The 57671-nt window shown below is 63.4% G+C and carries 50 protein-coding genes; 21 read left to right on the forward strand and 29 right to left on the reverse strand.

What is annotated here, in order from left to right; translation table 11 throughout:
- The 4 genes from ACFOJE_RS03160 to ACFOJE_RS03175 all read right to left on the reverse strand — a co-directional run.
- The coding region (locus tag ACFOJE_RS03160; RefSeq protein ID WP_377812803.1) for a glycosyl hydrolase family 28-related protein at window positions 1–1892 on the reverse strand (1892 nt) is incomplete at its 3' end.
- 543 nt (window positions 1893–2435) lie between these two features.
- Window positions 2436–2696, reverse strand: a complete 261-nt coding sequence (locus tag ACFOJE_RS03165; protein ID WP_377812804.1) for a DUF2790 domain-containing protein — start codon at window positions 2694–2696, stop codon at window positions 2436–2438.
- Between the two features lie 325 nt (window positions 2697–3021).
- Window positions 3022–3282, reverse strand: coding sequence for a DUF2790 domain-containing protein (locus ACFOJE_RS03170; protein ID WP_377812805.1), 261 nt, complete (start codon window positions 3280–3282; stop codon window positions 3022–3024).
- 243 nt (window positions 3283–3525) lie between these two features.
- The gene (locus ACFOJE_RS03175; protein WP_377812806.1) at window positions 3526–4311 is read right to left on the reverse strand and encodes an IclR family transcriptional regulator; all 786 of its coding nucleotides are present in this window, start codon (window positions 4309–4311) and stop codon (window positions 3526–3528) included.
- Between the two features lie 219 nt (window positions 4312–4530).
- On the opposite strand from ACFOJE_RS03175, the gene ACFOJE_RS03180 reads away from it, so the two are divergent.
- From ACFOJE_RS03180 to ACFOJE_RS03205, 6 genes are all read left to right on the forward strand, one after another.
- Window positions 4531–5679: an efflux RND transporter periplasmic adaptor subunit gene (locus ACFOJE_RS03180; protein WP_377812807.1), complete on the forward strand. Its 1149-nt coding sequence runs from the start codon at window positions 4531–4533 to the stop codon at window positions 5677–5679.
- Between the two features lie 14 nt (window positions 5680–5693).
- Window positions 5694–8834 carry an efflux RND transporter permease subunit gene (locus tag ACFOJE_RS03185; protein ID WP_377812808.1) on the forward strand — a complete coding sequence of 1047 codons (3141 nt, stop codon included), beginning with the start codon at window positions 5694–5696 and terminating at the stop codon, window positions 8832–8834.
- Complete coding sequence (locus ACFOJE_RS03190) at window positions 8831–10279, forward strand: efflux transporter outer membrane subunit (RefSeq protein ID WP_377812809.1); 1449 nt, start codon at window positions 8831–8833, stop codon at window positions 10277–10279. The genes ACFOJE_RS03185 and ACFOJE_RS03190 overlap by 4 nt, the downstream gene beginning before the upstream one ends.
- A 187-nt stretch (window positions 10280–10466) precedes the next feature.
- Window positions 10467–12242, forward strand: coding sequence for a bifunctional diguanylate cyclase/phosphodiesterase (locus ACFOJE_RS03195; protein ID WP_377812810.1), 1776 nt, complete (start codon window positions 10467–10469; stop codon window positions 12240–12242).
- Window positions 12243–12322: 80 nt separating this feature from the next.
- The gene (locus ACFOJE_RS03200) at window positions 12323–12928 is read left to right on the forward strand and encodes a phosphatase PAP2 family protein (protein ID WP_377812811.1); all 606 of its coding nucleotides are present in this window, start codon (window positions 12323–12325) and stop codon (window positions 12926–12928) included.
- Window positions 12929–13048: 120 nt separating this feature from the next.
- Window positions 13049–14833 (forward strand): bifunctional diguanylate cyclase/phosphodiesterase, encoded by a 1785-nt coding sequence (locus ACFOJE_RS03205; RefSeq protein ID WP_377812812.1) that lies wholly within the window; start codon window positions 13049–13051, stop codon window positions 14831–14833.
- Between the two features lie 3 nt (window positions 14834–14836).
- Here ACFOJE_RS03205 and ACFOJE_RS03210 read toward each other — a convergent pair whose 3' ends face one another.
- A complete protein-coding gene (locus ACFOJE_RS03210; protein ID WP_377812813.1) occupies window positions 14837–15763 on the reverse strand; it encodes a helix-turn-helix domain-containing protein in 927 nt (308 codons plus the stop codon).
- 215 nt (window positions 15764–15978) lie between these two features.
- Here ACFOJE_RS03210 and ACFOJE_RS03215 point away from each other — a divergent pair, with 215 nt between their 5' ends.
- The 6 genes from ACFOJE_RS03215 (at window position 15979) to ACFOJE_RS03240 (ending at window position 22566) form a co-directional block, all read left to right on the forward strand.
- Window positions 15979–18057, forward strand: a complete 2079-nt coding sequence (locus ACFOJE_RS03215; RefSeq protein ID WP_377812814.1) for an FUSC family protein — start codon at window positions 15979–15981, stop codon at window positions 18055–18057.
- Window positions 18054–18263 (forward strand): DUF1656 domain-containing protein, encoded by a 210-nt coding sequence (locus ACFOJE_RS03220; protein ID WP_377812815.1) that lies wholly within the window; start codon window positions 18054–18056, stop codon window positions 18261–18263. Before ACFOJE_RS03215 ends, ACFOJE_RS03220 begins: the two co-directional genes overlap by 4 nt.
- Window positions 18260–19174, forward strand: a complete 915-nt coding sequence (locus ACFOJE_RS03225) for an efflux RND transporter periplasmic adaptor subunit (protein WP_377812816.1) — start codon at window positions 18260–18262, stop codon at window positions 19172–19174. Before ACFOJE_RS03220 ends, ACFOJE_RS03225 begins: the two co-directional genes overlap by 4 nt.
- Window positions 19171–20697 (forward strand): efflux transporter outer membrane subunit, encoded by a 1527-nt coding sequence (locus ACFOJE_RS03230; RefSeq protein ID WP_377812817.1) that lies wholly within the window; start codon window positions 19171–19173, stop codon window positions 20695–20697. The genes ACFOJE_RS03225 and ACFOJE_RS03230 overlap by 4 nt, the downstream gene beginning before the upstream one ends.
- A 282-nt stretch (window positions 20698–20979) precedes the next feature.
- Entirely contained in the window at window positions 20980–21705 is a 726-nt protein-coding gene (locus ACFOJE_RS03235) for a lipopolysaccharide kinase InaA family protein (RefSeq protein WP_377812818.1), read from the forward strand.
- A gap of 84 nt (window positions 21706–21789) precedes the next feature.
- Window positions 21790–22566 carry an SDR family NAD(P)-dependent oxidoreductase gene (locus tag ACFOJE_RS03240; protein WP_377812819.1) on the forward strand — a complete coding sequence of 259 codons (777 nt, stop codon included), beginning with the start codon at window positions 21790–21792 and terminating at the stop codon, window positions 22564–22566.
- A 217-nt stretch (window positions 22567–22783) separates the two neighbouring features.
- Here ACFOJE_RS03240 and ACFOJE_RS03245 read toward each other — a convergent pair whose 3' ends face one another.
- A complete protein-coding gene (locus tag ACFOJE_RS03245) occupies window positions 22784–23524 on the reverse strand; it encodes a sulfite exporter TauE/SafE family protein (protein WP_377812820.1) in 741 nt (246 codons plus the stop codon).
- 221 nt (window positions 23525–23745) lie between these two features.
- Here ACFOJE_RS03245 and ACFOJE_RS03250 point away from each other — a divergent pair, with 221 nt between their 5' ends.
- A complete protein-coding gene (locus ACFOJE_RS03250) occupies window positions 23746–24444 on the forward strand; it encodes a pirin family protein (RefSeq protein WP_377812821.1) in 699 nt (232 codons plus the stop codon).
- 13 nt (window positions 24445–24457) lie between these two features.
- On the opposite strand, the gene ACFOJE_RS03255 is transcribed toward ACFOJE_RS03250, so the two are convergent.
- Window positions 24458–25330, reverse strand: coding sequence for a LysR family transcriptional regulator (locus ACFOJE_RS03255; protein WP_377812823.1), 873 nt, complete (start codon window positions 25328–25330; stop codon window positions 24458–24460).
- Window positions 25331–25483: 153 nt separating this feature from the next.
- Between ACFOJE_RS03255 and ACFOJE_RS03260 the strand changes: the two genes are divergently transcribed.
- Both ACFOJE_RS03260 and ACFOJE_RS03265 read left to right on the forward strand, forming a co-directional pair.
- Window positions 25484–26686 carry a YbfB/YjiJ family MFS transporter gene (locus ACFOJE_RS03260; protein ID WP_377812824.1) on the forward strand — a complete coding sequence of 401 codons (1203 nt, stop codon included), beginning with the start codon at window positions 25484–25486 and terminating at the stop codon, window positions 26684–26686.
- Between the two features lie 12 nt (window positions 26687–26698).
- Window positions 26699–27301, forward strand: coding sequence for a glutathione S-transferase N-terminal domain-containing protein (locus ACFOJE_RS03265; RefSeq protein WP_377812825.1), 603 nt, complete (start codon window positions 26699–26701; stop codon window positions 27299–27301).
- Between the two features lie 130 nt (window positions 27302–27431).
- On the opposite strand, the gene glmS is transcribed toward ACFOJE_RS03265, so the two are convergent.
- The 21 genes from glmS to rpmH form a co-directional block, all read right to left on the reverse strand.
- Entirely contained in the window at window positions 27432–29267 is a 1836-nt protein-coding gene (gene glmS / locus ACFOJE_RS03270; protein WP_377812826.1) for a glutamine--fructose-6-phosphate transaminase (isomerizing), read from the reverse strand.
- An 11-nt stretch (window positions 29268–29278) separates the two neighbouring features.
- Complete coding sequence (locus ACFOJE_RS03275) at window positions 29279–30052, reverse strand: DeoR/GlpR family DNA-binding transcription regulator (RefSeq protein WP_377812827.1); 774 nt, start codon at window positions 30050–30052, stop codon at window positions 29279–29281.
- Window positions 30053–30175: 123 nt separating this feature from the next.
- Window positions 30176–31540 (reverse strand): bifunctional UDP-N-acetylglucosamine diphosphorylase/glucosamine-1-phosphate N-acetyltransferase GlmU, encoded by a 1365-nt coding sequence (gene glmU / locus ACFOJE_RS03280; RefSeq protein ID WP_377812828.1) that lies wholly within the window; start codon window positions 31538–31540, stop codon window positions 30176–30178.
- A 173-nt stretch (window positions 31541–31713) separates the two neighbouring features.
- Entirely contained in the window at window positions 31714–32142 is a 429-nt protein-coding gene (locus ACFOJE_RS03285; RefSeq protein ID WP_377812829.1) for a F0F1 ATP synthase subunit epsilon, read from the reverse strand.
- A 75-nt stretch (window positions 32143–32217) separates the two neighbouring features.
- Entirely contained in the window at window positions 32218–33594 is a 1377-nt protein-coding gene (gene atpD, locus ACFOJE_RS03290; RefSeq protein WP_377812830.1) for a F0F1 ATP synthase subunit beta, read from the reverse strand.
- Window positions 33595–33624: 30 nt separating this feature from the next.
- Window positions 33625–34485 (reverse strand): F0F1 ATP synthase subunit gamma, encoded by an 861-nt coding sequence (atpG, locus tag ACFOJE_RS03295; RefSeq protein WP_377812831.1) that lies wholly within the window; start codon window positions 34483–34485, stop codon window positions 33625–33627.
- A gap of 50 nt (window positions 34486–34535) precedes the next feature.
- Window positions 34536–36080, reverse strand: a complete 1545-nt coding sequence (gene atpA, locus ACFOJE_RS03300) for a F0F1 ATP synthase subunit alpha (RefSeq protein WP_377812832.1) — start codon at window positions 36078–36080, stop codon at window positions 34536–34538.
- A gap of 15 nt (window positions 36081–36095) precedes the next feature.
- Window positions 36096–36632: a F0F1 ATP synthase subunit delta gene (locus ACFOJE_RS03305; protein WP_377812833.1), complete on the reverse strand. Its 537-nt coding sequence runs from the start codon at window positions 36630–36632 to the stop codon at window positions 36096–36098.
- Between the two features lie 12 nt (window positions 36633–36644).
- A complete protein-coding gene (locus ACFOJE_RS03310) occupies window positions 36645–37115 on the reverse strand; it encodes a F0F1 ATP synthase subunit B (protein WP_377812834.1) in 471 nt (156 codons plus the stop codon).
- A gap of 92 nt (window positions 37116–37207) precedes the next feature.
- Entirely contained in the window at window positions 37208–37444 is a 237-nt protein-coding gene (atpE, locus tag ACFOJE_RS03315) for a F0F1 ATP synthase subunit C (RefSeq protein WP_377812835.1), read from the reverse strand.
- A gap of 52 nt (window positions 37445–37496) precedes the next feature.
- Window positions 37497–38315, reverse strand: a complete 819-nt coding sequence (gene atpB / locus ACFOJE_RS03320; RefSeq protein WP_377812836.1) for a F0F1 ATP synthase subunit A — start codon at window positions 38313–38315, stop codon at window positions 37497–37499.
- A gap of 14 nt (window positions 38316–38329) precedes the next feature.
- Window positions 38330–38728 carry a F0F1 ATP synthase subunit I gene (locus ACFOJE_RS03325; RefSeq protein WP_377812894.1) on the reverse strand — a complete coding sequence of 133 codons (399 nt, stop codon included), beginning with the start codon at window positions 38726–38728 and terminating at the stop codon, window positions 38330–38332.
- 131 nt (window positions 38729–38859) lie between these two features.
- Window positions 38860–39732, reverse strand: a complete 873-nt coding sequence (locus ACFOJE_RS03330; protein WP_377812838.1) for a ParB/RepB/Spo0J family partition protein — start codon at window positions 39730–39732, stop codon at window positions 38860–38862.
- Window positions 39733–39740: 8 nt separating this feature from the next.
- Complete coding sequence (locus ACFOJE_RS03335) at window positions 39741–40532, reverse strand: ParA family protein (protein WP_377812839.1); 792 nt, start codon at window positions 40530–40532, stop codon at window positions 39741–39743.
- Between the two features lie 18 nt (window positions 40533–40550).
- The gene (gene rsmG / locus ACFOJE_RS03340) at window positions 40551–41198 is read right to left on the reverse strand and encodes a 16S rRNA (guanine(527)-N(7))-methyltransferase RsmG (protein ID WP_377812840.1); all 648 of its coding nucleotides are present in this window, start codon (window positions 41196–41198) and stop codon (window positions 40551–40553) included.
- Entirely contained in the window at window positions 41198–43090 is a 1893-nt protein-coding gene (gene mnmG, locus ACFOJE_RS03345) for a tRNA uridine-5-carboxymethylaminomethyl(34) synthesis enzyme MnmG (RefSeq protein ID WP_377812841.1), read from the reverse strand. Before mnmG ends, rsmG begins: the two co-directional genes overlap by 1 nt.
- A 521-nt stretch (window positions 43091–43611) precedes the next feature.
- The gene (mnmE, locus tag ACFOJE_RS03350; protein WP_377812842.1) at window positions 43612–44979 is read right to left on the reverse strand and encodes a tRNA uridine-5-carboxymethylaminomethyl(34) synthesis GTPase MnmE; all 1368 of its coding nucleotides are present in this window, start codon (window positions 44977–44979) and stop codon (window positions 43612–43614) included.
- A gap of 62 nt (window positions 44980–45041) precedes the next feature.
- Window positions 45042–46715 (reverse strand): membrane protein insertase YidC, encoded by a 1674-nt coding sequence (yidC, locus tag ACFOJE_RS03355; protein ID WP_377812843.1) that lies wholly within the window; start codon window positions 46713–46715, stop codon window positions 45042–45044.
- A 2-nt stretch (window positions 46716–46717) separates the two neighbouring features.
- On the reverse strand, window positions 46718–46963 hold the full coding sequence (gene yidD / locus ACFOJE_RS03360) for a membrane protein insertion efficiency factor YidD (RefSeq protein ID WP_377812844.1): 246 nt from the start codon (window positions 46961–46963) through the stop codon (window positions 46718–46720).
- Window positions 46956–47360: a ribonuclease P protein component gene (rnpA, locus tag ACFOJE_RS03365; protein WP_377812846.1), complete on the reverse strand. Its 405-nt coding sequence runs from the start codon at window positions 47358–47360 to the stop codon at window positions 46956–46958. Before rnpA ends, yidD begins: the two co-directional genes overlap by 8 nt.
- 14 nt (window positions 47361–47374) lie before the next feature.
- The gene (gene rpmH / locus ACFOJE_RS03370; RefSeq protein ID WP_003458028.1) at window positions 47375–47509 is read right to left on the reverse strand and encodes a 50S ribosomal protein L34; all 135 of its coding nucleotides are present in this window, start codon (window positions 47507–47509) and stop codon (window positions 47375–47377) included.
- 593 nt (window positions 47510–48102) lie between these two features.
- On the opposite strand from rpmH, the gene dnaA reads away from it, so the two are divergent.
- The 6 genes from dnaA (at window position 48103) to ACFOJE_RS03400 (ending at window position 56450) form a co-directional block, all read left to right on the forward strand.
- Complete coding sequence (gene dnaA / locus ACFOJE_RS03375) at window positions 48103–49563, forward strand: chromosomal replication initiator protein DnaA (RefSeq protein WP_377812847.1); 1461 nt, start codon at window positions 48103–48105, stop codon at window positions 49561–49563.
- A 31-nt stretch (window positions 49564–49594) separates the two neighbouring features.
- A complete protein-coding gene (gene dnaN / locus ACFOJE_RS03380; RefSeq protein WP_377812849.1) occupies window positions 49595–50698 on the forward strand; it encodes a DNA polymerase III subunit beta in 1104 nt (367 codons plus the stop codon).
- A 14-nt stretch (window positions 50699–50712) separates the two neighbouring features.
- On the forward strand, window positions 50713–51813 hold the full coding sequence (recF, locus tag ACFOJE_RS03385; RefSeq protein WP_377812851.1) for a DNA replication/repair protein RecF: 1101 nt from the start codon (window positions 50713–50715) through the stop codon (window positions 51811–51813).
- A 3-nt stretch (window positions 51814–51816) separates the two neighbouring features.
- Window positions 51817–54237, forward strand: coding sequence for a DNA topoisomerase (ATP-hydrolyzing) subunit B (gene gyrB / locus ACFOJE_RS03390; protein WP_377812853.1), 2421 nt, complete (start codon window positions 51817–51819; stop codon window positions 54235–54237).
- 328 nt (window positions 54238–54565) lie between these two features.
- Entirely contained in the window at window positions 54566–56020 is a 1455-nt protein-coding gene (locus ACFOJE_RS03395; RefSeq protein WP_377812854.1) for a GMC oxidoreductase, read from the forward strand.
- A gap of 10 nt (window positions 56021–56030) precedes the next feature.
- Complete coding sequence (locus ACFOJE_RS03400) at window positions 56031–56450, forward strand: twin-arginine translocation signal domain-containing protein (RefSeq protein ID WP_377812855.1); 420 nt, start codon at window positions 56031–56033, stop codon at window positions 56448–56450.
- Window positions 56451–56565: 115 nt separating this feature from the next.
- Here the strand turns inward: ACFOJE_RS03400 and ACFOJE_RS03405 are convergent, their stop codons facing one another.
- Window positions 56566–57642: an NAD(P)-dependent alcohol dehydrogenase gene (locus ACFOJE_RS03405; protein WP_377812856.1), complete on the reverse strand. Its 1077-nt coding sequence runs from the start codon at window positions 57640–57642 to the stop codon at window positions 56566–56568.
- Window positions 57643–57671 lie beyond the last annotated feature (29 nt).

Consider the following 57671-nt stretch of genomic DNA (forward strand, 5'->3'; position numbering starts at 1 on the left):
CCGGTCGAGGCGTTGCGGTAGCTGTCCAGCTTGTCGTTGAAGCGGAACACGTCGCTGCCGCCGTTGCCGGTCATGGTGTCGCGGCCGCCGGCCCCGGTCAGGGTGTCGTTGTCCGCCGTGCCGACCAGATGGTCGTTGAACAGGCTGCCCTGGGTCATCGGCACGGACGGACTGCTCGACTCGGCGGCGGCGACAGGGACATCGGCCGGTGACTGGCCGGCTCCATTCAGTTTTTTATCGTCCATGGGACGTTCCTCACTTTGGGTGTCCGTCAGGGGGGGGGATTGGATGGCGGCCCCGGCAAAGATGAAATCGGCCGCCGACAGCTCGGTCAGGTGATTGCCCTGCAGCGCAATCTGGAAGCGATTGCCCGCCTCGTCGGCCACCAGGTCCTTGATGTAGGTCTTGGTGCCGTCGCTGCTCAGCGAGGCGGTCAGGGTACTGCCATCGTTACCCGCGCCCAGGCCGGTGTAGCCCAGGGCGGATACATCGATCCGGTCGGTACCGGGGGTGAAGTCGGTGATCGTGTCGATGCTGCTCACCCCGGTCGAGGCGTTGCGGTAGCTGTCCAGCTTGTCGGTGAAACGGAACACGTCGCTGCCGCCGTTGCCGGTCATCGTGTCGCGACCGCCGGCCCCGGTCAGGATGTCGTTGTCCGCGCCGCCGGCCAGGTGATCGTTGAACAGACCACCCTGGGTCATCGGCGCGGCGCTGGCGCCCGGCTCCGCCGCCGCCACCGGGTCGTCGCCGCCCGACGTCCCGGTGGTGGCCGTCGAGTGCGTGCCGGCCAGGATCCCCGGGCTGCGCACTTCGGTGATGTCGTTGTTGCTCACCGTGGTGTAGTCGGTGTTGGGCCCCCGCTCTTCCACGCCATAGGTCGAATTGGTCGAGCCGTTGATGGTGTTGCCGTCGATCACCGTGTTCGAGGTGGAATAGACCTTTCCGGAAACCCCGGCGGTGTCGTCGAAGCCCTGCACGGCGACCTCCGGGAAGGGGCCGCTCTGCGCGTTGTCCTTGATGGTGTTGTCGAGGATCTTGGTGCCTTCCGCACCGAGTACGCGCACGCCGGTCCGGCCGTTCCCGTAGATGTCGGCGTCCTGCACCGTGACGTTGTCGCTCATCTTGACCATCACCCCTTCCAGGGCGTTGTCGTGATAGGAGCCGCCGTCGATGAGGATGCTGTCGGGCGAGGGCAGGTTCTCGGAGCCGCGCTGCACCACCACGCCGTTGCCGCCGTTGCCGTAGGCCTCGTTGTCGCGCAGGACGAAGTCGTGGGTGCTGGTGACCACGTTGAAGCCGTGGCGGTCGTTGTTGTAGGCGACGTTGTTCTCGAAGATGCCGTTGACCTGGTAGTCCGCGACGAAGCCGTCGAGACCGTTGTCGTGGGCGACGCTGTCGCGGATGGCCAGGTTGTAGGTCTGCTCGTGCGGGTCGAAGCCGTAGCCGGACATCTCGCGCACTTCCACCCGCTCGATGGTGACATTGCGGTCGGCGCCGTTCTGGCCAGGCGCATAGCCGTTGAACCAGCCGTCGACCTTGACTCCGGCCGGGATGTTGTCGCGGTTGCCGTCCAGGGTCATGTCGCTGATGCCGAAGTTGGACGTTCCCACGGCGAAGGGCGAACGCACCACGCCGGTGACGTCCTGGTTCCAGCCGTCGACCATCTTGATGACGGTCTTGCCCATCCCCGCACCCTGCAGATAGACGTTGTCCTTCAGCTCCAGGGCGCCGTCCGAGGGCTCTCCCCCGCCGCTGACCCGATACTCGCCAGCCGGCAGGTAAACCGTGCCGCCTCCGGCGGCAGCTGCAGCGTCGATCGCCGCCTGGATGGCTTGCCGGTCATCCGTGGTGCCATCCCCCTTCGCTCCGAACTCCTTCACATTGAGGGTCATTCTTTCCGCCTCCACGTTCAATGGCAGCTCTACGCTGCAATGAAACTCCATAAGGCCGCGCCGCAAACCCGTGCGGAACTCCGTGCGCCTCGGGTTTCAACAGTAGTCGAGGAAAACGGAACGACAGACCCAAAACGTTTTTCTCCGACAATTACCCGACTAGCGGGAAGGCTCCCGCCGGTTTTCCGGCAGAAATCGCCATTACCCGGACATCGTGGCGGAATGATCGGCTCCGGCGGGCAACGGGGCGGTCGGCGCCGACATCGCGGCAATGGCGCCCTGCGACCCGCGCGGCTCGGCCGTTCCGGCGCAGATGCCCGGTTCAGGCGGCGTCGAAGGGGATGGCGAGGCGGCCACGCGGAACCTCGCGGCGACGGAAGGCGGGGTACGGAAGGAGGATCGAGACATCCCGATCGCAGCCAGCGCGCGACCATTTCTTGACGTCAACCGGAAGGCTCGCTGGTGGCACTCTGGAAGGCCGACCATGAAAAACCCCCTCGCACGGGAGGGGGTCGGAGGTCGCCACGGGCAGCGGCAGAACGGTCAGTTGCGGTTGCAGCCGTTACCCATCACCAGATATTCGATGGTGTGGCGCGCGCCCTGGTGGTCGTCGTAGGTCATCTGCACCGGCACCACGCTGCAGACGTTGGGAACTTCGCTGTAACTGACGACCTTGGCGATATCCAGATGGGTCGAATAGGAATATTGCTCGACTGGCGGTTGTTCCTCGGCATCGGCGGTTTGCTCGACTGCCATCGACAGACAGGAAACGCCGGCCATGAACAAAGCAATCAGGGTTTTCATTTCAATGTACCTGGCACTGCAAACTTTTTTAAAAGCTTCAGTAGTACTTGAACAGGCTTGCTGAAGTTGATTCGCGACACCGGAGAGGTCGTTTGCTGAAGCCTCGTTATTCGGTGTGCGGGCTCTTTCGAGGAGTTGGGTATAGTCTAGAAGTTCAAGTCGCTAAGTTACACGGGCAATTAAAGCAAGCACTTTCAACTGTCTGGAATCAATTTTCGGGAACTCTTCGGAAAATATTGCCCGGCCTTGCGCCGGCGCATAAAAAACCCCCTCGCGGGGAGGGGGTTCGAGACTGCAGCAGGCAACTGCCGGAGAGGGAAGGCTGTCAGCTCTTGGAGCAACCGTTGCCCATCACCAAGTATTCCATGGTGTGGCGCTGGCCCTGGTGGTCTTCGTAGGTCATCTGCACCGGCACCACGCCACAAGTTTCGGGAACCGGGCTCTTGTCGATGACCTTGGCGATGTCCAGATGGCTCGAGTAGCTGTAGTGCTCGACCTGGGGTTGCGGCTGGGCATCGGCGATGCGTTCTTCCGCCATCGACAGGCAGGAAACACCGGCCATCAACAGAGCGATCAGGGTTTTCATTTTCAATGTACCTGGCACTGCAAACTTTTCAAAAGCTTCAGTAGTACTTGAACAGGCTTGCTGAAGTTGATTCGCGACACCGAGAGGTCGTTTGCTGAAGCCTCGTTATTCGGTGTGCGGGCTCTTTCGAGGAGTTGGTTGTAGTTTAGGAGTGCAACTTCCGAAGTTATACGAGCAGTTTGAGCAAGCACTTTCAACTGCCAGGAATAAATTGGCGGGCGCCCTTCCGACGCCCGCGACCCGTCAGGGCTTGCAGGCGTTGCCGCCGATCATCCGCTCGATCTCCTGCTTGCACTCCAGCAGCGCCTTCTTGAAGAGGTCGATCCGCCGCGCGGCGCGCGGACTGGGCACGACCACGGCGATCGTGAAGGGCCCCAGGTAGGTATCCAGCAGCACGGCGACGGAAGACATGCCTTCGGTGTTCTCCTCCTGTTCGATGGCGACGCCGGTCTTGCGGATCGTCGCCAGCTCGTTCAGCAGGGTCGGCAGGTCGTGGGTGTTGCAGGTCATGGGCGGCAGCGGATCGGGCAGCAGATCGCGCACCTGCTCGTCGTTCAGCCGGGACAGCAGCACCTTGCCGGAGGCCGTCGAGTGCAGGGGCACGTGGATGCCGATGGGGAAGACCACGCGCAACTCGCGCTCGGCGACGATGCGGTCGATCACGTAGATGTTCTTGCCGGCCTGCTTGGACAGGCTCACCGACTCCTGCAGCTGGTTCGCCAGCTGCTCCAGATACGGGCGGACCACGGTGATGATGTCGGTCTGGGTCCGGTGGATCAGCCGGCCGAGCGCCGGCCCGAGGCGGAAGCCGCCGCTGCGGCAGATGGCCTCGACCAGGTATTCGGCCTCCAGCGCGCCGACGATGCGCTGCACGGTGGAGCGCGGCAGGTCCACCGCCTGGGCGATGGCCGCCAGACTGAGCCCATGCGGGTGCTCGCCCAGGGTGCGCATGATCGCGGCGGCCCGGGCGATCACCTGGATGCCGCACTGTTTGTTTTCCTCGCCGATTTCCGGCTCCTGTTTGCTCATCGCTCGCTACTCGTCGCATCGCGGCGCCGCCGCTCTAGATAGGTGGACGCATGTCGCCCGCATCCGCAAGACCCACTCCGCCCGGCTTCGGGTCGCGTCATTTCCTTTTACGAATCTTTTACGATTCCGGTCTTGCCTGTTGAAAACCACATGATGATACACTGCACCATAATACGATACATAAAACTAATGTCCCATTTTTCTCAAGGATTTCAGCCCGTGAAACTCAAAGGCTCCTTTCCCCTCTCCCGCCTCCTCCCGCTGGCTGCAATCCTGCTGCTGGCGGGCTGTAACAAGGCCGAGCAGGCGGCCAGCACGCCCCCGGCCCAGGTCGTCGGCGTGTATACCATCCAGGCGCAATCGCTGACCCTGACCACCGACCTGCCGGGGCGGACCACCGCCTACCGGGTGGCCCAGGTGCGCCCCCAGGTCAGCGGTATCCTCCAGCAGCGCCTGTTCACCGAGGGCACCGAGGTGGTCAAGGGACAGCAGCTGTACCAGATCTATCCCAAGACCTACGAAGCCGAGCTGGCCCGGGCCGAGGCCAACCAGGTCACCACCGGTAATCTGGTCAAGCGCTACGAGCGGCTGCTGCAGACCAAGGCGGTCAGCCAGCAGCAGTACGACAACGCCGTGGCCGCCTGGAAACAGGCCCAGGCCGACGTGCAGATGGCGCGGGTCAACGTGGAATACACCAAGGTGCTGGCGCCGATTTCCGGTCGGATCGGCCGCACCCGCATCACCGAGGGCGCCCTGGTCACCAACGGCCAGGAACAGGAGCTGACCATCGTCACCCAGCTCGACCCGATCTACGTGGACATCAACCAGCCGATCACCCGGCTGCTCGGCCTGCAGCGCGCCCTGGAGTCCGGCCGCCTGCAGAAGGTCGGCGAGAACCAGGCCGAGGTCAGCCTGACCCTGGACGACGGCAGCCCCTACCCGTTGCCCGGCGCCCTCAAGTTCAACGAGGTGCAGGTCGACCCGACCACCGGCTCGGTGACCCTGCGCGCGGTCTTCCCCAACCCCAACCGCAAGCTGCTGCCGGGCATGTTCGTCCACGCCCAGCTCAAGGAAGGCGTGCAGCAGAACGCGCTGCTGGTCCCGCAGCAGGCGCTCTTCCGCGATAGCCGCGGCGCGGCCAACGTCTGGGTGGTCAAGCCGGACAACAGCGTGGAAATGCGTCAGGTCGAGGCCTTGCGCACCGTCGGCAACGCCTGGCTGGTCGACTCGGGCCTGCAGAACGGCGAGCGCGTCGTCACCGAGGGCATCCAGCGCATGCGCAACGGCATCGCGGTCCAGCCGGTCGCGGCCAAGAACGTCGATCTGGTCGCCGATTTCAGCGGCAAGACGCCTAAAGCGGCCAACTGAGGAGTTCGAGGTCCATGTCCCGTTTTTTCATTGACCGGCCGATCTTCGCCTGGGTGCTGGCCCTCGTGGCCATGCTCGCCGGGACGCTGTCGCTGCTGAAGATGCCGATCAGTCAGTACCCGAACATCGCCGCTCCGGCGGTGTCGATCCAGGTCTCCTACCCGGGCGCCTCGGCGCAGACGGTGCAGGACACCGTGGTGCAGGTCATCGAGCAGCAGCTCAGCGGCCTTGACGGCTTCCGCTACATGTCCGCGGAGAGCAGCTCCGACGGCAACATGATGATCATCGTCACCTTCAACCAGGGCACCAACCCGGACATCGCCCAGGTGCAGGTGCAGAACAAGCTGCAGCTGGCCATCCCGCGCCTGCCCCAGGAAGTGCAGCGCCAGGGCCTGCGCGTGGTGAAGTACCAGAGGAACTTCTTCCTGGTCGTCGGTCTGGTCGACACCAGCGGCCGGCTCGACAACTTCGACCTCGGCAACCTGATCGCCTCGCAGTTGCAGGACCCCATCTCGCGGATCCCCGGCGTGGGCGACTTCCAGCTGTTCGGCTCGCCCTACGCCATGCGCATCTGGCTCGACCCGGGCAAGCTCAACAGCTACCAGCTGACCCCCAGCGACGTGGCCGACGCCATCACCCAGCAGAACGTGCAGATCTCCTCCGGCATGCTCGGCGGCCTGCCCACCCGCAGCGGCGTGCAGCTGAACGCCACGGTGATCGGCAAGTCGCGGATGACCACCCCCGAGGAGTTCGAGAACATCCTGGTCAAGGTCAACACCGACGGCTCGCAGATCCGCGTCAAGGACGTCGCCGAGGTGTCGCTGGGCGCCGACAACTTCTCCATCTCCAGCAAGCTCAACGGCCTGCCAGGGGCCAACCTGGCCCTGCGCCTGGCCACCGGCGGCAACCTGCTGGAAACCGTGAAGGCGGTGAAAGAGGTCATGGAGAAGCAGAAGGCCTATCTGCCGGAAGGGGTCGAGGTGCGCTATCCCTACGAGACCAGCCCGGTGGTCGAGGCCTCTATCGACTCGGTGATACACACCATCATCGAGGCCGTGGTGCTGGTCTTCCTGGTGATGTACCTGTTCCTGCAGAGCTTCCGCGCCACCCTGATCCCCACCCTGGCGGTGCCGGTGGTGCTGCTGGCGACCTTCTCCCTGCTGCCGCTGTTCGGCATCACCATCAACGTGCTGACCATGTACGCCATGGTGCTGGCCATCGGCCTGCTGGTGGACGATGCCATCGTGGTGGTGGAGAACGTCGAACGCCTGATGCACGAGGAAGGACTGTCGCCGCTGGAAGCCACGCGCAAGTCCATGGGCCAGATCTCCGGCGCCCTGATCGGCATCGGCACGGTGCTGGCGGCGGTGTTCGTGCCCATGGCCTTCTTCGGCGGCTCCGCCGGCATCATCTACCGCCAGTTCGCCATCACCATCGTGGTCTGCATGGGCCTGTCGGTGCTGGTCGCGCTGATCTTCACCCCGGCCCTGTGCGCCACCATCCTCAAGGCGCCGAAGGACGGCCACCACGAGAAGAAGGGCTTCTTCGGCTGGTTCAACCGCACCTTCGACCGCGGCACCCAGCGCTTCGAGCGCGGCGTCGCCGGCATGTTCCGCCATCGCGGACGCTACCTGCTGATCTTCCTGCTGATCGTCGGCGGCACCGGCTACCTGTTCACCAAGATCCCGAAAGCCTTCCTGCCCGGCGAAGACCAGGGCCTGATGATGGTCGAGGTGCGCATGCCGGTGAACTCCTCGGCCCAGCGTACGGAGCAGGTCCTGGAGGAGGTCCGCGACTACCTGTTGAAGGAAGAAGGCTCGATGGTGAAGTCGGTCCTCACCGTCAACGGCTTCAACTTCGCCGGCCGCGGCCAGAACTCCGGCCTCGCCCTGGTCCTGCTCAAGGACTGGAGTCTGCGCCATGACCAGGGCCAGGACGTGTTCAGTCTGGCGCAGCGCGCGATGGGCCGCTTCGCCCAGGTCAGGGACGCCACCGTGCTGCCCTTCGTGCCGCCGGCGATCCTCGAGATGGGCAACGCCATGGGCTTCGACCTCTACCTGCAGGACAGCTCGGGCCTCGGCCACGAGGCGCTGATGGCGGCCCGCGACCAGTTCCTGCAACTGGCCAGGCAGAACCCGGTGCTGAGCGCCGTGCGCCCCAACGGCAAGGACGACGAGCCGCAGTACAAGGTCATCATCGACGACGAGAAGGCCCGCGCCCTGCAGGTCAGCATCCAGTCGATCAACGACACCATGTCCGCCGCCTGGGGCTCGAAGTACGTCAACGACTTCATCGACCGCGGTCGGGTCAAGCGCGTCTACATCCAGGGCAAGGATGATTCGCGAATCGCCCCGGAAGACTTCGACAAGTGGTACGTGCGCAACGCCCTGGGCCAGATGGTGCCGTTCTCCGCCTTCGCCCGCGGCGAGTGGATGTACGGCTCGCCCAAGCTGGAGCGCTACGGCGGCATCTCCTCGGTGGAAATCCTCGGCCAGCCGGCGCCCGGCTACAGCACCGGGGATGCCATGGTGGCGATCGCCGAGATCATGAAGCAGATGCCGCCGGGTATCGGCCTGAGCTACACCGGCCTGTCCTACGAGGAGATCCAGACCGGCGACCAGGCCCCGATGCTCTACGCCCTGACCGTGCTGATCGTGTTCCTCTGCTTGGCGGCGCTGTACGAGAGCTGGTCGGTGCCGGTGGCGGTGATGCTGGTGGTGCCGCTGGGCATCCTCGGCGCGGTGCTCGCCACCCTGTGGCGCGACCTGACCGCCGACGTGTACTTCCAGATCGGCCTGATGACCACCGTCGGCCTGTCGGCGAAGAACGCCATCCTGATCGTCGAGTTCGCCAAGGAGCTCTACGAGAAGGAAGGAATGCCCCTGGCCAAGGCCGCCATCGAAGCCACCAAGCTGCGCCTGCGGCCGATCCTGATGACCTCGCTGGCCTTCACCTTCGGCGTGCTGCCCATGGCCCGCGCCGCCGGCGCCGGTTCCGGCAGCCAGCACTCGATCGCCACCGGCCTGGTCGGCGGCATGATCACCGCCACCGTGCTCGCCTTGTTCTTCGTGCCGCTGTTCTACGTGGTGGTGGTGAGGCTGTTCGAGGGCCGGAAGAAGAACGACGCCGTCGACGCCGCAGGAGAAACCGCATGAAGTTCAAGTCACTGGCCGTGGCGGTCGCCCTGGCGCTCGGCGGCTGCACCATGATGCCGAACTACCAGCGCCCGCAGGCGCCCGTCGAGCCCGACTGGCCCAAGGGCGCGGCCTACGCCGAGCAGCAGGCGCAGGGGCCGGCGGCGGCCGCCATCGGCTGGCAGGAGGTCTTCCGCGATCCCGCGCTGCAGCGGCTGATCGGCCAGGCGCTGGAGAACAACCGGGACCTGCGCCAGGCGGCGCTGAACGTCGAGGCCTACCGGGCGCAGTACCGCATCCAGCGCTCGGAGCTGGTCCCCCAGATCGGCACCGACTACCAGAGCAGCCGCGAGCGCTTGCCGGGCGACCTGATGAGCAGCGGCAAGCCCGGTATCCAGAGCCAGTACGGCCTGACCGTGGGCGTCAGCGCCTACGAGCTGGACGTCTTCGGGCGCATCCGCAGCCTCAACCGGCAGGCCCTGGAGAACTACCTGGCCACCGAGGAGGCGCGGCGCAGCGTGCATATCGCCCTGGTCGGCGACGTGGCCACCACCTACTTCACCTGGCGCACCGACCAGGACCTGCTGAAGCTGACCCAGGCCACCTTGCAGAGCTACCGGCACAGTCTGTCGCTGATCGAAGCCAGCGCCGAAGTGGGCACCGCCTCCGATCTGGACGTGCGCCAGGCGCGCACCCTGGTGGACCAGGCACGCGCCCAGGAAGCGCTCTACACCCGCTACATCGCCGAGGACGCCAACGCCCTGCGCCTGCTGCTCGGCAGCAGCATCCCGGCGGACCTGCCGCAGGGGCTGCCGCTGGGCAAGGACGCGCTGGCCGAGGTGCCGCCGGGACTGCCGGCCGACCTCCTGCTGCGCCGGCCGGACATCCGCGCCGCCGAGCACCAGCTGCGGGCGGCCAACGCCAACATCGGCGCGGCGCGCGCGGCGTTCTTCCCGAAGATCACCCTGACCGCGGCCGCCGGCACCCTGAGCGCCGACCTGGGCGATCTGTTCGGCGCCGGCTCCGGCACCTGGAGCTTCATGCCGCGGATCAGCGTGCCGATCTTCACCGGAGGGCGACTGCGGGCCAGCCTGGATTACGCCAAGATCCAGAAGGACATCAACGTCGCCGGCTACGAGAAGAGCATCCAGACCGCCTTCCGCGAAGTATCCGACGGTCTCGCCGCCCGCGGCACCTTCGGCCGCCAGTTGAAGGCGCAGGGCGACCTTGTGGATAACTACCAGGCCTACTATCAGCTGGCCCAGCAACGCTACGACGAGGGTGTGGACAACTACCTCAGCGTGCTCGACTCCCAGCGCCAGCTCTTCGCCGCCCAGCAGCAGCTGCTCACCGACCGCCTGCTGCAGCTGAACGCCGAAGTCGGCCTGTACAAGGCCCTCGGCGGCGGCTGGCAGCGCACCAGCCTCGGCCAGGCCGGCACCGGCCCGGCGGCCGATCCCTCCTGAAGCGACGGGGCCACTTCGGTGGCCCTTTTTCTTTCCGCCTGCCGGCAGTCCGGCAGCGCCCCGCGAACGCTCCGGCAACGGACGGAGTTCACCCGGATTTCGTCGCCGACATCACATTTCGGTCATACAGAAGGAGTGAAATGCCCCCAGGAAACTAATGGCATTTTGATATCCAAAGGACTGCCCCATGACCGTCACCGAGCAGCTGAGCGCCCTGCATCTGATCCTCGCTCATGGCGATATCCACACCCTGTTCCAGCCCATCCTGAGCCTTTCCGAACAGCGCCTGTTCGGCTACGAGGCCCTGACCCGCGGCCCGTCCGGCAGCCCCCTGCACGCGCCCCTGCCACTGTTCTCCGCCGCCCGCCACGCCGGCCGCCTGAGCGAACTGGAGCAGCTGTGCCGCAAGCGGGCCTGCCAGCGCTTCCACCATCTGGAGCTGGGCGGCAAGCTGTTCCTCAACGTCTCCCCGGAAACCCTGCTCGACCCCGACCACCAGCCCGGCTACACCCTGCAGTTGCTGGAAAGCCTGGGCATTCCCCCGCAGCGGGTGGTCATCGAGCTGACCGAGCAGACCCCCATCGACGACTTCGCCCTGCTCGACGCCGCCCTGCACCACTACCGCGCCATGGGCTTCGCCATCGCCCTCGACGACCTCGGCGCCGGCTACTCCAGCCTGCGCCTGTGGTCCGAGCTGCGTCCCGACTACGTGAAGATCGACCGCCACTTCATCGACGGCATCCACCGCGACCCGGTCAAGCGCGAGTTCGTCGGCTCCATCCTGCAGATGGCCAAGGCCTCCCGCGCCGAGGTGATCGCCGAGGGCATCGAGTGCGCCGAGGAGCTGGAGACCCTGATGGACATGGGCGTCGACCTGCTGCAGGGCTATCTGTTCGCCCGGCCCGAGGCGCAGCCGCCGAGCCGAATCGACGACTGCCTGCCGGTGCCGGGGCGGGTTTCGAGTCTGGAGCACGAGGGCAACGACCTGACGCCGCTGCTGATCGAGCAGGCCGGGGTACCCGACCACACCCCGATTTCCCGGGTCCTCGCCCTGTTCCAGGCCCAGGCCGCCCTGATGTCGCTGGCGGTGATCGACGACCAGGGCCAGCCGGTCGGCATCGTCCGCCGCCACGCCCTCTCCGAGGCCCTGCTCAAGCCCTTCGCCGCCGAACTCTTCGCCCGCAAGGCGATCCGCCGGCTGATGAACCCGGACTTCCTCGCCGTGGACCAGGGCCACTCCCTGCAGCAGGTCAGCCGCCTGCTCACCAGCCGCGCCCGCCAGCGCATCGAGGAGGACTTCGTCATCACCCGCGACGGCCGCTACCGCGGCATCGGCCGGGCCATCGACGTGCTCAAGCTGATCACCGAGCAGAAGATCCAGCAGGCCCGCCACGCCAACCCCCTCACCCTGCTGCCCGGCAACGTGCCGATCCAGCAGTGCCTGACCCGCCTGCTGCAGAACCCCTGCGAGGCGCTGGTCTGCTACGTCGACATCGACCACTTCAAGCCCTACAATGACTGCTACGGCTACGCCAAGGGCGATGAGGTGCTGCTGGCCCTGGCCCAGTGCCTGGGCCGGCAGATCGACCCGCACGGCGACTTCCTCGGCCACATCGGCGGCGACGATTTCCTCCTGGTGCTGACCTCGCCGGACTGGCCGCTGCGGCTGCAGCGCCTGCAGGAGGACTTTCGCCGCGAGTGCCGGCGCCACTACCACGACGAGCACCTGCGGGCCGAGAGCTTCGTCTCCTTCGACCGCCAGGGCCGCCAGCAGGAGTTCCCCCTGCTCAGCCTGTCCCTCGGCGCGGTGCGGCTGTTCCCGGAGACCTGCGCGCAGCTGGACGCCGCCCGGCTCGCCGAGCTGGCCTCGGTCGCCAAGCACCAGTCCAAGGCCGTCGCCGGCGACAGCCTGCGGGTCATCGACACCCGGGAAATGCTGGCGCGACCGGCGCTGGCGGAGTGAGCGCCGACCGACGGCGCCACTGCCCGGCGACCGTCTCGATTGCCGGCTAGACTTGCCGGGCAGGTCAGGCGGATTTGCCCATGGCATTTACAGAAGTCACCCGGTTCGCCGACATGGCGATCATGCTGCCGGCCGCAGCGATCATCGCTTCCTGGCTGCTGCTCGCCCGCTCGCCAAGAGCCGCGCTGGCCTGGCTGGCCGTTCTCGGCGCCAGCTATCTGCCGGTGATCGTCAGCAAGCTGGCCTTCAAGGGCTGGGGCCTGGGCATCCGCTCCCTCGACTTCGCCGTGATCAGCGGCCAGGCCCTGAACGCGACGCTGATGGGCACGGTGCTGCTGAGCCTGCTGGCCCGCCAGCTGCGACCGCGCCTGCGCTGGCCCGCCGGCCTGGCCGGTCTCTGCGCCGGCGGCTGGTTTGCCCTGACCCGGGTGGCCGGGCACTCCCACTCCCTGTCCGAGGCGCTTCTCGGCTTCCTGCTCGGCACGGCGGCCGCCGGTTTCTTTCTGCAGCGGCTCGAACGCTACCCGCTGCAGCGCCTGCGCCCGCTGCCGCTACTGCTCGGCATCGGCCTGATCGGCTATGCCACCACCCTGCCCAGACTGCCCGTCGAGGAATGGCTGGATCGGCTCGCGCTGGGGATCTCCGGCCACGCGGAGGTGTTCGTCCCCGGCGACTGGCAACGCTAGGAACGGCGGCCGGCCGAAGCGGATCGCGCCATCACTTTGGTACGCCCGTCACACTTTGGTCATGCGGAAGGAGTCAAATGCCCGCGGTCGTAATGTCAAGTTGACACAGTGGATTCCATCATGACTGTCGCCGAGCAGTTGAACGCTTTGCATCTGATCATCGCCAACGGTGATCTCAATACCCTGTTCCAGCCCATCCTGTGCCTGTCCGAACAACGCCTGTTCGGTTACGAGGCCCTGACCCGCGGCCCGTCCAACAGCCCCCTGCACGCGCCCCTGCCGTTGTTCTCCGCCGCCCGCCACGCCGGCCGCCTGAGCGAACTGGAGCAGCTGTGCCGCAAGCGGGCCTGCCAGCGCTTCCACCACCTGGAGCTGGGCGGCAAGCTGTTCCTCAACGTCTCCCCGGAAACCCTGCTCGACCCCGGCCACCAGCCCGGCTACACCCTGCAGTTGCTGGAGAGCTTAGGGCTCCCGCCGCAGCGGGTGGTCATCGAGCTGACCGAGCAGACCCCCATCGACGACTTCGCCCTGCTCGACGCCGCCCTGCACCACTACCGCGCCATGGGCTTCGCCATCGCCCTCGACGACCTCGGCGCCGGCTACTCCAGCCTGCGCCTGTGGTCCGAGCTGCGCCCCGACTACGTGAAGATCGACCGCCACTTCATCGACGGCATCCACCGCGACCCGGTCAAGCGCGAGTTCGTCGGCTCCATCCTGCAGATGGCCAAGGCCTCCCGCGCCGAGGTGATCGCCGAGGGCATCGAGTGCGCCGAGGAGCTGGAGACCCTGATGGACATGGGCGTCGACCTGCTGCAGGGTTATCTGTTCGCCCGCCCCTCGGCGCTGCCGCCGAGCGAGATCGCCGACTGCCTGCCGCCCATGAAGCGGACCTGCGCCCTGGCCCAGGACGCCGACGACCTGACGCCCCTGCTGATCGAGCAGCCGGGCGTGCCGGACGGCACGCCGATCGCCCGGGTCCTCGCCCTGTTCCAGGCCCAGCCCACCCTGATGTCGCTGGCGGTGATCGACGACCAGCAGCGCCCGATCGGCTTCGTCCACCGCCACGCGCTGTCCGACGCCCTGCTCAAGCCGTTCGGCACCGACCTGTACGCGCGCAAGACGATCGGCCGGCTGATGAACCCGGACTTCCTCGCCGTGGACCAGGGCCACTCCCTGCAGCAGGTCAGCCGCCTGCTCACCAGCCGCGCCCGCCAGCGCATCGAGGAGGACTTCGTCATCACCCGCGACGGCCGCTACCGCGGCATCGGCCGGGCCATCGACGTGCTCAAGCTGATCACCGAGCAGAAGATCCAGCAGGCCCGCCACGCCAACCCCCTCACCCTGCTGCCCGGCAACGTGCCGATCCAGCAGTGCCTGACCCGCCTGCTGCAGAACCCCTGCGAGGCGCTGGTCTGCTACGTCGACATCGACCACTTCAAGCCCTACAATGACTGCTACGGCTACGCCAAGGGCGATGAGGTGCTGCTGGCCCTGGCCCAGTGCCTGGGCCGGCAGATCGACCCGCGCGGCGACTTCCTCGGCCACATCGGCGGCGACGATTTCCTCCTGGTGCTGACCTCGCCGGACTGGCCGCTGCGGCTGCAGCGCCTGCAGGAGGACTTTCGCCGCGAGTGCCGGCGCCACTACCACGACGAGCACCTGCGGGCCGAGAGCTTCGTCTCCTTCGACCGCCAGGGCCGCCAGCAGGAGTTCCCCCTGCTCAGCCTGTCCCTCGGCGCGGTGCGGCTGTTCCCGGAGACCTGCGCGCAGCTGGACGCCGCCCGGCTCGCCGAGCTGGCCTCGGTCGCCAAGCACCAGTCCAAGGCCGTCGCCGGCGACAGCCTGCGCATCGTCGACACCCGGGAGATGCTGGCGCCCAGGCCCCTCGCCGCCCTGGCCGAGTGAAACCTAGCGGGAAACCAGCCGGTCCTCCCGCGGCACCGCCACCACGGCGCCTTCGGCGCTCTGGAAGGCGTCGCGGAACTCCCGCGGCGTGATGCCGGCCTGCTTGCGGAAATAGCGGCTGAAGTAGGAGCTGTCGCTGAAGCCCAGACCGTGGGCGATCTGCTTGATCTCCAGATCCGTGTAGGCGAGCTGGCGCTGCGCCTCGCGCATGACCCGTCCGCCGACCAGGGCCATCGGCGCCTCGCCGAGCTCCTCGCGGCAGATGCGGCCGAGCTGGGCCGGGCTGATGCCGAGCTTCTCGGCATACAGGTCCAGGGTCCAGTGACTGCGGAAATGCTGGTTCACCAGTTCGCGGAACTGGCCGAGCAGCGCCGCGCGGCGGCCCTTTCCCGGACGCCTGGCGGCGCTCTGCCGGTCCAGCCGGGAGATCTGCACCAGCAGGGCGATCAGCAGCGACAGCCCGGCGGCCACATGGCCGCGGGCCATGCTGTGGGCCTCCTGCTGCAGCAGCTGGAACAGCGGCCAGAGCGGCTCCTGGCCGTCCGCCGGCCAGGGCAGCGGAATCACCGCCGGCTGCTGGATCAGGCCGAACACGTCGGGCGAGGCGATCCGCGCCATGGACTCCAGCGGCCGCTGCGCGGCGGTGATGATCGGGCCGTCGGTCTCTTCGGTGCAGCGGAAGGCGTGCACCGTGCGGCAGGGCAGGAGGATGATGCAGGGGGCGGTGAAGGCGATCCGGCGGTTCTCGATGCTGATCTCGCCCTCGCCGCTGCGGATGTAGACGATCTGCAGCAGGGCGTCGTGCTGATGGGGCTTGATCTCCCAGCGATTCGGACGGCTGCGCTCGGTGATCCACTCCAGGTGCAGCAGGTCGCACCAGACGGGCAGCGCCGATTCGCCGTAGAGCGCATAATTCGGGATACGTTTCATCTCACTCCTGAGCCGTTGCGTCGCGGCGGACCGCCGTTTTCGCGCAGATGCGCGCCGGACGCAGCGGGCGATTTCTGCACGGATTGTCCTATTTGTCGTCCCGATTGTTCAATTCCAGGTGGGGTTTAATAGCAGGCAATGATCGTGACATCCTCATGCCGACGCGCTTTTCCACCTCCCTCGAAACGGCATGACACCGGGCATCCCTCGTTACAATGAACATTCCAACCTGGCGTGAGTGGCTGCACTCGTCCAAAGCGCTGATGGCAGCCCTGCTTGCCCTCTACATCGCCATGGCGATCCCGCTGGACAACCCGTACTGGGCGATGTCCTCGGTGTACATCGTGTCCCATCCGCTGTCGGGCGCGACCAGCTCGAAGTCGCTCTATCGCGCCCTCGGCACCTTCCTCGGCGCCTGCGCCTCGGTGGCCATCGTCCCGCCGTTCGCCCACCAGCCGGTGATGCTGAGCCTGGTCATCGCCCTCTGGGTCGGTGCCCTGTTCTACTTCTCGCAGCTCGACCGGACGCCGCGCAGCTACATCTTCATGCTGGCGGCCTATACCGTGCCGCTGATCGGCCTGAGCCACGTGAACGATCCGGAGACCGTGTTCAACGTGGCCCTGGCGCGTACCGAGGAGATCGTGCTCGGCATCGTCTGCGCCGCGGTGATCAATGCCGTGGTGTTTCCCAGCCGGATCGCCCCGGTGCTCGGCGCCAAGATGGACAAGCTGCTGGAAGACGCCCGGTTCCTCACCGGCCGCATGCTCAGCACCTTCGACTTCGACGAGCCGGACCGGGTCCGGCTGAACAAGACGCTGGTCGACGTGATGTCGCTGGACGCCATGATCGTGCAGCTGTCCTACGACGAGGCCAGCCACCTGCCGGCCCGCTACGCCCGCGAGTTCCGCTCGCGCATGGCCATGCTGCTGCCGCAGCTCGGCGCCCTGGCCGATCCGCTGCGCCGGCTGGACCGCGAGCTGGACGGTCTGCCGGAAGAGCTGAAGGAGCTGATCTCGCGGGTCAACGACTGGGTGCAGGGCAAGGAAGGCGCGGCCGTCGATGCCCGCCAGCTGCGCGAGCACAGCCGTCATCTGGAAACCTGGCTGAGCGAGAGCTATCCGGCCCAGGCCCTGCTGATCGGCGGCGCCATGGACGGCCTGCGCGAGCTGGTCACGCTCTGGCAGGACTTCCAGAGCCTGCGCCAGAGCTTCGTCCGGGGCGACGCCGTGCAGGCGCCGGAACTGGGCTACAAGGTCCGCCAGCTGGTCGGCGGTCCGCGCCACTTCGACTACGGGCTGATCGCCTACTCGGCCATCTCGGTGGGGCTGTCGGTGCTGGTGGGCTGCCTGGCGTGGATGAACCTCGGCTGGAACTACGGCTCCAGCGGCATCTTCATGATCGCGGTGGTCGGCTGCTTCTTCAGCGCCCAGGACAACCCCGCGCCCTTCATCCGCTCCTTCCTCAACTGCACGCTGGTGGCGACCCTCGCCGCCGGAATCTACCTGTTCGGGCTCATGCCGCTGATCCACGACTTCAGCATGCTGGCGATCGCCCTGGCGCTGCCGCTGCTGCTGAGCGGCACCCTCGCCGGACGCCCGCAGTTCAGCATGGCGGTGATGCTGTTCGCCGTGCAGATGGTTTCCAGCATCACCATCCAGGACACCTACAAGGCGAACTTCCCGCTGTTCGCCGACCACTCCCTGTCCATGATCCTGGGCCTGATCTTCGCCCTGGTCTGGGCCCGGGTGAGCAAGCCCTTCGGCGCCGAGCGCTCCACCCGCCGGCTGATGCGCTCCGCCTGGCGCGACCTGGCCGATCTGTCCGAGCTGACCACCCTGCGCGACCTGCGCGAGCGGGACCGGATCGCCGCGCAGATGATCGACCGCACCACCCAGCTGCTGCCGCGCCTGAGCCAGGTCAACAATCCGCAGCTGGCCCTGACCGACACGATCCGCGATCTGCACGTCTGCTTCTCCCTGCTCGAACTGCGCAAGCAGAAGAGCCTGTCCGAACCGCTCAAGCAGCAGGTGCGCCCGCTGCTGAAGACCCTGCATGGCTACTATCTGGCCTGTGCCGAGAAACGCCACCAGCTGCCGCCCCCCGAGCTGTTGCGGCAACAGCTGGACGAGGCGCTGGCGTCCCTGGCGGGCTCGTCCTCGCGCAGCGCCCGCAAGGCCGCCCTGGCCCTGAACGGCCTGAGCCTGTGCCTGTTCCCGGAAGCCCCCTCCAGCGCCGCCGCCGACGCGCCACTGCCGCCGTCGTCCGGCCCCAACCCCGTCGGAGCGCCCGCATGACCGGACATCTGAACATCTACGGCGTCTACGTGCCGACCCTGCTGGCCATGATGCTCGGCGCCTACCTGCTGAAGGCCGGGCTGCGCACCCTGCTGACGCGCCTCGGCTTCTATCGCTTCGTGTGGCATCCGCCGCTGTTCAACCTGGCCCTGTACATCATCGTGCTGGGTGTCATTTTCACCTTCGTACCCGGATTGAAACTGTGAAGAAGTGGATTCCCGCCCTCGGCTCAGTGGCCGTTACCCTGGCAGCCGTGGCCATCGCCGCGGTCGTCGTCCTGAATCTGTGGGACTACTACATGAAGGAACCCTGGACCCGCGACGGCCGGGTGCACGCCAACGTCATCCAGATCGCGCCGGACGTATCCGGTCTGGTGACCGAGGTGAAGGTGAGCGACAACCAGAAGGTCAGCCGCGGCCAGACCCTGCTGGTCATCGACCGCGCCCGCTTCGAGCTGGCCGTGCAGGAGGCCGAGGCCATGGTCAAGGAGCGCCGCGCCCAGCTCGAGCAGGCGCGCCGCGAGGCCCGGCGCAACGTCGCCCTGAAGGGCCTGGTGGCCACCGAGACCATCGAGGTGGGCGACACCATGGTCAAGCGCGCCGAGGCCGCCCTGGGCACCGCCGAGGCGGCCCTCGGCACCGCGCGCCTGAACCTCGAGCGGACCAACGTGATCACCCCGGTGGACGGCTACGTCAGCGACCGCGTGGTGCGCGTCGGCGACTACGTGAAGACCGGCCAGTCGGTGCTGTCCATCGTCGATACCGGCTCCCTGCGGGTGGAGGGCTATTTCGAGGAAACCAAGATGGAGGGCATCCAGATCGGCCAGCCGGTGGACATCCAGCTGATGGGCGAGTCCCGCCATCTGCGCGGGCACGTGCAGAGCATCGCCGCCGGCATCGAGGACCGCGACCGCCAGGCCAGCTCCAGCATGCTGCCGAACATCGATCCGAGCTTCAACTGGGTGCGGCTGGCGCAACGCATCCCGGTGCGGGTGTCGATCGACGAGGCGCCCGCGGAGGTCCGCCTGGTGGTCGGCCGCACCGCCACCCTGAAGGTGCTGCCCTGGCCGGAAGGCCAGCGGCCGGCGGCCGAACCGGCGGAGCAGGTGAGCCGATGAGAGCGCTCGCCCGCTTCGCCGTCGCCGCCCTGCCCCTGGCGCTGAGCGCCTGCATCAGGCTCGGCCCCAACTACCAGCTGCCGGCCGAAGCAGTGGCCAACAAGCCGCAGGCCCAGGCCCCCTTCGAGATGGGCCACGGCACCGAGGTCAGCCAGGAGGACCTGCCCGCCGACTGGTGGCAGCTCTATCGCGATCCCAAGCTGGATGCCCTGGTGCACGAGGCGCTGGCCAGGAACACCGACCTGCGCCAGGCCTACTTCAACCTGCGCCGCGCCTTCGAGGGCTTCATGATGGCCCGGAGCGCCAACGACCCGCAGTTCATCGCCGAAGGCTCGACCGGGCGCGGCCAGATCTCCAGCCAGTCGCTGGCGCTGATGGAAAAGCTGCCGGTCATGAACCTCACCAGCGTGCTGGGCGAGGTCTCCTACCAGCTCGACCTGTTCGGCAAGCTCAAGCGCGCCACCGAATCCGCCGCGGCCAGTACCCAGGCCAGCCAGGCCGTGCTGGACACGGCGCGGATCACGGTGGTGGCGCAGGTGGTGCGCAGCTACATGGAATCCTGCCACGCCAGCGAGGAACTGGAGATCGCCGAGCACTCCCTGGAGATCCAGGAACGCGAGCTGGAGGTGGCCCGGCGCCTGTTCGAAGGCGGCCGCGGCAACGAGGTGGACGTATCCCGGGCCCAGGCCCAGGCGGAGAGCCTGCGCGCGCAGATCCCGCCCTTCGAATCGAAGAAGGCCGCAGCGCTCTATCAGCTGTCGGCCCTGCTCGGCCGCACCCCGGGCGACCTGCCGCCGGGCGCGGCCGCCTGCAAGCACGCCCCGCAGCTGGCGGAGCCGCTGCCGGTGGGCGACGGCGCCGCCCTGCTCAGGCGCCGTCCGGACATCCGCGCCGCCGAGCGCGAACTGGCCGCCGCCACCGCGGACATCGGCGTGTCCATCGCCGAGATGTACCCCGAGGTCTCGCTCTTCGCCAACTTCGGCTACACCGGCATCAGCGATTACATCGGCACCGGCCTCACCCGCCGCTGGATGTTCGGCCCGAAGATCATGTGGCACTTCCCCACCGGGGTCGACCGCGCCCGCGTCCGCGCTTCGGAGGCCGGCGCCGGCGCCGCCCTGGCGCACTTCGACGGCGTGGTGCTGAACGCCCTGCGCGAGACCCAGACCCTGCTCACCCACTACGAGCACGACCTGGTGCGCAACCAGTCCCTGCGCGAGGCCCGCGACGCCGCCCGCGACGCCGCCGAGTACAACCGCCGGCTGTACCGCGAAGGCCGCCTGCCCTACCTGGACAGCCTGGACGCCGACCGGACCCTGGCCTCCGCCGAAGCCACCCTGGCCGAATCGGAATCCCAGCTGTCCATGGATCAGGTCAACCTGTTCCTCGCCCTCGGCGGCGGCTGGGAAAACGCCCGCGGCGAGAGCGAAAGGATCGGCGAAGCGAAGAGCGCCAAGCACGGCTCGCCCGCGCCGGAATCCGGAGCCAGAGCGGCCGGCACGGCCTCCCGATCCGCCCATTGACGAAATTTCCACGAACGTTTGACGGGCGCTTGATGCCCCCGGGCTTAAGGTGGCGGGCAGATTCCAGGAAATCCCCGCCATGTCCCGCGTCCCCAGCACCACGTGCTCGCCCGATCGCCAAGCCCACCGGGGCCTTCGCCGCTCCCGGCGCCCTTCTTCCCACCAGTGCGACAGACAATCGGCCCGGCCTGCGTTGACAGCGGCCGCGGCATCCACTTCGATCAGAAAATCGCCATGCCCGACCGGATGGCGCTTTCCTCTCCCGCTCGAGGTGCACCAGGCATGACCGAACTGATGAACCTGACCGCTGCGGGCAGCTCCGTCACCGACCTCCAGCTCTGGTGGAACGGCCAGGAGGAAGGCATCGAATCGACGGCGCTCCACTGCGACGAGGAGGCCGAGATCCAGCGCCTGCTCGACGCCTATCCCACGCGGCTGCACGGCAAGCGGCACGGCGGGTGCCTGCGCCGCTCCCTGCTGCATCCCTTCGGCCGGCCGAGCCTGCTGCACGAGCAGCGCGCCCTCAAGGCGGTCGCCCGGCTCGGCGTGACGGTCCCGCGGGTGGTCTACTGCGGCGCCCGGAAGAAGGCCGGCGAATGGCAGGCGCTGCTGGTGACCGAGGCGCTGGAGGGCTTCATCACCCTCGACGAGTGGTACAACAGCGGTGCCCGCCAGCGCTGGGGAGAGAAGCTCCACGAGCAGATGCTGCGACAGCTGGGCGCCACCCTCAGCCGCCTGCACCGCGGCCGCTGGCAGCACGGCCACTGCCATCCCGAGCATGTGCTGGTCCGCGTGCAGGGTTCCGGCGACTGGGCCTGGGTGGAAATCGCCCTGCTCGACCTGGAGCAGAGCCGACATCGCTGGAGCATCGCCCAGGCTTCGCGCCAGGACCTGGACCAGCTGTACCGCCATCGCCAGAATATGCCCGAGGCCGACTGGAACCTGTTCCGCGGCGCCTACGAGCGGGCCCTGGCCAATCCCTACGGGGACACCCGGGAAGCCTTCTGAGGCGCTGCGCTACGGCATCGACATGGCAGTGAACAACTGCCTGGAGCGTCTGATGGCCCGTACTTCACGACTTGAGAAATATCTATGAACAATCATCCCTCGCCTCGCTGCGTGTTCATCACCGGCGCCACCGGAGGCATCGGCGGTGCGCTTGCACCAGCCTACGCGGCTCCCGGCGTGACTCTGATCCTCCAGGGCCGCCAACTAGACCGCTTGGAGCAGCTGGCCACCGAATGCCGGACGAAAGGTGCACGAGTCCTACTGGAGCCACTCGACGTACGCGATCTGGATACCACGCGCGCGAGGGTACGCGCGATCTGTGAAAGCGAGCAGCCGGACCTGATCATCATCGGCGCCGGACTGAATACCGCAGTAGGCCCCAGGGGCGAGCCCGAGGACTGGGAAAACAGTCGCGCCCTGCTGGAAGTCAATCTGGTCGCCGTGGTCGCCATAGTCGATGCTGCGCTGCCCAGCATGCGTGCCCGGCGCAGTGGCCAGATCGCGCTGTTCAGCTCACTGGCAGGCTGGCGAGGGCTGCCGGTCACGCCAACCTATAGCGCAACCAAGGCGGCGATCCGTGTGTATGGCGAGGCGATCCGCGACTGGCTAGCCGCAGACGGGGTCAAGGTCAATGTGATCATTCCCGGTTACGTCGAGTCGAAGATGTGCCTCGAAATGCCCGGTCCCAAACCCTTTCTATGGTCTCCGGATAAAGCTGCGCAGCGCATCAAGCGCGGCCTGGCTGCCAACCAAGGACGCATCAGTTTCCCCTTTCCACTCAACTTCGGTACCTGGTTGCTCGGGGTGCTTCCGCAACGCCTATCCTCATGGATCCTACGGGGCCTGAATTACAGTGCCTGAGATGTCGATTGCGGTGATTGGGGTCCTTGGCGATGGCGACGCTGTTGATTGAGCGCTTGCCGAAACCACGCCCCCGCAGCTACGCCCTGGAGCGCTTGGCTTACCCAGGCAGTGTGGTTCCATCTTCGCCCACCGGGCGTCTGTGACGACAAGTCTGACCATCCCTGAGCTGCATCACACAAAAAAGGGAGGCGGGAAAGCCGAATCTCAACAGCCCCTAGAGATTCTGCAGGATCAGCTGGATGCCGGTGGCCAGCATGCCCAGCCGGGCGATCCGGTAGAACCACTCGTGGTTGACCTTGTCCTGCAGCCAGACGCCGAGCCAGACCCCGACCACGGCGAACGGCGCCAGCGCCAGGCTGGCCAGCAGGTTCTCGGCGCTGAACTGGCCGAGCATCCCGTAGGGCACCAGCTTGACCGCGTTGGTCAGCAGGAAGAACAGGTTGATGGTGGCGACGTAGCGCACCTTGTCCATCTGCTGTGGCAGCAGGTACATCATGATCGGCGGACCGCCGGCATGGGTGACGAAGCTGGTGAACCCGGCCAGCGCGGACAGCAGGCTGCCCTTGCCGACGGCGGCGGGAGCCGGCGGCCTGGGCGAGCGCCCGGCCAGCAGGTTGAGCAGGACGAAGCCCACGGTGATGCCGCCGATGAGCAGGCCGATGAAGCGCTCGCTCATCATCTCGAAGGTCAGGGTGCCGATCAGCACGCCCACCAGCGCCCCGGGGATCATGATCCGCAGGTTGGCCGCATCCCATTTGCCGTAGAACTTCTTCAGCCCCGCCAGGTCGGCCACGCAGAGGATCGGCAGCATGATGGCCGCGGCCTGCTTGGGCGGCACCATCAACGCCATCAGCGGCACCGCGATGCCGGCCAGCGCCCCGCCGAAGCCGCCCTTGGAAAGGCCGGTGAGGAGCACGGCCGGCAGCGCGAGGAGGAAAAACTCGAAGAGGGACATGGCGCCTTCCTTGCGTCGGCGGGGAAAAAGGGCGAGTCAGCGAAACGGAGGCGGCAGTCTAGGGTGGCGGGCGCGGGCTTGGCAACGGCGGGCACTCGCACGACCTATCGCTAAATCAGATGGTTAATGGCGAAATTTTGCCCTTATAAAGGCAGCGGTTTCGATTGATCATGTGCTTATCCACAGGCTGCATCCCCTCCCGAACGAACACGAGGCCCTCCATGATCGAACTGCGTCCCTTCTCCCAGCTGGGCGGTGCCCGGCACGGCTGGCTGGATACCCGCCACCACTTCTCCTTCGCCGAGTACCACGATCCCGGTCGCATGCACTGGGGCCGCCTGCGGGTCTGGAACGACGACACCATCGCCCCGCACACCGGCTTCCCGCCGCATCCGCACCGCGACATGGAAATCGTCACCTACGTGCGCAAGGGCGCGATCAGCCATCAGGACAGCCTGGGCAACCGCGGCCGCACCCTGGCCGGCGACGTGCAGGTGATGAGCGCCGGCACCGGCATCGTCCACAGCGAATACAACCTGGAGGACGAAGTCACCCAGATCTTCCAGATCTGGATCATGCCCGAGCAGACCGGCCTGCCGCCGGCCTGGGGCACCCGGCCGTTCCCCCGGGGCGAGCGCGCCGGCGCCTTCGTCACCCTCGCCAGCGGCCTGCCCGGCGACGAAGGCGCCCTGCCGATCCGCGCCGCCGCGCGTCTGGTGGCGGCGACCCTGCGCGCCGGGCAGAGCGCCGAACACCGCCTCGCCGACCGGCGCAAGGCCTATCTGGTGCCGGCCAGCGGCCGGATCCTGGTGAACGGCGTGGAAGCCGGCGCGGGCGACGGCCTGGCCATTCGCGACGAGACGCTGCTCGAGGTCAGCGCGCGGGAAGACAGCGAGATCATTCTGGTGGACGTGGCCTGAGCGGCCGCGACGCTCAGGCCTGCTCCAGGGCGCCGTGCAGGGTCTGCGAGAAGGACGCCAGCGCCGGCGTCCAGCTGGCGGGGTCCGCCGCGGCGAAATAGGTGTCGACCCGCGCGATGGCGTCGGGCAGTTCCAGGCTGTGGATGGGGAAGCGGTACCGCTGCGCGTCCACGGTCGCCTTCGGCAACAGCGCGTAGCCCATGCCCGCGGATACGCAGCCGAGGATGGCATCCAGGGTGCCGAACTCCATGATGCGCACTGCCGAGACCCCGCAGGCGGCGAGGAGTAGTTCGATGCGCTGCCGGTAGCTGCAGCCCTGGCGGAAGGCGAGGAAGGTGGCGGAAAGGAGCCGTTCGGCCGTCGGCATCGCCTCCAGCGGCGCCGCCGAGACCAGCACCAGCCGCTCGGCGAAGGCCTTGCTGAGATGGAAGCGCGGATGCTCCAGCCGGCCGGCGACGAATACGCAGTCGAAGCGGCCTTCCGCCAGACCGGCGCTCAGATCGGCGGTCGGTCCTGTGGATAACTGAATATCCACAGCCGGATGCTCGGCATGGAAGGCGGCGAGAATCGGCGGAAGCCGCAGCGCCGTGGTCGTCTCCATGGCGCCGATGCGCAGTACCCCGCCCGGCGTCCGGCTACCCTTGAACAGGGCGAGGGCCTCGTCGTGGGCCTGCAGCATGCGCTCGGCGTATTCGCTGAGGGCCATCCCGGCGGACGTCAGACGGGCGCGACCGCTGCGGTCGATCAGCTCGGCGCCCAGCTCGGCCTCGAGTTTCTTGATGTGCGCGGTCACGTTCGACTGCACGGTGTGCAACCGCTGGGCGGCGGCGACGAAACTGCCGGTTTGCGCCACGGCCATGAAGAGGCGGAGCGATCTGAGCTGCATGGAAGTGCCTGCCTGGGTCTGCCTATCTCGTTTCGTGATCGGAAGTATCCGCAATCATCGTTGGCAAAGCTACGGGCAGACTGCCTATCCTCAAGATCGAGGCGTTCGCTGTCGCGGCGCCCCTTCGATGCGGACGAGCACAGGAGTCTGGGGATGGACAGGATCGACAGAAAGGATCTGCCGGCGCTTTTCACCGGCCTGATGGCAACCCTGGCCGGTATCGGCCTGGCCCGCTTCGCCTATACCCCGCTGCTGCCGGCGATCATCCAGCAGGGCTGGTTCGGCAGTTCCCAGGCCGTCTATCTCGGCGCCGCCAACCTGCTCGGCTATCTGCTGGGCGCTCTGACGGCGCACACCCTGTCCGAGCGCTTCCCGCCCCGCTGGGTCCTGGGCGCCTCGTTTGCCGGCATCGGCCTGAGCTTCGTGCTCTGCGCCACCCCGGGCAGCTTCACCGGCTTCTTCCTCTGCCGGCTGGTCTCGGGCGTGGCCGGCGCAGTCCTGATGGTCGTGGGGCCGTCCCTGGCCCTGACGGCCACGCCGACGGAGCGCAAGACCACAGTCGGCGCGCTGGTGTTCACCGGGATCGGCCTCGGCGCCCTCCTCTCGGCCACCGTGGTGCCGCTTCTGCTCGAGCTCGATCTGAACTGGACGTGGCTGGCCCTGGGCGGACTCGCCCTGCTGGCCGGGCTGGCCTGCGACCGCGCCGCCGCCCGCCTGCCCAGGCCCCAGGCGCTAGCCGCCGGCACCGGCCACGGGAGCGGCTCCGCTGCCCCCGTCGGGCTGGTGGTGCTGCTGGTCATGGCCGCCTATGCCCTGGATGCCGCCGGCTTCGTCCCGCACACCGTCTTCTGGGTCGACTATCTGACCCGCGAGGCCTCCCTGGGCAACCAGGCGGCCTCGGTCCAATGGGCACTCTTCGGCGTCGGCGCCATTCTCGGACCGCTGCTGGCCGGCTTCCTGGCCAGACGCTTCGGCTGGCATTCGGGGCTGGCCGTCGGCTTCCTGACCAAATCCCTGGCGATCGCCCTGCCCCTGCTGTCGATCGCGTTCGTCAGCCGCTCGCTGTCTTCGCTGCTGGTCGGGGCCATGATTCCGGGCATCGTCGCCCTGACCTCCGGGCGCCTGGCGGAACTGGCCGGCCCGGCCGCCCACAAGCGCCTCTGGGGTCGGGCCACCGCCGCCTTCGCCGCGGCCCAGGCGCTCTCCGGATACGCCATGTCGGGCTTGTACGCCCAGCTCGGCTCCTATTACCCGCTCTTCGCGATCGGCAGCTGCCTGCTGGCTGCCGGTTTCGTGCTGGTTCTCTTCGGCCGGACGGCCAGACCGGCGGGTCTATCCACAGCCTCGAAAGCCTGAACGGACGCTCCCATGATGAAACTGCACCTCAACGCCACCTCCCCCTATGCGCGGGTCGCGCGCATCGTCGCCCTGGAAAAGGGCCTCGGGGAAAGACTCAGCCTGTGCTGGAGCGATCCCTGGTCGGACGAGGCAGCGCTGCTGGAGGCCAACCCGGTCGGCCGCGTCCCGGTGCTGGTCACCGACGACGGCGGAACCATCGCCGAGTCCCTGCTGATCGCCCAGTACCTCGACGGACTGTCGGACGCTAGCCCCCTGCTACCCCGCGCCGGACTGGCACGGGCACTGCACCTGGCCGGCCTAGGACAGGGGCTGATGGATGCCGCCTTCAATACCGTGATCATGCGCAAGCACCACGGCCGGGAGGCGGACCAGTCCGTGCTGGGCCAGCGCCGCCTGCGCGCCGTCGAGCGCACGCTCGCCGTTCTGGAGCGAACTTATCCACAGAAGGAAGAATCCGCTTTCAGTCTCGGCGACATAGTCGTGGGAGTCGCTCTGGACTATCTGGCTTTCCGCATGCCGGAGACGGGATGGCAGGACAAGCATCCGGGCTTGCGAGGATCTTATTCACAGCTGATGAGAAGGCTCAGCTTCATGGAGACGGCATTCGCCTGAACCAAACGGCTTATGCACAATCGCGAGAGTTCCCTCCCCAGCCGAGAAGGCTGGGGATAAAACGGAACCCCCTACTGGGGAAAACAATTAAGGATAACTTTATCCACAAATGTGGGCGCCAACTGCCCGCTCACTCCACCGTTACGCTTTTCGCCAGATTGCGCGGCTGATCCACGTCGGTGCCCTTGAGCACAGCGACGTGGTAGGACAGCAGTTGCAGCGGCACGGTATAGAGGATCGGCGCCAGCACGTCGTGGATATGCGGCATCTTCACCAGCTGGGTGCCCAAGCCGTTGTGGATGCCGGCCTCGCCGTCGGCGAAGACGATCAGCTCACCACCGCGGGCACGGACTTCCTGCAGGTTGGATTTGAGCTTCTCCAGCAGCTCGTTGTTCGGTGCCACCGTGACCACCGGCATGTCAGCGTCGACCAGGGCCAGCGGACCGTGCTTGAGTTCGCCAGCCGGATAAGCTTCGGCGTGGATGTAGGAAATCTCCTTGAGCTTGAGTGCTCCCTCCATCGCCACCGGATACTGGGTGCCACGGCCGAGGAACAGGCAGTGGCTCTTGTCGGCGAAGAACTCGGCGACCTTCTCGATGGTCGTGTCCATGGCCAGCGCTTCGCCCAGACGGGTCGGCAGGCGACGCAGTTCCGCAACCAGCGCGGCTTCGACGCCATCGGCCAGGCTGCTGCGGGCCTGGCCCAGAGCCAGGGTCAGCAACAGCAGGGCGACCAGTTGGGTGGTGAAGGCCTTGGTCGAGGCGACGCCGATTTCCGGACCGGCCTGGGTCAGTAGTCGAAGGTCGGACTCGCGCACCAGCGAGCTGGTGCCGACGTTGCAGATGGTCAGGCTGGCCAAGTAACCGAGAGCCTTGGCGCTGCGCAGGGCGGCCAGGGTGTCGGCGGTCTCGCCGGACTGGGAAATGGTGACGAACAGGGTGTCCGGCTGGACCACCACCTTGCGGTAGCGGAATTCGCTGGCCACCTCCACCTGGCAGGGAATGCCGGCCAGCGATTCGAGCCAGTAGCGGGCGACCATCCCGGCGTGATAGCTGGTGCCGCAGGCGACGATCTGCACGTTCCTGACCTTGGCGAACAACTCGGCCGCTTCCGGGCCGAAGGCCTGCACCAGCACGTGGTTGTCGGCCAGACGGCCTTCCAGGGTACGCTGCACCACCACCGGCTGCTCGTGGATCTCCTTGAGCATGAAGTGGCGGTAACTGCCCTTGTCGGCAGCCTCGGCGCCCTCGTGATACTGCACCGCCTCGCGCTGCACCGGCTTGCCGTCCGCATCCCAGATGTTCACCTGGTCGCGGCGGATCTCGGCGATGTCGCCTTCCTCGAGGTAGATGAAACGATCGGTGACCTGGCGCAGCGCCAACTGGTCGGAGGCGAGGAAGTTCTCGCCGTGACCGAGGCCGATCACCAGGGGGCTTCCGCTGCGTGCTGCGAGCAGGCGATCGGGTTGGCGGGTGCTGATCACCGCCAAGCCGTAGGCGCCGTGCAATTCGCCGATGGCTTCCTTGAGCGCGGCGGTGAGGTCGCCGGTCCTCTCCAGCTTGTGGTGCAGCAGATGGACGATCACCTCGGTATCGGTATCCGAGGTGAACAGGTAACCGAGCCCCTGCAGGTGCTCGCGCAGCTGCACGTGGTTCTCGATGATGCCATTGTGCACCACCGCCAGCTCGTTGCCGGAGAAGTGCGGGTGGGCATTGCGCTCGAAGGGGGCGCCATGGGTCGCCCAACGGGTATGGGCGATGCCCAGCCGCCCGCTCAGCGGCTCCTCGCTCAGGGTCCTATCCAGCTCGGCGATCTTGCCCGAGCGGCGGCGACGCTCCAGCCTGCCCGCCTCGTCGATCACCGCGACGCCGGCGCTGTCGTAGCCGCGGTATTCCAGGCGCTTCAGGCCTTCGATCAGGATGGCGAGGATATTGCGTTCGGCGATGGCGCCAACGATGCCACACATAGTCGTTCTCCTCAGGCTGACGGGGTGACGCAGATCAGGTTCACGCCGCGTGCCGAAATCTGTTCCCGCGCCTCGGGTGGAAGGCGCTCGTCGGTGATCAGGGTATGCACGCGGCTCCAGGGCAGCTCGAGATTCGGAATGCGCCGACCGAACTTGTCGGCCTCGACCATGACGATGACTTCCCGGGCCACCTCGGCCATCACCCTGGACAGGCCGAGCAGTTCGTTGAAGGTGGTGGTGCCGCGTTCCAGATCGATGCCGTCGGCACCGATGAACAGCTGGTCGAAGTCGTAGGAACGCAGGACCTGCTCCGCCACCTGGCCCTGGAAGGATTCGGAATGCGGATCCCAGGTGCCCCCCGGCATCAGCAGCACCGGCTCGTGCTCCAGTTCGCGCAGGGCGTTGACCACATTGAGGGAGTTGGTCATCACCACCAGCCCGTGCTTCTGACTCAGCTCCGGAATCATCGCAGCGGTGGTGCTGCCGCTGTCGATGATGATCCGGGCATGCTCGCGAATCCGCTGGGCGGCCGCCTTGGCGATGGCCAGCTTGTAGGGAGAGACCGGCTGCGGATTCTCGTCGGCGATCATCTCCTGCGGCAGCGGCACCGCCCCGCCGTAACGGCGCAGCAGCAGGCCGTTCTTCTCCAGGGCGGAAAGATCCTTGCGGATGGTGACTTCCGAGGTCTCGAAGCGCCTGGCGAGATCATCCACGGTGACCTCGCCCTGTTCGGCCAACAGGGCAAGGATCGCATGGCGTCGTTGCGGGGTATTGCGCTTCGACATTTCTCAAGTTTCGATCCGAAATTTAATATTCGTCGAATGAAAGCCGAATGCGCCATTTCCGTCAAGCACGAATCGATAGGCTGGGCCTGCGAACCGGCGTGAGGCACGCTCGCCCGGAGGCGGCTATTTCTTGATCTTCTCGGGACGCTTCCAGCCGTCGATGTTGCGCTGCCTGGCGCGGCCAAGGGCCAGGTTGCCCGCAGGAACGTCAGCAGTGATCACCGAACCAGCCCCCGTGGTCACGCCGTCGCCGAGGTTCACCGGAGCGACCAGGGCGCTGTTGGAACCGATGAAGACATCCTCGCCCATCACGGTCTTGAACTTGTTGGCGCCATCGTAGTTGCAGGTAATGGTGCCTGCGCCGATATTGGTCCGCGCTCCGATCTCGGCATCGCCCAGATAGCTGAGATGTCCGGCCTTGGCACCCTCGCCGAGTACGGCATTCTTCAGTTCGACGAAATTGCCCACATGGGCCTTGGCACCGAGCACAGCGCCGGGACGCAGGCGGGCGAAGGGGCCGCAATCGGCGCCTTCGCCCAGCTCTGCCCCTTCCAGATGGCTGTTGGCTTTGACCACGGCTCCCCGGCGCAGGATGCTGTCCTTGATCACGCAGTTGGCGCCGATCTGAACCCCGTCCTCGATCACCAGCCGACCCTCGAGAATCACGTTGATGTCGATCAGCACATCGCGTCCGACCGTCACCTCGCCACGCAGATCGAAGCGCGCCGGATCGAGCAAGGTCACTCCCTGGGCCATCAGGCGACGAGCAGCGCGCAGCTGGTAGTGACGCTCCAGCTGGGCGAGCTGGATGCGGTCGTTGGCACCCTGCACCTCCATGGCGTCCAGCGGCTGCTCGGTGGCGACGATCAGGCCGTCGCTCACGGCCATCGCGATCACATCGGTCAGGTAAAACTCGCCTTGGGCGTTGTCGTTGGACAGGCGTCCCAGCCAGTCAGCCAGACGATCACCGGGCACCGCCAAGATCCCCGTGTTCCCTTCGCAGATTTGGCGCTGCTTAGGCGTGGCGTCCTTGTGCTCGACGATGGCCGTCACTCGGCCTTGCTCGTCGCGGATGATCCGGCCATAGCCGGTGGCATCGTTGAGATCGACGGTGAGCAGCGCCAGCTGCCGCGGGCCGACCTTGGCCAGCAGGCGCTGCAGGGTATCCGCCTCGATCAGGGGTACGTCACCGTAAAGAATCAGTATCCGCTCCGCTGTGAGTGCCGGCAGCGCCTGGGCGACCGCGTGACCGGTCCCCAACTGCTCGCTCTGCAGCACGAAATTCAGGTCATCCGCTGCCAGACATTCGCGTACCCGTTCCGCGCCATGGCCGATCACCACATGGATTCCTTTCGGCCGCAGTTGGCGCGCCGTATCGACGACATGGCCGAGCATGGACTTGCCCGCAACCGGGTGAAGAACCTTGGGCAGGGCCGAGCGCATGCGCGTGCCCTGGCCAGCGGCAAGAATGACGATATCGAGAGTCATGCAAGAATCCTGGAAGCTCTGGTTGTTGTGCGCCGCGGTCCGGCGGCCAGACCGCGGCTCCCTGGAAGAACCACGTACGCAGCGGAATGCCCAATAAAAAAGGGTAGCCAAGGCTACCCTTTTTTATCGCTAACGATGAAGTCGTCAGGCTGCCATCGGCAGCCTGCAACGGGTCATCCCCGTCCGTACTTCTTGCGCAGCTCGTGGATGGTACGCAGCTGAGCCGCGGCCTCAGCCAGACGAGCAGCAGCGGAGCTGTAATCGAACTCCGAGCCCTTCTCGGTGAGCGCCTTCTGGGCAGCCTTGATGGCTTCCTGAGCAGCAGCCTCGTCCAGATCCTTGGCACGGGTTCCGGTGTCGGCAAGAACCTTCACCATATCCGGCTGCACTTCGAGGAAGCCACCGGAGATGTAGAAGATTTCCTCGACACCACCCTGCTTGATCACGCGCAACGGACCGGGCTTGAGGTCGGTCAGCAGCGGCGTGTGGCCCGGGAGAACACCCACGTCACCTTGATGACCGTGAGCGATGACCATTTCCACCAGGCCCGAGAACAGCTCTTCTTCCGCACTGACGATGTCGCAATGGACTGACATAGCCATATTCACGCCTCGGTTAGCAGGCACCGCCACCGTGGCAGCGATGCCTGATCGAGCGCCCGCACGCGGGCGCCCCAGTTACAGTTTCTTCGCCTTCTCGATGGCTTCGTCGATGCTGCCGACCATGTAGAACGCCTGCTCCGGCAGGTGATCGTAGTCACCTTTCAGGATGCCGGAGAAACCACGGATGGTTTCCTTCAGCGGGACGTATTTACCCGGAGCACCGGTGAAGACCTCGGCCACGAAGAACGGCTGGGACAGGAAGCGCTGGATCTTACGAGCACGGGAAACCAGCTGCTTGTCGGCTTCGGACAGTTCGTCCATACCGAGGATCGCAATGATGTCCTTCAGTTCCTTGTAGCGCTGCAGCACGTACTGCACGCCGCGGGTGGTCTCGTAGTGCTCCTGGCCAACGACCAGCGGGTCCAGCTGGCGGGAGGTGGAGTCCAGCGGATCGACCGCCGGGTAGATACCCAGGGAAGCGATGTCGCGGGACAGTACCACGGTGGCGTCCAGGTGGGCGAAGGTGGTCGCCGGGGACGGGTCGGTCAGGTCGTCCGCGGGAACGTACACGGCCTGCACGGAGGTGATGGAGCCGGTCTTGGTGGAGGTGATGCGCTCCTGCAGAACGCCCATTTCCTCGGCCAGGGTCGGCTGGTAACCCACGGCGGACGGCATACGACCCAGCAGCGCGGACACTTCGGTACCGGCCAGGGTGTAACGGTAGATGTTGTCGACGAACAACAGCACGTCGCGGCCTTCGTCACGGAACTTCTCGGCCATGGTCAGGCCGGTCAGAGCCACGCGCAGACGGTTGCCCGGCGGCTCGTTCATCTGACCGTAGACAAGGGCCACCTTGTCCAGAACGTTGGAGTCCTTCATCTCATGATAGAAGTCGTTACCTTCACGAGTCCGCTCGCCCACACCCGCGAACACGGAGTAACCGCTGTGTTCCATGGCGATGTTGCGGATCAGCTCCATCATGTTCACGGTCTTGCCCACGCCGGCGCCGCCGAACAGGCCGACCTTACCGCCCTTGGCGAACGGGCAGACCAGGTCGATCACCTTGATGCCGGTTTCCAGCAGATCGTTGCCGCCGGCTTGATCGGCATAGCTGGGAGCCTCGCGGTGGATGGTCCAGCGCTCGTCCTCGCCGATGGGGCCCGCTTCGTCGATCGGGTTACCCAGCACGTCCATGATCCGGCCCAGGGTGGCCTTGCCAACCGGGACGGAAATGGCTGCGCCGGTGTTGCTCACGTCCAGGCCACGCTTGAGGCCTTCGGTGGAACCCATCGCAATGGAGCGAACCACGCCGTCGCCCAGCTGCTGCTGGACCTCCAGGGTGGTTTCCGCGCCGGCGACTTTCAGCGCGTCATAGATGTTCGGCACCTGATCACGCGGGAATTCCACGTCGATAACGGCGCCGATGATTTGAACGATACGTCCGCTACTCATTCTTGGTTCCTCTAACTTTATGAACCGTTCTTAAACCGCGGCAGCGCCGCCGACGATTTCCGAGATTTCCTGGGTGATCGCCGCCTGACGGGCCTTGTTGTACACGAGCTGCAGATCACTGATCAGTTCGCCGGCGTTGTCAGTAGCGTTCTTCATGGCAATCATCCGCGCCGCCTGCTCGGCAGCACCGTTCTCGACCACACCCTGATAGACCTGGGACTCGATGTAGCGCACCAGCAATGCATCCAGCAGCTGCTGGGCATCGGGCTCGTACAGATAATCCCACTGACCTTTGCGGTCGGACTGCTCATCACCTTTCAGAGGCAGCAGCTGTTCGATCGCCGGCTTCTGGGTCATGGTGTTGATGAACTTGTTCGAAGCCAGGTACAGGCAATCCAGACGGCCTTCGTTGAAGGCGTCCAGCATCACCTTGATGCTGCCGATGAGGTCGTTGATCGAAGGCTCTTCGCCCAGGTTGCTGATCGCCGCGATCACGTTGCCGCCATAGCTGCGGAAGAAGCTGGCACCCTTGTTACCGATCACGCAGAAGTCGGCTTCGACACCTTTGTCGTGCCACTCCTTCATGTTCTTGATCAGGGCCTTGAACAGGTTGATGTTCAGACCACCGCACAGACCACGATCGCTCGACACCAGGATATAGCCGACACGCTTGACCGGACGTTCGACCATGAACGGATGACGGTACTCAGGGTTGGCATTGGCCAGATGGCCGATGACCTGACGGATCCGCTCCGCATAAGGACGGCTGGCAACCATGCGCATTTGAGCCCTGCGCATCTTGCTGACCGCCACCTTCTCCATGGCGCTGGTGATCTTCTGCGTGCTTTTGATGCTCGCAATCTTGCTGCGAATCTCTTTTGCGCCTGCCATTTGACACCTATCGGGTTAGCAGGCGGGAGCCTTACGGCCCCCGCTGCGGCTTACCAGGATTGGGTGGCCTTGAACGACTGGATGCCGGCCTTGAGGCCTGCGTCGATCTCGTCGTTGAAGTCGCCCTTCTCGTTGATCTTGGCCAGCAGAGCGGCGTGCTCACGCTGGAAGTAACCGATCAACGCCTGTTCGAAGGCACCTACTTTGGACACTTCCACGTCCTGCAGGAAACCGCGCTCGGCGGCATACAGGGAAATGGCCATTTCGGCGACGGACATCGGCGCATACTGCTTCTGCTTCATCAGCTCGGTAACGCGCTGACCATGGTCGAGCTGCTTGCGGGTCGCTTCGTCCAGATCCGAGGCGAACTGGGCGAAGGCCGCCAGTTCACGGTACTGGGCCAGAGCGGTACGGATGCCGCCGGACAGCTTCTTGATGATCTTGGTCTGGGCGGCGCCACCCACACGGGATACCGAGATACCGGCGTTGACCGCCGGACGCAGGCCCGAGTTGAACATGGCCGATTCCAGGAAGATCTGACCGTCGGTGATGGAGATCACGTTGGTCGGAACGAACGCGGAAACGTCACCGGCCTGAGTTTCGATGATCGGCAGAGCAGTCAGCGAGCCGGTCTTGCCTTTCACCGCGCCATTGGTGAATTTCTCGACATACTCTTCGGAAACGCGGGAAGCGCGCTCCAGCAGACGGCTGTGGAGATAGAACACGTCGCCCGGGTAGGCTTCGCGGCCCGGCGGACGGCGCAGCAGCAGGGAGATCTGGCGATAGGCAACGGCTTGCTTGGACAGATCGTCGTAAACGATCAGTGCATCCTCTCCACGGTCGCGGAAGTATTCGCCCATGGTGCAGCCGGCATACGGCGCCAAGTATTGCAGGGCCGGGGATTCGGAAGCGGACGCAGCCACCACGATGGTATTGGCCAGCGCGCCGTTCTCTTCCAGCTTGCGAACCACGTTGGCGATGGTCGATTGCTTTTGACCGATGGCTACGTAGACGCAGCGAATACCGCTGTTCTTCTGGTTGATGATGGCGTCGATAGCCATCGCGGTCTTACCGATCTGACGGTCGCCGATGATCAGCTCGCGCTGGCCACGGCCGACCGGGATCATGGCGTCGACCGACTTGTAACCGGTCTGAACCGGCTGGTCGACCGACTTACGCCAGATCACGCCCGGCGCAACTTTTTCTACGGCGTCGGTCAGCTTGGCATTGAGCGGCCCTTTGCCATCGATCGGGTTGCCCAGTGCGTCAACCACTCGTCCCAGCAGTTCCGGACCAACCGGAACCTCGAGGATGCGGCCGGTGCACTTGGCGCTCATGCCTTCGGTCAGCCCCAGGTAGTTACCCAGAACCACAGCACCGACGGAGTCTTGTTCCAGGTTCAGCGCCATACCGTAGATGCCGCCGGGGAATTCGATCATTTCGCCGTACATCACGTCGGCCAGACCGTAGATGCGAACGATGCCGTCAGACACGCTGACGACGGTACCCTCGTTACGGGCTTGAGCAGTCACATCGCTTTTTTCGATGCGCTGCTTGATGATTTCACTAATCTCAGCAGGATTCAGTTGCTGCATGCCATGACCCTCAAATCAGGATTTCAACGATTCGGCCAACTGGCTCAGTTTGCCGCGGACCGAACCGTCGACAACCACATCACCGGCGCGGATGACCAAGCCGCCGATCAGCGCAGGATTCACGACCTGCTTAGGGTTGACGGAACGATCTAGCCGCTTCGACAGGGCGGCAGCCAAGTTTTGCAATTGCTCGGCGGAAAGCTCGAAGGCAGTCTCCACTTCGACATCGAGCGTCTTCTCGGCTTCCGCCTTGTACGCTTCGAACAGTTCGCGCACGCTCGACAACAAAGACAGGCGATCATGCTCGCCCATGTTGGCGATGAAGTTGCGGAATGCTTCATCGATATCGTTGCCGAACAGACGCAGCACGGCCGAGACCTTGCTTTCGCGGGTCAGGCGCGGGTTGCGCAGCAGTTCGGCGACTTCTGGGACTTCAACGACAGCGGCAGCCAGATTCAACATGCCTGACCAGGCATCGCTGCGCTTGGCCGCGCAGGCATACTCGAAAGCGGCTTTTGCGTAAGGCCGAGCAAGCGTCTGGTTATTGATCATCGCTTGCCTCGCTTAGAGTTGGGAGGCCAGTTTTTCGACCAGATCGTTATGCGCCTTGGCGTCCACATGGGACTCCAGGATCTTCTCTGCGCCCAGTACGGCCAGTGCCGCTACCTGATTGCGCAGCTGCTCCCTGGCACTGTTCACTTCCTGCTCGATTTGTGCGCGTGCGCTTGCAATAAGACGCTCGCCTTCGGCTTGTGCTTGCTGCTTGGCTTCCTCGACGATCGAGTTGGCTTGCTTGTTCGCCTTCTCGATGATCTGAGTAGCCTGCTCACGGGTCTCGCGCAGGGTGTTGGAAACTTTTTCCTGAGCCAGTTTCAGGTCTTGTTGCGCGCGGCCTGCGGCATCCAGACCATCGGCGATTTTCTTCTGGCGTTCCTGCATGGCCTGGGTAATCGGCGGCCAAACGTACTTCATGCAGAACCAGACGAAAATAGCGAAGGCGATCGTTTGACCAAGTAGCGTCAAGTTTATGTTCACAGCGATTTACCTCGTGCTATCTCGTGCGGTGTGCTTGCCATTTCCATGACAACGGGGCTCGTCACGCGAACCCCGTCGCTAAACGGAAACGCTTAAGCAGCAGCGGGAGCAACAACGAAGATGAGGTACATCGCGATACCAACACCGATCATCGGGACGGCGTCGAGCAGACCAGCCATCAGGAAGGTCTTGGTTTGCAGCTGAGGAGCCAGCTCGGGTTGACGAGCGGTGGACTCCAGCAGCTTGCCACCCAGCAGGGCGAAGCCGATGCCGGTGCTCAGAGCACCCAGACCGATCATGATAGAGGCGGCGATGATGACAAGTTCCATGTAAAGCTCCTGAAGCTAAGGGTAGGTTGGTTGGGGGAAGCGTTATTGCCTGTCAATGATGTTCTTCATGGGCAGAGCTCAGGTACACCACCGTCAGTACCATGAAGATAAAGGCCTGAAGCGGGATCACCAGCAGGTGGAAAATCGCCCAAGGCACATTCAGAGCCCATTGCGACCAGAACGGCAGCAGCGCAATGAGGATGAACACCACTTCACCTGCGTACATGTTGCCGAAGAGACGCAGAGCCAGAGTCAGAGGCTTGGTCAGCAGACCGAGAACCTCCAGGAACAGGTTGAACGGAATCAACGCCCAATGATTGAACGGGGTCAGGGACAGCTCCTTCGCGAAACCACCTACACCCTTAACTTTGATGCTGTAGTAAATGATCAGGATGAATACGCCGATCGAAATACCGAAGGTACCGTTCGGGTCGGCGGTCGGTACGATCTTGAAGTAAGGCGCACCCAGCATGTGGGCCAGCCCCGGCAGGAAATCGACCGGAATCCATTTCAGGCTGTTCATCAGGAACACCCAGACGAAAATGGTCAGCGCCAGCGGGCCAATGAGAGGATTACGACCGTGGAAGGTATCGCGAACCATACCCTCGACGAACTCGACGCACATCTCGACCAGATTCTGGAGACGCCCCGGCACACCACTGGTGGCGCTGCTGGCTGCCATGCGGAACACCACCAGGAAAACCAGGCCCATGAACAGCGACCATCCCATGGTATCGACATGAATGGACATAAAGCCCATTGCCTTCACGTCGTCCGGAGTCTGCGCGATGATCCAGCCTTTCTCCGGGTGGGCGCCGAAGACCAAGTTTTGCAGGTGATGCTGGATATATTCAGCTGGAGTGTTCGCCATAAACGCCTCAATGCTCAATGCTTCGGATTATTTTTCATAAGCAGGAGTGCACTTGCTCCCGTGCCCAGCACCAGCAGATAGCCGCCGAACAACGCCAACGGCTCCAGAGGCCGCACTCCCACAAACACCAGCGCAAACAGTGCCGATGTCAGAATCAGTTTTCCCATTTCACCGGCCCAAAAAGACTGGACCACAGCTTTGACCGAACGCGCACCAAAGTAGCGAAAGGCCTTATGGGCGAAATACAGGTTGGCTAGCCATGCGATCAGCCCACCCAGCAGGGCTGAATACCCTGCCACCAAACTCAAGGACACACCGCACGCAAAGGCCGTCACAAGCCCAACCAGGGCCTGAACGACCAACACTCGAAACACGGGGAGACGATGGAAGGGTGTCCTGCTACGTATATTCACCACAAATTTCGTCGCCATGCGGAACACAATTTTGCGAACCGCTATCAAAATGCGCCGCGAGTATAGGGGCGGTTCAGAGTCGGTTCAACCATTGGGTAGTCATTTCCGACCACTCGCTACATGCGAAACCCTCAGCGGATGTGCGCCAACACCCCCTGTAACTCGTCCAACGAGTTGTAGCGGATGACCAATTGCCCCTTGCCCTTCTGTCCGTGCTTTATCTCCACGGGAGAGCCCAGACGCTCCGCCAGCCGCTGCTCCAGACGACTTATATCCGGATCCTGCGTATGGTTATTGGCGCTTTGCTCCTTGGGCTTCAGCCACTGACGGACCAAAGCCTCGGTCTGACGCACGGTCAAACCATGTGCGACAACGTGTCGCGCCCCTTCGACTTGCCTCTGGGACGGAAGTCCCAGTAAGGCACGTGCATGCCCCATTTCCAAATCTCCATGGGAGAGCAGTGTCTTGATCTCTTCCGGCAGAGATATGAGGCGCAAAAGATTGCTGATGGTGACCCGCGATTTGCCCACCGCATCGGCAACCTGCTGCTGGGTAAGCTGGAACTCCTGCTGGAGACGTTGGAGGGCAAGCGCCTCCTCGATCGGATTGAGATTCTCCCGTTGGATATTCTCGATCAGCGCCATGGCGATGGCTGCTTCGTCCGGAACCTCGCGGACGATCGCCGGGATCTTGTCCAGACCGGCCTGCTGGCTGGCACGCCAGCGCCTTTCGCCAGCAATGATCTCATAGCGCAGCCCATCGATCGGGCGCACCACGATCGGCTGCATCACGCCCTGGGCCTGAATCGACTGCGCCAGCTCCTCCAAGGCAGCCTGGTCCATCTCGCGACGCGGCTGATACTTGCCGCGCTGGATCAGATCCAGCGGCAAATGCAGCAGCTCGCGGCTATCGGCCGGCGCCGTGGCGTCCTGCACGGTAGCCCCGGTAGTGCCACCCAGCAGGGCATCCAGTCCCCGGCCGAGGCCTCGTTTCTTGATCGCCATTGAGACTCCTATGCTTTCGTGTCGCTGCGGGCGGCGCGACGCTGCCGGCGTGACAATTCACCGGCAAGCGCCAGGTAGGCCTGAGCCCCCTTGGATTGCTTGTCGTAGACCAGCGCAGGCATGCCGTGGCTGGGCGCCTCGGCGAGCCGGACGTTGCGCGGGATGACCGTCTCGTAGAGCTTGTCGCCGAAATGCGCCTTGAGTTGATCGGACACATCGTGGGTCAGACCGATGCGCGGATCGTACATGGTGCGCAGCAGGCCTTCGATCTGCAGGTTCGGATTGAGTGCCTGGGAGATGCGCTGGATAGAGCTGACCAGATCGCTCAGACCTTCCAGGGCGTAATACTCGCACTGCATCGGAATGATCACGCCATCGGCAGCCGCCAGAGCGTTCACCGTCAGCATCGACAGCGACGGCGGACAGTCGATGAGGACATAGTCGTAATTCTCGCGGATCGGTGCCAAAGCCTCGCGCAGACGGTGCTCCTTGGCTGGCATGTTGAGCAGAACGACTTCGGCCGCGGTGAGATCACGGTTGGCCGGCAACAACTGATAACCGCCATGCTCGGAGAACTGCATGGCCTCGACGAGGCTGCAATCTCCCGTCAGCACGTCGTAGACCGAATGCTCCAGGCTCAACTTATCCACACCGCTGCCAGTGGTGGCGTTGCCCTGTGGATCGAGATCGATCAGCAATACGCGTCTGCGAGTGGCCACCAGAGAGGCAGCCAGATTGATGCAGGTGGTGGTCTTGGCCACGCCGCCTTTCTGGTTGGCGATGGCGAATACTTTAGCCATGGTCAGCGTCTGTCCGGGTCATGAAGTGCGGCGCAAGATCAGCAGATGACGCTGACCCTGACAACCGGGAACCTTGAGCACATAGGTGCGTTCCAGTCGAAAATCCTGAGGCAGGACTTGCAGCTCGTCATCCGGTTGCAAGCCCTTCATCGCCAGCCAGCGGGTCTCACTGTTCCCCAGATGGCGTGTCCAGCCGGCGAAATCCGCCAACGAGCTGAATGCCCTTGAGCAGATACCGGAAAAGGATTGCGCCGGTGTGAAGGCTTCCACCCGGCTGTGGACAACTTCCATGTTGCTCAAACGCAGTTCCAGTTTCACTTGGGTAAGAAAACGGGTCTTCTTGCCGTTCGAGTCCAGCAAGGTGAAGTGCCGTTCGGGAAACAGGATGGCCAGCGGGATGCCAGGCATTCCCCCGCCGCTACCGACGTCCAGCCAGTTATCCCCAGCCTCGGCAACATAAGGCACCACGCTGAGGCTGTCGAGCAGATGACGCGAGACCATTTCATCCGGATCGCGCACGGCAGTCAGATTGTAGGCCTTGTTCCACTTGATCAACAGCGCCAGGTAAGCCAGCAACAGCTCCTGCTGACGTGCCGTGAGTTCGATGCCCAGTTCGTGGGCGCCACGCACCAGTTCCTCTGCGTGGCGGGGAGAGACCATTGACATCAGGCGCTCTGCTCCAGCTGGCGGCCGGCACCGCGTTTCTTCAGATGGATCAGTAGCAAGGAAATGGCAGCCGGCGTGACGCCGGGAATCCGCGAAGCCTGACCGAGAGTCTGCGGGCGCGCCTGGCCCAGCTTGTGCTGGATTTCCTTGGACAAGCCCGAGATCGACGCGTAGTCAAGCTCCTCCGGCAAGCGGATATCCTCGCTGGCGCGCAACCGCGCGATCTCGTCCTGCTGACGATCGATGTAGCCGGCATACTTGGTCTTGATCTCTACCTGCTCGGCGACCTGAGGATCCGCGGCTTCGCCGCCGGTTGCCTCGACCAGACCCGCATAATCGATTTCCGGACGTGCCAGAAGGTTCAGCAGGTTGTATTCGCGGGCCAGAGGGCTGCCAAAGCGTGCGGCGATGGATTCGCCTTCAGCTGTGCCGGGGCGAATCCAGGTGCTCTTCAAGCGCTGCTCCTCACGCTCGATGCCCTCTCGCTTGGCGCAGAACGCCGCCCAGCGGGCATCATCGACCAAGCCCAACTCGCGGCCTTTCTCAGTCAGGCGCAGATCGGCGTTATCCTCGCGCAGGATGAGCCGGTACTCGGCACGCGAAGTGAACATGCGGTACGGCTCCTGGGTTCCTAGGGTGATCAGGTCGTCGACCAGCACGCCGATGTAGGCTTCGTCCCGACGTGGGCACCAGCTATCACGCCCCAGGGCTCGCAGCGCGGCGTTGGCGCCGGCAAGCAGCCCCTGGGCGCCGGCCTCCTCGTAGCCAGTGGTGCCATTGATCTGTCCGGCGAAGAACAAGCCGCCGACAGCCTTGGTTTCCAGGCTGTACTTGAGGTCGCGTGGATCGAAGAAGTCGTATTCGATGGCATAACCCGGACGCACGATATGGGCATTCTCCATGCCACGGATGGAACGAACGATGTCCAGTTGCACGTCGAACGGCAGCGACGTGGAGATGCCGTTGGGATACAGCTCGTTGGTGGATAGTCCCTCGGGTTCGAGGAAGACCTGGTGGCTGTCCTTATCGGCGAAGCGGTGGATCTTGTCCTCGATGGATGGGCAATAGCGCGGCCCGATACCTTCGATCACTCCCGAATACATGGGTGAACGGTCGAGATTGCTGGCGATGATCTCGTGGGTCCGAGCATTGGTGTGGGTGATCCAGCAACTGACCTGGGCCGGATGCTGGTCCTGAGAACCGAGAAACGACATGACTGGAGTCGGAGTATCGCCCGGCTGCTCGGTCATCACCGAGAAATCCACAGTACGCCCATCGATGCGCGGAGGTGTTCCGGTCTTCAGCCTGCCGACGCGCAGCGGCAACTCGCGCAGGCGCTTGGCGAGCGCGATAGAGGGCGGGTCACCGGCACGTCCGCCGGAATAATTCTGCAAGCCTATGTGGATAAGTCCACCAAGAAAGGTTCCGGTGGTGAGTACCACGCTGTCACTGTGAAAACGCAGTCCCATCTGGGTAACGACGCCGCGTACTTGGTCCTGTTCGACGATCAGGTCGTCCGCGGCTTGCTGGAATATCCACAGGTTGGGCTGGTTTTCCAGAATTTGACGGATCGCCGCCTTGTACAGGGCCCGGTCGGCCTGGGCGCGTGTGGCACGTACCGCCGGTCCCTTGCGGCTGTTGAGCACACGGAACTGGATACCGCCCTTGTCGGTAGCGGTCGCCATGGCACCGCCGAGCGCGTCGATTTCCTTGACCAGATGGCTCTTGCCGATGCCGCCGATGGCCGGATTGCAACTCATGTGCCCGAGGGTTTCCACATTATGGGTCAACAGCAGGGTCTTCACACCCATGCGCGCAGCCGCGAGTGCCGCTTCGGTACCGGCATGACCGCCACCGATCACGATCACGTCAAAACGGGTAGGAAAATCCACCACGCACCTCGTGCCTGTTCGAAGAGAAAAGGGAAAAGGCCGCAAGTATAGGGACTTAGGCAATTTGAAAGAAGCCTTCTGCACAAAAAACAGCCAATCGCTTATCCCAACGCCTGTCTACAAAAATAAAGAGTATGAAATTTTATAAAGCTTGGTTTTTATGTTTATGTATGGTGTGCACAAGTTCTGTGGATAACATTGCCTAGCCCCCGTCAAACTTGCTTATGAGCGCCGGATAAAGTTGTGGTGATCCTGCCGGTAGGCGGCGAACAATCGGTCAACGACCTGTGTATGGAATGACCACTTATCAACAGGCGTTTTTATCTGCAGATTTAGAGATCGGTTATCGACTGAGCTCATGGCAAGTTTTCCACAGAGCTTGTCGGCATGTGGATAGAGTATTTTCCGATGAAAGGTAGCTCCCCTATCGTGTTAGACACAGGGAGATAGCGGGCGCACGCCGCTGCTTGGCGAGCAGCAGTGTGCTCGGGAGGGGCAAGAGCAGTCGGCTGCCTGGGTTTTTATTTGCCGATGCAAAAACTGGAGAAAATGCGCCCGAGCAGATCGTCGGTACTAAAGCTGCCGGTGATCTCGCCCAGCGATTGCTGGGCCATGCGCAGGTCTTCGGCCAACAGCTCCCCTGCTCCGGCAGAGGTCAACTGCTCACGCCCGTGATCGAGAAAAGCGGCTGCCTGGCGCAGGGCTTCCAGATGGCGGCGGCGGGCACTGAAAGTACTCTCGGCAGTCTGTTCGAAGCCCATGCACTGCTTCAGATGCTCACGCAGCAGCTCAAGTCCATCGCCGGTCCGCGCTGACAGGCTAAGGGTCGCATGGCCATCGCTGTCTGTCTCCAGGGCAATGGGCTGGCCTATCACGTCGGCTTTATTGCGAATCAGGATGACCTTGGCGGGCTCCGGTCTGATATCGAGAAACTCCGGCCAGAGGGCGAAAGGATCCGCAGCCTCCGGTGCGCTACCGTCCACGACCAGCAGTATCCGGTCCGCCTCGCCGATGGCTTTCAATGCGCGTTCCACGCCGATGCGCTCGACCTGATCGGTCGTTTCGCGCAGGCCGGCAGTGTCTACCACATGCAACGGCATGCCATCGATGTGGATATGTTCGCGCAGTATGTCCCGGGTGGTTCCGGCGATCTCGGTGACGATCGCCGCTTCGCGTCCGGCCAAGGCGTTCAGCAGGCTGGACTTGCCAGCGTTCGGTCGGCCAGCGATGACCACGGTCATACCGTCGCGCAGCAAGGCTCCCTGGCCGGCCTCGCGCAGAACTGTGGACAACTCGGCGCGCACGCCGTCGAGCAGGGCGAGCACATGGCCATCGGCGAGGAAATCAATTTCCTCCTCGGGAAAATCGATCGCCGCCTCGACGTAGATGCGTAGCTCGATCAGCTTCTCGGTGAGACTCTGCACCCGCTTGGAAAACTCGCCTTGCAACGAGCGCAGGGCGTTGCGGGCAGCCTGAGCCGAACTGGCCTCGATCAGGTCGGCGATGGCCTCTGCCTGGGCCAGATCGAGCTTGTCGTTGAGGAATGCCTGTTCACTGAACTCCCCCGGCCTGGCCATGCGTGCGCCCAGCTCGAGACAGCGCTGCAGCAACAGATCGAGAACCACTGGGCCACCATGTCCCTGCAGCTCCAGCACATCTTCGCCGGTGAAGGAGTTGGGGCCGGGAAAGAACAGCGCAATCCCTTCATCCAGCACTTGAGCGTCGGAGTCCCGGAAGGGACCGTAATGGGCATGTCGAGGCACCAAATCCCGCCCGCAAACATGCAACGCTACCTGTCTGGCCAGCGGACCGGAGACCCGTACGATGCCGACCCCACCGCGGCCCTGGGCCGTGGCGATGGCGGCGATGGTTTCACGTGGGCTGTGCATGCGGGGACTCCATAAGCAAGACGCCCCACGAGGGGGCGTCTTTTTTTCGGGCTCGGCTAGGATCAGGCCTTCTGCGCGGCCCTTTCCAGCTGCCGGGTAATGTACCACTGCTGGGCGATCGACAGACAGTTGTTGACCACCCAGTAGAGCACCAGGCCGGCCGGGAACCAGAGGAAGAAGAAGGTGAAGATGATCGGCATCAGCTTCATCACTTTGGCCTGCATCGGGTCCGGCGGCGTCGGATTGAGATGCTGCTGGATGAACATGGTCACGCCCATGATGATCGGCATAAGGAAATAGGGATCCTTGACCGACAGGTCGGTTATCCACAGCAACCAGGGAGCCTGACGCATCTCCACGCTCTCCAGCAGCACCCAGTAGAGGGCGAGGAAGACCGGCATCTGTACCAGGATAGGCAAACAGCCGCCGAGCGGGTTTATCTTTTCCTTCTTGTACAGCTCCATCATCGCCTGGGACATCTTCTGGCGATCGTCGCCGAATTGCTCCTTCAGCGCCTGCAGCTTGGGCGCGACTGCACGCATGCGGCCCATGGAGCGGTAGCTGGCGGCCGACAGCGGGAAGAACATCAGCTTGATGATGATGGTCAGAACGATGATTGACCATCCCCAGTTGCCGAGTGCGCTGTGGATAAGCTTGAGCAGCCAGAAGATCGGTTGGGCGATGAACCAGAGCACGCCATAGTCGACGGTGAGTTCTAGCCCCGGAGACAGGGCCTCGAGCTTGCCTTGGTCCTTGGGACCGGCATACAGGATGGCGCTGGTTTCGGCATGGGCACCAGCCGGAACGTTCAGGGTCGGCCCGGTGAAGCCGATAATGTAGTTGCCCTGGCTGTCCTTGCGGGTCTGCACTTGGTTAGTGCCGTCCTTCTGCGAGATCCAGGCTGTGACGAAGTAGTGCTGCAACCAGGAGATCCAGCCGCCCTGTACCGTTTCGCGCAGGTTCTTGTCATCCATGTTGCCCATGGAGACCTTCTTGTACGGCTCATCCGAAGTCCACAGAGCGGCACCAAGATAGGTAGCGGAGCCGGTTGCCGTGGTCGAGGACGGGTCGGCGCTGCCGTCGCGCTTAAGTTGGGCGAACAGGTTGCCACTCCAAGGCTGGCCGCTCTGGTTGTCGATCAGGTAGCTGACCTTGAGATCGTACTCGCCGCGCTTGAGGGTAAAACGCTTGGTGTAGTTGACCCCCGCTTCGCTGAATTTTAGGTCGACCACCAGTTGGTCCTGGCCGTCGGCCAGGCTATAGCTGTGCTGTTCGCTGCTGTACAAGGGGCGGCCATTGGCACGGGCATCCGGACCGTTGCTACCGGTCAGGCCGCTTTGTGCCAGATACAGACGTTCGCCACCATTGTCGAACAGTTGGAAAGGAATCTCCGGATGATCCTGACGACGCGGGTATTTGGGCAGGCTGAGCTGGACGATATCGCCGCCGCGCGGGTCGATGGCTAGATCGAAGACATCGGTCCGCACCCGGATGAGTTCATTGGACGCTACTGGTGTCGCGTTATCCAGAGTCTTGCTCTGGTCGCCGGCGGTGGGAACATCGGGGCTGGCCGATCGATTGGCCAGCGGCGTATCCATCAGCGCCCGGTTGGCGCTGGAAGTTTCGGCGTTCTGGGTCGGTAGGGCTGCCTGTCCGTAGTCCTGGTTCCACTCTAGAACCATCAGGTAGGACACAACTGCCAAGGCGACGATCAGGATCGAGCGTTTGATATCCATGATTACTCGGCCATCGAAGAGGGTCGTGAGGGGTGGATCGGAGGAACCGGGTCGTAACCTCCCGGGTTCCATGGATGGCAGCGCCCGAGACGGCGCAGGCTCAACCAGCTGCCGCGTATCAGGCCATGATTTTCGATGGCTTGGTACGCATAGCAGGAACAGCTGGGGTAGAAACGACAGTGACTTGCCATCAGCGGGCTAATGGCATAGCGATAGAACTGGATCGAGGCGAGGGCCAGTTTACGCATCGGGATTTCCCGCCACCTCTGCTTCGGTCGGGGGCTGGCCACGTGATCGGTTGCGCGCGAGTCGCTTCCAGAGCTTGTCGAACTGTTGTGTCAGCTCGGCGTTTTCCAGATCGCCAAAGCCTTTTCGTGCGACCACAACGATATCCCATCCGATCAGGGCATCCTGATTCAGGCGGAAGGAATTACGTATCAGACGTTTCAGGCGATTGCGCTGAACAGAGAGTTTGACACTCTTCTTGCCGATCACCAGTCCCAGACGGGGGAGTTCGAGATCGTTAAGGCGGGCGAGTAGGAGAACGTGCTTGCCCGGAACCTTGGCGGTCGGGGAGTCGAAGACTGCCTTGAACTGTCTTGGGATCAGCAGCCGCTTTTCCCGAGAGAAGTCTCGACTCACCACCCGGTCCGGATAAATCAGACAGTCAGACGCTTGCGGCCCTTGGCGCGACGACGCGACAGGACTTGACGACCGTTCTTGGTGGCCATACGGGCACGGAAACCGTGGGTACGAGCGCGCTTGAGGGTGCTGGGTTGGAAAGTGCGTTTCATGATGCCTTACCTGGTGGTCACTACGGGCCGGAAGTGGCCCCCGTTCAAAGAGACCGGCAATTCTATTGAAAGCATCAGGTCAGGTCAATTTCCAACCAATGCCTTACCTCATCAGTAAGCAAAGGCTGCTGGACTCATTTGCATCCCTTTCAATCCGTATAGCTCTCCATGCAGGCATGGTGATTTCTTGGTCCGGCAAGCATGCACAAAAAGATACAAGAGGAAAAATTCTTTAAAAAGATTGTTCTTATTAAAGAACTTAGTGATCAGCCTGTCTGTGGATAACATCATGAGAGACCCATTCTGCGCAGGTTTACAGACATGACAAGGTTGTACAGAATCAGTGCTCCACTTGTGCTGAGATGTGCGTAAATGCTGTGGGTTAAATCGCATTTTATGCACAGCGAAGTTATCAACAGTAGCTCTCTGGTGGTTGTGCACTACGCTGATATCTAGTTATCAACAGGGCTGGGCGCTAGCCTATTACACCGAGGGGCAGTGTTTTTTCTCTCGCCATGTGGATAACCACTATCGGTGGCGGCTACAATGGCAGACTGTTTTTTGCCTGCCGCTTTGATGGCTAGGGGATATACGTGTCCGTTGAACTTTGGCAACAGTGCGTCGAGCTTCTGCGCGATGAACTGCCCGCTCAGCAATTCAACACTTGGATTCGTCCGCTGCAGGTCGAAGCCGAGGGTGATGAGCTGCGCGTCTACGCACCCAATCGGTTTGTCCTCGATTGGGTCAATGAAAAGTACCTAGGGCGATTGCTGGAATTGCTGGGAGAGCGTAGTGATGGTTTCGCGCCTTCCGTTTCTTTATTGATCGGCAGCAAACGCCGGCCTATCCCGCGTCCTGTGCAACCCGCTCCGTCTGCTCTACCCCCCCCTGCTTCGCGTCCGGTGGCTGAGATGCCCGAGCCGGCCGCGAGCGAGCCCACTGCTACCGATAGTCGAGCTGATACCGGGACTGCGGCATCTGTTCCTCCGGTGCGGACCGAGCGTTCGGTTCAGGTCGAGGGAGCGCTCAAGCACACCAGTTATCTCAATCGCTCCTTCACCTTCGAGAACTTCGTCGAGGGCAAATCCAACCAACTGGCTCGTGCCGCAGCCTGGCAGGTGGCGGATAATCCCAAGCATGGTTACAACCCACTGTTCCTCTATGGGGGAGTCGGTCTGGGCAAGACCCACCTGATGCATGCTGTGGGTAACCATCTTCTGGAGAGGAATCCGAATGCCAAGGTGGTTTACCTGCATTCGGAGCGTTTCGTCGCCGACATGGTGAAGGCCCTTCAGCTCAATGCGATCAACGAGTTCAAGCGTTTCTACCGTTCGGTGGACGCGCTGCTGATCGACGATATCCAGTTCTTTGCTAAGAAGGAGCGTTCCCAGGAGGAGTTCTTCCACACCTTCAACGCCCTGCTCGAAGGTGGCCAGCAGGTGATTCTTACCAGCGACCGCTATCCCAAGGAAATTGAAGGGCTTGAAGAGCGCCTAAAATCCCGCTTTGGCTGGGGCCTGACGGTCGCCGTCGAGCCGCCGGAGCTGGAAACTCGGGTGGCGATCCTGATGAAGAAGGCCGAGCAGACTAAGGTAGAACTACCCCACGACGCTGCCTTCTTCATCGCCCAGCGCATTCGCTCCAATGTGCGCGAGTTGGAAGGGGCCTTGAAGCGGGTCATCGCCCACTCGCACTTCACCAATCATCCGATCACCATCGAGCTGATCCGCGAATCGCTGAAGGATCTGTTGGCTCTGCAGGATAAGCTGGTCAGTGTGGATAACATCCAGCGTACGGTCGCCGAGTACTACAAGATCAAAATCGCCGACCTGCTTTCCAAACGCCGTTCGCGTTCGGTGGCGCGACCGCGTCAGGTTGCCATGGCCCTGTCCAAGGAGTTGACCAACCACAGCTTGCCGGAGATCGGCGATTCCTTTGGCGGCCGCGATCACACCACCGTCTTGCATGCTTGCCGCAAGATTGCTGAACTGAGGGAATCCGATGCGGATATCCGCGAGGATTACAAGAACCTACTGCGCACCTTGACCACCTGACAACCAGAAGCAAACCGATTAGGGACTGACCATGCATTTCATCATTCAACGCGAAGCTTTGTTGAAACCGCTGCAGCTGGTCGCAGGCGTCGTCGAGCGGCGACAGACTCTGCCGGTGCTATCCAACGTGCTGCTGGTCGTCCAGGGCCAGCAGCTGTCGCTGACCGGTACCGATCTGGAGGTGGAGCTGGTCGGTCGGGTGCCGCTGGAGGAGCGTGCCGAGCCGGGCGAGATCACCGTGCCGGCGCGCAAGCTCATGGATATCTGCAAGAGTCTGCCCAACGATACGCTGATCGATATCCGCGTCGATGAGCAGAAGCTGCTGATCAAGGCCGGGCGTAGCCGCTTCACCCTGTCTACCCTCCCGGCCAACGACTTCCCCACTGTAGAGGAAGGCCCGGGCTCGCTGACTTTCACCCTGGTGCAGAGCAAGTTGCGCCGCCTGATCGAGCGCACCAGCTTCGCCATGGCCCAGCAGGACGTCCGCTATTACCTCAACGGCATGCTTCTGGAAATGAATGCGGGTGTATTGCGCGCGGTAGCGACCGACGGCCATCGTTTGGCTCTGTGCGCCATGCAGGCGGGTATCGAACATGCCGACCGCCATCAGGTCATCGTTCCGCGCAAGGGTATCCTGGAACTGGCACGCTTGCTCACCGAGCAGGATGGCGAAGTGAGCATTGTGCTCGGTCAGCACCATATCCGCGCTACCACCGGTGAGTTCACCTTCACCTCCAAGCTGGTCGATGGCAAGTTCCCGGATTATGAGCGCGTTCTACCGAAGGGCGGCGACAAGCAGGTGATCGGCGATCGCCAACTGCTGCGCGAGGCCTTCAGCCGTACCGCAATTTTGTCCAACGAAAAGTACCGCGGCATTCGCCTGCAACTGGCCAAAGGATTGCTGAAGATCCAGGCCAACAACCCGGAACAGGAAGAAGCCGAGGAAGAAGTGGCGGTCGACTACAACGGCGATCCGCTGGAGATCGGCTTCAACGTCAGCTATCTGCTCGACGTACTGGGCGTGATGACTGCCGAGCAGGTTCGTCTGACCTTGTCGGATGCCAACAGCAGTGCCCTACTGCAGGAAGCCGATAACGACGATTCGGCCTATGTTGTCATGCCGATGCGCTTGTAAAACCTCCGCATTCGATGTCCCTCTGCCGTATCACGGTCACCGCGGTGCGCAACCTGCACCCGGTGACCTTCTCTCCCTCGCCCCGCATCAATATCCTTTATGGCGCCAATGGCAGCGGCAAGACCAGCCTGCTGGAGGCCATACATCTTCTGGGACTGGCCCGTTCCTTCAGGAGTCAGCGTCTTTCCCCCGTGATCCAGCATGACCAGCCGGCCTGTACCGTGTTCGGACAGGTTCGCCTGAACGACGGATATATGAGCAACCTGGGGGTTTCACGTAATCGTCAAGGGGAGTTACAGATCCGCATCGATGGGCAGAACGTGCGCAGCGCCGCCCACTTGGCTGAAACCCTGCCTCTGCAGTTGATCAACCCGGATAGTTTTCGTCTGCTCGAGGGGGCGCCGAAGATTCGCCGGCAGTTTCTCGACTGGGGCGTGTTCCACGTGGAACGGCGTTTTCTTCCAGCCTGGCAACGCTTGCAGAAGGCCCTGCGGCAGCGGAACTCCTGGCTCCGCCATGGTAGAATGGATAGCGCTTCGCAAGCTGCCTGGGACCATGAGTTGTGCTTGGCCAGCGAAGAAATTGATAGTTATCGACGCACTTATATCCAGACGTTGAAACCAGTTTTCGAGAAGGTTTTACATGAACTGGTGGAGCTGGATGGCTTGACCTTGAGCTACTACCGCGGCTGGGACAAGGAGCGCTCGCTGGGCGATGTACTGGTGGCGTCCCTGCTGCGAGACCAGCAACTGGGTCATACGCAGGCAGGTCCCCAGCGTGCCGATTTGCGTTTGCGCCTGGCCTCGCACAATGCGGTGGATATTCTTTCGCGGGGGCAGCAAAAACTGGTGGTTTGTGCGTTGAAGATCGCCCAGGGACATCTAGTCGAAAATGCCAGGCGCAGCCAATGCATCTATCTGGTCGACGACCTTCCCTCCGAGCTGGATGAGCAGCACCGCCGCGCCCTTTGCCACTTGCTTGAAGAACTTAACTGCCAGGTATTCATCACCTGCGTTGATAGAGAATTATTGCGAGAAAGCTGGCGCACGGACACGCCAGTTGCCTTGTTCCACGTGGAGCAAGGTCGTATCACCCAGACCCACGATCGGGAGTGAAGCATGAGCGAAAACCAGACGTACGACTCGTCCAGCATCAAAGTCCTCAAAGGGTTGGATGCCGTACGCAAGCGCCCCGGTATGTATATCGGTGACACCGACGATGGCACCGGTCTGCACCACATGGTGTTCGAGGTGGTCGACAACTCCATTGACGAGGCCTTGGCAGGCCATTGCACGGATATCAGCATTACCATTCACACCGACGAGTCCATCACGGTGCGCGACAATGGTCGTGGCATTCCGGTGGATCTCCACAAGGAAGAAGGTGTTTCAGCCGCCGAAGTCATCATGACCGTGCTGCATGCCGGCGGCAAATTCGACGATAACAGCTACAAGGTCTCTGGCGGTCTGCATGGAGTGGGCGTGTCCGTGGTCAACGCGCTGTCCGAGGAGCTGATCCTGACCATCCGTCGTGAGGGAAAGGTCTGGGAGCAGACCTACGTTCATGGCGTTCCTCAGGCTCCGCTCGCCGCCGTGGGCGACACTGAGGGCACCGGCACGCAAATCCATTTCAAGCCATCGGCCGAGACCTTCCAGAACATCCACTTCAGCTGGGACATCCTGGCCAAGCGCCTGCGCGAGCTGTCTTTCCTCAACTCCGGCGTCGGCATCGTTCTCAAAGACGAACGCAGCGGCAAGGAGGAGTTGTTCAAGTACGAGGGCGGACTCAGGGCCTTCGTCGACTACCTGAACACCAACAAGAACGCGGTCAGCCAAGTGTTCCATTTCAACATGCAGCGCGAGGAAGATGGCGTCGGCGTGGAGGTGGCGCTGCAGTGGAACGACGGTTTCAACGAGAACATCCTGTGTTTCACCAACAACATTCCCCAGCGTGACGGCGGCACCCATCTAGCCGGCTTCCGCTCGGCCCTGACCCGTAACCTGAATGCCTATATCGAGCAGGAAGGCCTGGCCAAGAAACACAAGGTGGCCACCACCGGCGACGATGCCCGCGAAGGTCTGACCGCGATTATCTCAGTCAAGGTACCGGATCCGAAGTTCAGCTCGCAAACCAAGGACAAGCTGGTCTCCAGCGAAGTGAAGACCGCGGTCGAGCAGGAAATGGGCAAGTACTTCGGCGACTTCCTGCTGGAGAACCCCAACGAGGCCAAGGCTGTGGTCGGCAAGATGATCGATGCCGCGCGTGCCCGCGAGGCCGCCCGGAAGGCCCGAGAGATGACCCGTCGCAAGGGGGCGCTGGATATCGCCGGTCTGCCCGGCAAGCTGGCCGATTGTCAGGAGAAAGATCCCGCCCTCTCCGAACTCTATATCGTGGAGGGTGACTCCGCTGGCGGATCGGCCAAACAGGGGCGCAACCGTCGGACCCAGGCGATCCTGCCGCTCAAGGGCAAGATTCTCAACGTCGAGAAGGCACGCTTCGACAAGATGCTCTCCTCCGCCGAAGTCGGCACCCTGATCACCGCGCTGGGTTGTGGGATCGGGCGCGAGGAATACAACATCGAAAAGCTGCGTTACCACAACATCATCATCATGACCGATGCAGACGTCGATGGTTCGCATATCCGCACCCTGCTGCTGACCTTCTTCTTCCGCCAAATGCCCGAGCTGATCGAGCGCGGTTACATCTACATCGCCCAGCCGCCGCTGTACAAGGTCAAGAAGGGCAAGCAGGAGCAGTACATCAAGGACGACGAGGCCATGGAGGAATACATGACCCAGTCGGCCCTCGAAGAGGCCAGCCTGCACGTCAACGAGAGTGCCCCCGGTTTGTCCGGTGCCGCACTGGAGAAGCTGGTCAACGATTACCGCATGGTGATGAAGACCCTAGCTCGTCTGTCGCGGCTTTATCCACAGGAACTCACCGAGCACTTCGTCTATCTGCCGCGGGTCGGCATTGAGCAGCTGGCCGACCAGGCTGCGATGCAGGCCTGGCTGGATCGGCTACAGACACGCCTGAAGACGGCCGAGAAGTCCGGTCTGACCTACAAGGCCAACCTGCGCGAGGATCGCGAGCGCAGACTCTGGCTGCCGGAGGTGGAGATGGTCGCCCACGGCCTGTCCAGCTACGTCACCTTCAACCGCGACTTCTTTGCTAGCAACGACTATCGGACGGTCACGGCACTCGGCGAGCAGCTGAACAACCTGCTGGAGGAAGGTGCCTATGTGCAGCGCGGTGAGCGCAAGAAGCCGGTGGGAAGCTTCAAGGAAGCCCTCGCCTGGCTCATGGCGGAAAGTACCAAGCGTCACAGCATCCAGCGCTACAAGGGGCTCGGCGAAATGAACCCCGAACAGCTGTGGGAAACCACCATGGACCCCAGTGTGCGCCGCATGCTCAAGGTGACTATCGAGGACGCCATCGCTGCCGATCAGATTTTCAACACCCTGATGGGCGACGCGGTGGAACCGCGGCGCGATTTCATCGAGAGCAATGCTCTGGCAGTCTCGAATCTGGATGTTTGATTAATCTGCCCGATATTGGCAACCCCCGACAGACCTTCGGTTTGTCGGGGGTTTTGCTTTTGAGGGAGAGATATCCAAAGCCTGGTGTGTAGCTGTGGATAAGCGGGGCTCGATTTATCGCATCGACTTTATCGACAAGTAGCGATCTCGGTAGAAAGAGCGGAGCGGAATGGACTGCTGAGCTGCAATTTTCTTCATTGTGAAGACTCTAACCATTTCAGAGCTGGGTGATCATCGCGAAGGGGCGGATTAGCAGATCGCTGCAGCAGCTTCGATCGATCAACCGATTTATTGGCAAGAGCGGTATTGCCATCACGAGAAGGATCTCATGGACATCAACCGCGTAAGCGCAAGGAACGTGCATCAGGCTCACTACGAGCTGATTGTTATCGGCTCGGGTTTCGGCTCCACCTTCTTTCTTGATGAAGCCCTGAAACATATCACCGGGCGGGCCTTGGTTATCGAGTGGGGCGACTATCAGCCCTGGGCTTGGCAAGTCGAGGCGCAATCCAATTCTCCGATTGCGCCCGAATCCACTTACAAGAACTCGGGAAACAAGCCATGGAATACCACCATCGCGCTGGGTGGTGGTACGAACTGCTGGTATGCCCAGACGCCGCGCTTGCATCCGAACGATTTTAAAACCCGGGCTCTCTATGGAGTCGGGCACGATTGGCCGCTGGGCTATGACGACCTCGAGCCGTATTACTGCAGGGCGGAGCAGATCATGTCCATTTCGGGCGATCCCGACATAGGCAAGGTATTGCCACGCAGTCAGCCCTACCCTCAGCCGCCCCACAAGGGGACCTCGGTTGATGCACTGATGAAGGCTGCCATGCCTGATCATCACTTCATTTGCCCAACTGCCCGGCCGAGGATGGCGACTGCCAATCGCAGCGCCTGCTGCGCCAATGCAAGGTGCAGTCAGTGTCCCGTCAATGCCAAATTCACGGCCGAGAACGGGTTCCCTTCGCTGTTCAGCCATCCCAAGGTCGACGTCTGCCTGAAAAGCGAAGTCAGAACGCTGGAGTATTCAGGCAACCAGATCTCGGGGGCGACCATTGCCTCCGAGGGCGGCGAGTATAAAGTTTTCGGCGATGTGTTCGTGCTGGGGGCCAATGCCATCCAAAGTCCGGCGATCCTGCTCCGATCCGACATAGACTACGGGCAAACCGGCAGAGGCTTGCACGAGCAGGTGGGCGCCAACGTCGAAGTGTTCCTCGAGGGGCTGAAGAGCCTCGATGGCAGCACGATCACCACGGGTTACAACTACTATTTCGCCGATGGCGATTTCCGCCGGAATCGCGCTTCTTGTCTGGTTTCCTTCGAGAATCGCTGGTGGCCTTTCGGACTGCGCAAAGAGCGGGGGCGATGGGATGAGATGCTGTCGTTATCCGTCGTCGTCGAGGATCTGCCGAATCCCGACAACCGTGTGACCATCGATCCCCAGAGCGGTCAGGCCGTCGTCGATTACCGCGGCGAATCCAGTTATGCCAAGGCCGGCATCGAGCATGTCTTCGACAATCTGGATAAATTGCTGGCGCCTCTACCCGTGGAGTCCATCAACAGCCGGATTTGGCGTCCGACCGAATCCCATGTTCAAGGCACCCTCAGGATGGGCATCAAGGACGATGGATCGGTCATCGATCAAAACATGCTGCACCATAGGATGCGCAACCTGGTCGTGGTCGGAACTTCCAGCTTTCCCAGTTGCTCGCCTGCCGCCCCGAGTCTGACCGCTGCAGCTCTGTCCATTCGTGCTGCCGAACTTCTCTACAGCTGAGGACATAACCATGAATCGTCGCAAATTCCTGGGTTATTCCGCGGCCACCTTCGGCCTGGCGGCATTGGGGGCCTCGGCCTTTCTGCATGAGGACAGTGATTCTTTCATTCCACGACTGCTGCACGAACTCATCGGTGACTTCGCCATGACACCGCAACAAGAGGAGCAGTTCGTGAAGTCCTTTGCTGAAAGCTTCGGCACGAAGAAGCTGGCAGCCATGATCGCCTTGTACCGAGTCGATGAAAGTACCGGGCTGGGCACGGAGTTCACTCGTGGGCGGATAGACCGATTCGAGCGTGCCTTGGTGACCGAGTTTCTGACGAGCACCGATTATCTGCGTAAGCAGCAGGAAAAGAATCCGGACGTCCTGTACGTCGGGCATAAGCTGTGCAGCAATCCGTTCGCGCAGTTCTCCGGTTTGCCGGCTTAAACCCGCTTCAAGTGTGCACTCTTTACGGGGATTCAACCGGTAGTGTCTCCTTGGAAAACGACAACCCCGGATAGCCGGGGTTGTCGCTCTGAGCCGATGCCATTCGGCAAGTCCCTCAGAACGGTTTGATCGCTACCTTGAGCACGCCGTCACGCTGGTTGGCGAACAGGTCGTAGGCGGCTTCGATGTCGTCCAGCTTGTACTGGTGAGTAACCAACGGAGTCAGGTCGATACGGCCGGAAGCCACCACGTTGAGCAGACGGCGCATGCGTTCCTTGCCGCCCGGACAGAGCGAGGTGACGATCTTGTTTTCGCCCAGGCCGGCATGGAACGCCCCCAAGGGAATCTTCAGATCGGTGGAGTAAACCCCGAGGCTGGACAGGGTGCCTCCCGGCTTTAGAACGCGCAGGGCGCTTTCGAAGGTGGATTGCAAGCCAAGCGCCTCGATCGCCCCGTCCACTCCCCGGCCGCCGGTCAGCTTGAGGATCTCGTCGACCACATCCACCTCGCGGAAGTTGAGGGTCACATCGGCGCCCAGCTGGCGGGCGACCCTCAGGCGCTCGTTGTTGCCGTCGATGGCGATGATGGTGCTGGCCCCGCGCAACTTGGCCCCGGCAGTGGCGCACAAGCCGATCGGGCCTTGGGCGAAGATTGCGACGATATCGCCGATCTTGATGTTGGCGGCCTCGGCGCCAGCGAAGCCGGTGGACATGATATCCGGGCACATCAGCACCTGTTCGTCGGTCAGCCCGTCGGGAACCGGCGCCAAGTTAGCCTGGGCATCGGGGACCAGGACGTATTCGGCCTGGGTGCCGTCGATGGTATTGCCGAAGCGCCAGCCGCCCATGGGTTTGTAACCGTGGCAGGAACAGCCCCCGTCCTGGGAGGGGAAGCCGTCCTGGCTGGCGTAGGAGGTGAAGCTCGGACAGATAGCGCCGGCGATCACCCGTTGACCCTCCCGGTAGCCCTGGACGTTGCTGCCCAGCTTCTCGATGATGCCCACGGGCTCGTGGCCGATGGTCAGGCCCTGCTCGACCGGGTATTCGCCCTTGAGGATGTGCACATCAGTGCCGCAGATCGTGGTGGTCGTGATGCGCACCAGCGCATCGTTCGGACCGACCGGGGGGATCGGCTTCTCCCTCAGCTCGATACGACCCGGGGCCAGGAACACGGCGGCTTTCATCATTGTCATCGAAACGCTCCTTTAGCAGTGGACCTGTG

It is taken from the genome of Azotobacter bryophylli, from assembly GCF_042643485.1.
GTDB lineage: Bacteria > Pseudomonadota > Gammaproteobacteria > Pseudomonadales > Pseudomonadaceae > Azotobacter > Azotobacter bryophylli.

Coding starts and splice junctions, on each gene's coding strand:
- ACFOJE_RS03165 (WP_377812804.1), bottom strand. CDS start 2,696: ATGAAAACCCTGATTGCTTTGTTCATGGCCGGCGTTTCCTGTCTGTCG.
- ACFOJE_RS03170 (WP_377812805.1), bottom strand. CDS start 3,282: ATGAAAACCCTGATCGCTCTGTTGATGGCCGGTGTTTCCTGCCTGTCG.
- ACFOJE_RS03175 (WP_377812806.1), bottom strand. CDS start 4,311: ATGAGCAAACAGGAGCCGGAAATCGGCGAGGAAAACAAACAGTGCGGC.
- ACFOJE_RS03185 (WP_377812808.1), top strand. CDS start 5,694: ATGTCCCGTTTTTTCATTGACCGGCCGATCTTCGCCTGGGTGCTGGCC.
- ACFOJE_RS03190 (WP_377812809.1), top strand. CDS start 8,831: ATGAAGTTCAAGTCACTGGCCGTGGCGGTCGCCCTGGCGCTCGGCGGC.
- ACFOJE_RS03195 (WP_377812810.1), top strand. CDS start 10,467: ATGACCGTCACCGAGCAGCTGAGCGCCCTGCATCTGATCCTCGCTCAT.
- ACFOJE_RS03200 (WP_377812811.1), top strand. CDS start 12,323: ATGGCATTTACAGAAGTCACCCGGTTCGCCGACATGGCGATCATGCTG.
- ACFOJE_RS03205 (WP_377812812.1), top strand. CDS start 13,049: ATGACTGTCGCCGAGCAGTTGAACGCTTTGCATCTGATCATCGCCAAC.
- ACFOJE_RS03210 (WP_377812813.1), bottom strand. CDS start 15,763: ATGAAACGTATCCCGAATTATGCGCTCTACGGCGAATCGGCGCTGCCC.
- ACFOJE_RS03215 (WP_377812814.1), top strand. CDS start 15,979: ATGAACATTCCAACCTGGCGTGAGTGGCTGCACTCGTCCAAAGCGCTG.
- ACFOJE_RS03220 (WP_377812815.1), top strand. CDS start 18,054: ATGACCGGACATCTGAACATCTACGGCGTCTACGTGCCGACCCTGCTG.
- ACFOJE_RS03230 (WP_377812817.1), top strand. CDS start 19,171: ATGAGAGCGCTCGCCCGCTTCGCCGTCGCCGCCCTGCCCCTGGCGCTG.
- ACFOJE_RS03235 (WP_377812818.1), top strand. CDS start 20,980: ATGACCGAACTGATGAACCTGACCGCTGCGGGCAGCTCCGTCACCGAC.
- ACFOJE_RS03240 (WP_377812819.1), top strand. CDS start 21,790: ATGAACAATCATCCCTCGCCTCGCTGCGTGTTCATCACCGGCGCCACC.
- ACFOJE_RS03245 (WP_377812820.1), bottom strand. CDS start 23,524: ATGTCCCTCTTCGAGTTTTTCCTCCTCGCGCTGCCGGCCGTGCTCCTC.
- ACFOJE_RS03250 (WP_377812821.1), top strand. CDS start 23,746: ATGATCGAACTGCGTCCCTTCTCCCAGCTGGGCGGTGCCCGGCACGGC.
- ACFOJE_RS03255 (WP_377812823.1), bottom strand. CDS start 25,330: ATGCAGCTCAGATCGCTCCGCCTCTTCATGGCCGTGGCGCAAACCGGC.
- ACFOJE_RS03260 (WP_377812824.1), top strand. CDS start 25,484: ATGGACAGGATCGACAGAAAGGATCTGCCGGCGCTTTTCACCGGCCTG.
- ACFOJE_RS03265 (WP_377812825.1), top strand. CDS start 26,699: ATGATGAAACTGCACCTCAACGCCACCTCCCCCTATGCGCGGGTCGCG.
- glmS (WP_377812826.1), bottom strand. CDS start 29,267: ATGTGTGGCATCGTTGGCGCCATCGCCGAACGCAATATCCTCGCCATC.
- ACFOJE_RS03275 (WP_377812827.1), bottom strand. CDS start 30,052: ATGTCGAAGCGCAATACCCCGCAACGACGCCATGCGATCCTTGCCCTG.
- glmU (WP_377812828.1), bottom strand. CDS start 31,540: ATGACTCTCGATATCGTCATTCTTGCCGCTGGCCAGGGCACGCGCATG.
- ACFOJE_RS03285 (WP_377812829.1), bottom strand. CDS start 32,142: ATGGCTATGTCAGTCCATTGCGACATCGTCAGTGCGGAAGAAGAGCTG.
- atpD (WP_377812830.1), bottom strand. CDS start 33,594: ATGAGTAGCGGACGTATCGTTCAAATCATCGGCGCCGTTATCGACGTG.
- atpG (WP_377812831.1), bottom strand. CDS start 34,485: ATGGCAGGCGCAAAAGAGATTCGCAGCAAGATTGCGAGCATCAAAAGC.
- atpA (WP_377812832.1), bottom strand. CDS start 36,080: ATGCAGCAACTGAATCCTGCTGAGATTAGTGAAATCATCAAGCAGCGC.
- ACFOJE_RS03305 (WP_377812833.1), bottom strand. CDS start 36,632: ATGATCAATAACCAGACGCTTGCTCGGCCTTACGCAAAAGCCGCTTTC.
- atpE (WP_377812835.1), bottom strand. CDS start 37,444: ATGGAACTTGTCATCATCGCCGCCTCTATCATGATCGGTCTGGGTGCT.
- atpB (WP_377812836.1), bottom strand. CDS start 38,315: ATGGCGAACACTCCAGCTGAATATATCCAGCATCACCTGCAAAACTTG.
- ACFOJE_RS03330 (WP_377812838.1), bottom strand. CDS start 39,732: ATGGCGATCAAGAAACGAGGCCTCGGCCGGGGACTGGATGCCCTGCTG.
- ACFOJE_RS03335 (WP_377812839.1), bottom strand. CDS start 40,532: ATGGCTAAAGTATTCGCCATCGCCAACCAGAAAGGCGGCGTGGCCAAG.
- rsmG (WP_377812840.1), bottom strand. CDS start 41,198: ATGTCAATGGTCTCTCCCCGCCACGCAGAGGAACTGGTGCGTGGCGCC.
- mnmE (WP_377812842.1), bottom strand. CDS start 44,979: ATGCACAGCCCACGTGAAACCATCGCCGCCATCGCCACGGCCCAGGGC.
- yidC (WP_377812843.1), bottom strand. CDS start 46,715: ATGGATATCAAACGCTCGATCCTGATCGTCGCCTTGGCAGTTGTGTCC.
- yidD (WP_377812844.1), bottom strand. CDS start 46,963: ATGCGTAAACTGGCCCTCGCCTCGATCCAGTTCTATCGCTATGCCATT.
- rpmH (WP_003458028.1), bottom strand. CDS start 47,509: ATGAAACGCACTTTCCAACCCAGCACCCTCAAGCGCGCTCGTACCCAC.
- dnaN (WP_377812849.1), top strand. CDS start 49,595: ATGCATTTCATCATTCAACGCGAAGCTTTGTTGAAACCGCTGCAGCTG.
- recF (WP_377812851.1), top strand. CDS start 50,713: ATGTCCCTCTGCCGTATCACGGTCACCGCGGTGCGCAACCTGCACCCG.
- gyrB (WP_377812853.1), top strand. CDS start 51,817: ATGAGCGAAAACCAGACGTACGACTCGTCCAGCATCAAAGTCCTCAAA.
- ACFOJE_RS03395 (WP_377812854.1), top strand. CDS start 54,566: ATGGACATCAACCGCGTAAGCGCAAGGAACGTGCATCAGGCTCACTAC.
- ACFOJE_RS03400 (WP_377812855.1), top strand. CDS start 56,031: ATGAATCGTCGCAAATTCCTGGGTTATTCCGCGGCCACCTTCGGCCTG.
- ACFOJE_RS03405 (WP_377812856.1), bottom strand. CDS start 57,642: ATGACAATGATGAAAGCCGCCGTGTTCCTGGCCCCGGGTCGTATCGAG.